We start from the raw sequence: 57671 nt of genomic DNA, 5'->3' as shown, positions 1-57671 counted from the left end.
ACTTCCGACGACATATATGAATTAATAAAAGGAAAAAATAATCCAGTTCGATTGTATGCACAATGGATAAGTGAAGAAGAATTAAAAAAAAGAAGTGATTTTATCAAAGTAACCTTTGAATTGGATCAAGGAAATGGGAACAAACTAGTGGATACTACTTATGCACCAAAGGGAATAGAATTTAATGCCTCATATTTTTTGTTCAATAATAAGTATTCTGTACTAAATCAGAAATTGACCTACGAGCAAAGCTATGTTAATGCTTATAATGAAATATATGTTAAAGATTTAGATGGTGAGAACAAAAAAAGCATTATATTACCAACAGATGTTTCAGAAGTAACATATGAAATAAAAATGATAAATCGAAAAATTCCCACATCCTATATGGCAAACAATCATGGCGTTTTAAAGAATGAAACAGGTAAAATTACTAAATACATAGAAGATAGTGGAGAAGATATATTTCTTCGCATACTTGATTTACCAATACCTGTCGCTGATGAGGGCTATGTATTTGCAGGATGGAAATTACGCCCTTATTTCAAGAATTGTTTTCCTAAAGTTCCCTCTAGAAGTGTTAATGCAAAAAATGAAGTAACGATTGCAGACTGGTATACATTAAAAAAAGAGATATGGTCTACAGAAGAATTATCAAAAACACCAATTTATGAGGGTAATCTTGTTGATTCTTTACTTCCACCATATGCGAGAAGTTTTTTGATATCTAAACTAAATGTAATTGCCGTCTTTGAACCAACCGGTAAAGTAGAATACTACTATGATGGGGTTAAAGATGATGAGGCGACAGAAACCTTAACTGACCTTCATACTGGGGATACAGTAACTGCTTATCCAGACAAATCAAAAGATGGTATGTATGAAGTAGATAAAACAGATGGACTTCCTATGATCGTAGATGATGACTACACCAAGAATGTCATCAAGGTTTATTATAAGAAAAAGAAAACGGCTGTAACTGTCCAATATTTCTATGATGGTATAGAAGATAAGGAAGCTGCTTATACCGTCAATGATCTTGCGATAGGTTCTCATTATGATACTTATAAAGATAAGAAGAAAGAACATTATTCTTTGGCAACCGTAACAATTCCTGAAAAACTTGTGGAAAATGCAGAAGAAAATGTCATCAAGGTATATTACACAAGAAATAAGACCATCGCTAAGATACAGTATTACTATGATGAAAAGTTGGATGATAGTCAGACAGAAATTCTAGCAGATCAAAAAGCAGGCGATACGATTACAACGTATCCGGATAAGATCAAAGAAAACTATAAACTTGATAAAGTAGAAGGGTTGCCACTTACATTAAAAGAGAATGCAGAAGAGAATGTTATTAAGGTATATTATGTACACAAGAAGACTTCTGTAACCGTAAAATATTTCTATGATGATGTGGAAGATGAAAGCCTAAGAGAAAGAATTGATGATTTGGAAGTAGGTTCTTATTTTGGTGGGTATAAGGATAAGAAGAAAGAACATTATTCCTTTGCGGCAGTACAGATCCCCGAAAAACTTGTAGAGGATGAGAAAGCAAATGTCATTCATGTATACTATACAAGAACAAAAACAATCGCGAAGGTACAATACTTTTATGATGGAAAGCTGGATGACAGTAAGACAGAGATCATCGCAGATTTAAAAGCAGGCGATGTCGTAGAAACCTATCCGGAAAAGAATAAAGAAGGGTATCACTTTGTGAAGAGCGAGCATTTACCACTAACGTTAAGTGCTATAGCGGCAGAAAATGTCATCAACATCTATTATGCAAAGGATGAAGAAGATAGCAAGACAACTTCGGTTACTGTGAAGTATTACTATGATGGAGTAGAAGATAAGAAAGCGTCCTATCGAGTAGACGAATTAGAAGTAGGTTCACAGTATAAAAACTATGTAGATAAAAAGAAGGAACACTATTCTTTAGCAGAAGTAAAGATACCAGAAAAACTAGTAGAAGATGCTAGTCAGAATGTGATTGAAGTATACTATACAAGAACAAAAACAATCGCAAAGGTACAATACTACTATGATGGCAAGCTGGATGAGAGCAAGACAGAGATCATTGCAGATTTAAAAGCAGGCGATGTCGTAGAAACCTATCCGGAAAAGAATAAAGAAGGGTATCACTTTGTGAAGAGCGAGCATTTACCACTAACGTTAAGTGCTATAGCGGCAGAAAATGTCATCAACATCTATTATGCAAAGGATGAAGAAGATAGCAAGACAACTTCGGTTACTGTGAAGTATTACTATGATGGAGTAGAAGATAAGAAAGCGTCCTATCGAGTAGACGAATTAGAAGTAGGTTCACAGTATAAAAACTATGTAGATAAAAAGAAGGAACACTATTCTTTAGCAGAAGTAAAGATACCAGAAAAACTAGTAGAAGATGCTAGTCAGAATGTGATTGAAGTATACTACACAAGAACAAAAACAATTGCAAAGGTACAATACTTCTATGATGGCAAGCTGGATGAGAGCAAGACAGAGAACATCGCAGATTTAAAAGCAGGCGATATCGTAGAAACCTATCCAGAGAAGAACAAGGAAGGGTACATATTTGAAAAGGTGGAGAATATACCATTGACCTTAGGTGAAGATGCAAGTAAAAATATCATCAAGGTATATTATGTAAAGAAAAAAGATACTGAACCAACCCCACCCAAAGAAGACCCACAAAAACCGGCGACGCCAAGCAAACCAACTACAGAAAAACCAAAACCAGAAGATGAAGTTCAGACAAGTGATACAAGTCAGCGAACATTATGGATCATGATGGTATTGCTAAGTGGTGGTGCTGTATTGGTATATGGTTTAAAACGTAGAAGAAAAGAAAAACAATAAGCAAAGAAAGGTGGATTCTTTATTGAAAAAGACCACCTTTTCTACAAGGATGACATTATCTATTCACAAGATAGGTAAAATACGATACACTTACACGGGAGGAATCCGTTATGAAAAAACATTTATTACTATTATCTGCATTGAAACCACATCATTTAAATAGAATACCTGCGTGTTATGAATATCGTTTAAAAACCCCTGACTCTGTTAATGAAGAGGATATACGTTGGGCTGAGGTGATTGCCGGGAAAGTGCCTTTAACGTATTTGCCAATCGCTGAAAATCTTCGCTTGTTACAATTGGAAACAGCCGGAAATGAACAATATTTAAATAAGCTTCCTTCGTCATGCAGCTTATGTAATGCCAGTGGCAGTTTTGGTTTAGCGATCAGCGAATATCTGATTTGTACTATATTAATGCTTATGCGTAATATACATCTCTATCAGCAACATCAAAAAAAGCATTTATGGCAAGTGGAAGAACCTATTTCTTCTATTTACGGTTCCAAGATTTTAGTAGTAGGTACAGGTGATCTTGGAAAAGAATTTGCCGGGAAAGTTAAGATGATGGGGGCACATACGATTGGCATTAATCGTCATTCAAAGCTTCCCCTAACGGCTTTTGATGAACTTTATGGTATAGAAGAAATAGAAACACTTTTACCTCATGCTGATGTTGTCGTATTGGCTTTACCAAGCACAGCAAAAACAAGACATATCTTTCAAAAGCAATATTATGCTAGAATGAAAGAAAACGCTATTTTGGTAAATGTGGGAAGAGGAGATGCCCTGTCGTTAGATGAGTTATTAGAAGCTCTTCATACATACCCTATCAAAGGAGCGGTATTAGATGTAATGGAACAGGAGCCGTTGCCGCAGCAACATCCTATCTGGAAAGAGACAAATGTCATTTTGACACCCCATATTTCAGGTACCTTTCAATTACCGGAATCTTTTGAGCGTTATGTAAATATTTTAATACAAAATCTTGAGGCTTATGCACAAGGAAAAGCACTTTGTAATCTTGTGAATATAAAAGAAGGCTATTAAGAAAAGGAGAAGATACTTCCATCTGAATTGTAAGATATAAAAAGTATTTCTATATTTATAATGATAGAATTGGAATGATAATAAAAATTTTATTAAAAAAGCCGTATAATATGATAAAATAACTACAGAAGGTGAAGAAAATGGAAACTGTGCGTTATGAAGCAAAAGATATCGAAACAATCGCTGATTTATTGAAAGAAGGAAAGGTGGTTGCCTTCCCTACGGATACGGTTTATGGTTTGGCTGTCATTTATGAAAATGAAGCGGCCTTAGAAGCTCTTAAAAAAAGTAAAGGAAGACCAGAAAATAAACCAATCCCTACCATGGTTTCAAATTTCCGACAAATGGAAGAAATCGCCTATATGAGTGAAGACGCAAGAAAACTTGCGGAGGAATTTATGCCGGGAGGCTTTACGATGATTCTTAAGAAGAAAGAACACCTTCCTGCATATTTGACAAATGGATTTGATACGGTAGGGATACGCATGCCGGATGATGACATCATACTACATCTGATTGATCTCTGTGAGAAACCATTGCTTGTGACTAGTGCTAATCTAAGTGGTGAAGAACCGCAAGAAACAGCAGAGGGGGTATTAAAACAGCTGGATGGACGAATTGATGCTATCGTAGTTGGCGAAAGTGGAGGCAGTAAGGCAAGTACTATCGTGGATATGAGTGCCGATGAATTACGCATTGTAAGAGAAGGACCTATCAGCGAAAAACGAATTCGCGAAGTCCTGCAAGACTAACACGACAGAAAGGAGAAGGATGAAATTATCATCCTATACATGAAATGAAAAAAGAAAGACCAATAAAGATTCATTTGCTGGGTGAGTTTTCGATTGAAAATAAAGAATTTCAATTTCCTAATAAAGTCAAAAAAAGCACACAATTGATTATCTTAATTGCTTATTTAATCATGTATCGTCATACTTCTTTAACGAAAGAGGCATTGATTGAAGTTTTATGGCCAAATGGCATCAGTGAAAATCCGGAAGGGGCCTTGCGAAATCTGATTTATCGTGCACGTAAGGAATTGGAGCCATTTTGCAGAGAGCGAAAACATTCTTGTATCTTATCAAAAGGTAATACGTATTCCTGGAACAATGCAATACCATGGGATATTGATATCGTCCGTCTTGAAAAAGCATGTGAGGATATTGAAAATATCAAAGATGCTTCAACGATGTGTGATAAATGTCAGCATTTACTGAATACATATGGAATGGCTTTTTTACATGACTTTGATGAAGAATGGATTTTAGTAAAACGCCGTTATTATAAAGATATGATTCAGCGTGCTTTATTACATGGATGCAAACTATGTGAACAGGAAAAAGATTATGATCGTGTATTGAAAATTTGTGAATATGCAGAATTTAAACATTTTATCTTCCCAGAATTAATGGAAGTTAAATTAAAGGCTTTTTATGAAGTAAAGCAATATTCGCAAGCTATTACGTATTATCATAAAATTGTGGAACTATATAGTAGTACATTTAATATTGAACTAACACCGAACATCACGAATATTCATCATGAATTATTAAAATTCCATAAAGATGAGCCAGAGAGTATTCAAGAATTGATAGGAGATTTAAATGAGGAAATATATCGCAATGGAGCCTTTTATTGTGATGCTGAAATTTTCCGTAATTTATATCAGGTGCATGTTCGTGCATCATCACGTGGAGTTGTCAGTTATATCGTCATGTTACAGTTAAAGATGGTGTCTAAGACGAATGAAGTAGCAGTGCGTAAAGCCAGCGCATTGTTAAAGGAAGTGTTGTATCATAACTTGCGCAGAAATGATGTATTCTGCCATTGTTCTGCGTTAACGTATGCCGCAGTATTACAAGTACCATCACTTGAAAACTGTATGGTGGCATTAAAGCGTGTCCAGGGCAAATTCAACAGTGAGAATACAGATGAAGGTGTTTGTTTGTGCTTTGATGCGAAAGAAATTGGATAAATTTCGCATAGGAAATAGGTTAGCTGAATAGGAAATATGGGAGGTTATCGTTATGAAAATTGCATTAGCTTGTGATCATGGAGCTTATGAGTATAAGGAACTCATTAAGAAAATGTTGTCTGAGGAAGGACATGAGATTGAAGACTTTGGCTGTCATAGTAAGGAATCCGTAGATTATCCTGATTATGCAGCACCTGCTGCACAGTCTGTAGCGAATGGTAAGAATGATCGAGGAATTGTAATATGCAGTACCGGTATTGGCGTAAGTATTACCGCAAACAAGATCAAAGGTATTCGCTGTGCGTTAGTATCTGATCCGGTGAGCGCACGCTTAACTAGAGAGCATAATGACACAAATGTATTAGCACTCGGTCAGCTGGTAACCGGAGAAGCTGTGATGAAGGAAATTGTTCATGTTTGGTTGAACACGGAATTCTCGCATGCAGAACGTCATCAGCGTCGTATTGATAAAGTGATGGCATTAGAAAAATAAAGTGAGAGCTGCTGATAAAGGCAGCTCTTTGCCTAGTGAAAGGAAACAAATATGACTTTATGGAATCCTTGGCATGGCTGTCATAAATACAGTGCCGGTTGTGCAAATTGTTATGTATATCGGATGGATGAGCGCTATGGAAGAGATAGTAGTGTTGTAAAAAAGACGAAAGATTTCGCTTTGCCTGTGAAAAAGAAAAAAGATGGTTCCTGGAAGATACAGGAAGGTGTTGTCTATACTTGCTTTAGCTCTGATTTCTTTGTGGAAGAGGCAGATGCATGGCGCAAGGAAGCATGGAGCTTCATGAAACAACGTTCAGATCTACATTTTTATATGATTACAAAACGTGTGGAAAGAATTTTGCCAAACTTGCCGGATGATTGGCAAAGCGGTTATGAGAATGTAACTATTTGTGCGACGATTGAAAATCAAATAGAGGCTGAACGCAGACTGCCCATCTACATGGAATTGCCTATTCGTCATAAAGAATTGATCTGTGAACCGCTGTTAGAGGACATAGATCTTACGTTATGGTTGGATGAGCGTATCGAGCAGGTAACTGCCGGAGGAGAAAGCGGCGATGAGGCAAGAATGTGCGATTATGCATGGATCTTACATCTAAGAGAACAATGTTTAAATAAAAAGATTCCTTTTTATTTCAAGCAGACCGGTGCACGCTTTGTGAAAGATGGAATCTGTTATCATATACCACGTAAACAGCAACTTACCCAAGCAAGAAAAGCAAACATCGATTATCTTGCTGTATATCCTAATTTTAAGAAATAACGTAGGAGAGGAAAATGAAGAATTTAAACACACGATTTTTACGGTTTACCAAACTTTTAGAATTCAGCGTAGCCTTATGTTTGATGGTGGCAATCGTTATCGCGGCAGGAATGGCATTGTTGGATACAACCGCCTTAGTCATAGCAGGAGATTTTCAGTTAGAACACTTTTTAAGCGGTGTACTGACAATTGTTGTGGCAATTGAGTTTGTGAAGATGTTATTGTTGCATACGCCGGAATCGGTGATTGAAGTATTGCTTTATGCAGTAGCTCGTCAGATCATCATTTCGCATGAAAGTGCCATGGAAAATCTGATTGGTGTCTTAGCTGTTGCGATCATCTTTATTATCCGCAAATATTTTTCAAAAAGTTTTCAGAGCGCAGTAGGTGACGAATAAAGGATTTGTGATAAAATAAGAGAAAACGGAGGACACACTATGAACGATAAAAGAATTGCCGAAGCGATTGCAAAGGAAACAGAAAGACAGCTTTACAACATTGAATTGATTGCATCAGAGAATTATGTATCCGCGGATGTATTAGCCGCAGCAGGCAGTATCTTAACGAATAAATATGCAGAAGGTTACCCACATAAACGTTATTACGGCGGTTGTGTGAATGTAGATGAAGTGGAAGATATTGCCAGAGAACGGGCAAAAGAATTGTTCCATGCAGAACATGCGAATGTACAGCCACATAGTGGTTCACAGGCGAATATGGGTGTTTACATGGCACTGTTAGAACCAGGGGATACAGTTTTAGGTATGAACTTAACTGCCGGAGGACATTTAACACATGGACATCCGTTAAACTTCAGCGGTACATTATATAATTTTGTTGATTATGGGGTTACCAAAGATGGGGAAACCATTGATTATGAGGATGTTAGAGAAAAAGCCTTGCAATATAAGCCAAAATTGATTGTCGCAGGGGCAAGTGCTTATCCAAGAATCATTGATTTTCAGAAATTCAGAGAGATTGCTGATGAAGCAGGGGCTTACTTTATGGTGGATATGGCTCATATTGCCGGACTTGTGGCGGCTAATCTTCATCCTAGTCCAGTGCCTTATGCTGATTTTGTGACTACAACTACACATAAAACCTTACGTGGTCCGCGCGGTGGCATGATCTTATGTAAAGAAAAATATGCAGCACTATTGGATAAGAAAGTCTTCCCTGGTATGCAGGGTGGCCCATTGATGCATATTATAGCTGCTAAAGCAGTGTGCTTTTATGAAGCCTTACAACCATCTTTCCAAACATATGCACAACAAATTATTAAAAACTGTAAGATCATGAGTGATACTTTGCAGGCAGAAGGCTTTCGCATCGTAAGTGGTGGTACCGATAATCATCTGATCTTGGTGGATGTAAAATCTAGTATTGGCATGTCTGGGAAAGAGGCAGAAAAGCTCTTAGATGAAGCAGGCATCACTTGTAACAAAAACACAATTCCGTTTGAAACAGAAAAACCATTCGTGACAAGCGGCATCCGTTTAGGAAGTGCGGCGATGACTACCAGAGGATTTAAGGAAGAAGAATTTAAACAGGTAGCTTTATGGATTTCCCGCGTGTTAAAGCATGCGGATGATGAAACTGTACGCAAACAAGTATTAAAAGAGGTACGAGAATTGACCGTAAAGTACCCTTTACCTAATGAATAATAAGCAGATAGGATAAGGTTAAGGCTTTATCCTTTTTTCACGCAAATAAAGATAGTTCATTAAGATTGTTTGTATAAGCTACAATTTGAATTCATATTATAGGGCAAGCTTTTTTGCCAAGAATCCACTGAAATCCATGCAGCTTTTCAGAAAAAAAGAATGTAAATAAAACCATTCTCTTTATTACCCTTTTTAAAAAAGTAGTTGCTTCTCATTTATAATTTTATCACGTTGAAAGAACATGATGTTATAGATCGGAATATAAGTGATGTTATTTTTCTGTATGATCTCTCTTTCATTCGATAGTACATAAGCTTTTTTAATAGGATAATTGTTATTTTTTGTTAAGGTATTTAAAGCACTATGCACGGTATAGTCTTTTCCGGATTTTACTTCAAGAGGAATTACTGACAAACTTTCATAATCATCAATTAAATAGTCTACTTCACCTTTGCTTCTATTATCAAAATAATATAGTCGATAACCATGTGCTATTAGTTCACTCGCAACAACACTTTCATAGACTGCACCTAAATTTATGCTTTTTTCATCATCGAGAATAGCGCGAATGTTATTGCCATATAGGATAGCGGTTAATAGGCCAATATCATTCAAATAAAGTTATAATAGATTTTTTCCGCAAGATGCTATGAATGGAAAAACCGGATTAGCAATTGCCTGTCCAGGAAGTGCGATACCGGCACTGATCAAATAATCAAACTCATCTATATAATTTTGGAAGGTTTTTCCTCTTTTATTTTCAATGTTTTGTATGACGACACGTTTCTTTTTGTTTTCCATATTAGATGGTATTAAATCATAAATTCTGCTGATTTTAAGTTTGTTTTCTGTATCATACTTTGAAGCGTCACTTTTATAATACTCATATATTTCATTTTGAACTTCTCTAACTGCTTGAATATTTTTGGTTTCTAGATACGTGTTAATGACATCGGGGAGCCCTCCCACAAGTAGATATTTACGAAATAAATCCATCATTTTATCATGCATGGTCTCATCAAGTGTTTCAAGATGGTTAAATTTATTTTCTAATATAGATAATGTAAGATCATTCAATCCTAGGACACGTATAAATTCTTCAAAATCTAAAGGACACATTCTGATTTTACGTATGCTGCCCATAGGAATAGAGGAAGTGTTCGATAAGGTAACGTCTAATAGTGAACCACTGGCAATATAGGTGAATTTGTCATCTTGTGATAAAAATCTTAAAAGGGTTAGTAGATGGGGATATGCTTGTATTTCATCAATGAATATTAAGGTGTTCTCTTTCTCTTTCATTTGAGAACCAGCAAGCATGCTAACCTGAAGATAAAAATCTTCAACAGTTTTTACATTTTTAAATAATTGGTTTTGTAAACGATCTTCAATCATATTAATTTCAATGAAATTATCGTACATCTTTTTTCCAACATGGCGAATAATAAAGGTTTTTCCTACTTGACGTGCGCCATCAATTAAAAGTATTTTATTTGTTTTCAAAGAAAGGTGATTTCGATTACGGAAGCGATTTTTCGATATAGCATAAGTATACCTCCTTGCTTGTCAAGCTTGTTATAATACGAAAGCATTGACATTTCAATAGAAATTTATTGATAAAAATATGACATTTCAATAAAAAAATTCATCCATTTTTATGACATTTCAATAAATCGATTCCTTTCATTGTTTATGAAACAGTATCGAAAGCTTTATTTCCTCTTTGCAACAGGCAGTATGTATTCCTACACAGTATTATTGGGAAATAAAGTATTTACAGATTGAAACCGAAAGTATTTCATTTGCCGAGGCCATCTTGGTTTTACTGTTAACGCACCCAGAGCTCGTTCATTAACATAAGTATAATTCAAAAAATCGCAAAGAAAGAAGCTTGTAAGAGAACTGAAAAATAAGTCTTATATAGATGAATCATTCAGTTCTTGTTTTTGGTTAAGCGAATCTGTAACACATCTATTGTAAAGCAACATTTTTGTGCCAGAAAATTAAGCTTTTATCGTTAAAAACAGGACATCCATGGTATAATAAAAAAGACGCAGATAAGCTGAATTTTGACATAATGTCAAATTTGTCTGCTAATCAAATGACGCAGATATGGTAAAGTGTATACTGCGCAAAGAAAAGAATAGGAGAAGTAACATGTTGAAAGTTTTAGAACATCCCCTGATTACGCATAAGCTTACGCAGATGCGCAGGAAGGAATGCGGAACCAAAGACTTTCGGGCCAATCTTGATGAAATTGCCGGTTTGATGGCATATGAGATTTCCCGCGATTTGCCTTTGCGTACCGTAGACATTGAAACACCGGTTTCTCCCTACACGACCAAAGAGCTGGCAAAGGATATCGTATTAGTACCGATTCTGCGTGCTGGTCTGGGCATGGTGAATGGTATTGCCAATCTGATTCCAACCGTTAAGATTGCGCATATCGGTTTGTATCGCGATGAGGAAACATTAGAACCTCATACGTATTTTGAAAAATATCCTAAGAATGTGAAGGATGCGGTTGTGATGATCGTTGATCCAATGCTGGCAACCGGAGGAAGTGCTAATGCTGCCATTGATATGGTGAAGAAACAGGGCGCAAAAAATATTCGCCTGGTTTGTTTGGTAGGTGCACCGGAAGGTGTAAAAGCTGTGGAAGAAGCACATCCGGAAGTGGATATTTACTTAGCTGCATTAGATGAGAAGCTAAATGAACATGGCTATATCGTACCGGGTCTTGGTGATGCAGGAGATAGAATCTTCGGTACAAAGTAACATGAAGGACTATTATAAGGCCGTTCGCTTTATGATGACGATGCTGTTAAGCTGTCTGTTAGCCGTTTTGATTGGTATGTGGCTGGATGAAAAGCTTCATACAACACCAATCATTTTGTTGCTGTTGCTGGCATATGCAATCATTGCTAATTTTTATCTGCTGATGAAAGGAATGAGTGAGCATGATGGATGAAACTTCACAGATGGGAAAAGAAATCCGCCGTATTACGCTTGCTTTAGCACTTGTCAGCTGTGGTATCTCACTCATGCTTTTTCAAGGGCATTTCAAAGATATCAGTGCCGGTATTTTGATTGGTGCACTCACCGGTATCATCGGTTTCTCGATGATCACGCACATGAGCAACACCATTGAATTATATGGCAATCCCAAGGCAAAAGGTTACAGCAGCTATGTAAAACGCTATGCCATTTATACACTGATCTTTGCGTTAGCCGCATGGCGAGGCGTACATGTTTTGGCACTTTTGGCAGGAATGCTGCTTCATAAAGGGGCAATTCTTATATATGTATTTCTACACAGAAAGGAGGATTGATTCGTGGAATTTGTAATCCGGATAGGTGATATGACGATTCAGCTGCACCCATCCATTGTGAACTGGCTGATTCTGTGTGTGCTATTATCTGTCTTTTTCATTATTGCAGGTAATAAGATAAAGAAAGCAGATCCAACACAGGCACCGAAAGGCTTTGTGCTTGTATGTGAATGTGTCGCCAAACTGGGAACCGGTATTATATCCGATAACCTAAAGGCACGTACGAAGTTTTATCTGCCCTTCTTTGGAACACTGATCTTTATGATGGCTCCTAGTAACTTACTGGGGCTGATAGGATTACAGCCACCGACATCAAACTTAAGTGTTAATGTGACACTGGCTGTTATGATGTTCTTGCTGATTCAATTCGTCGGACTCAAGGAAAAAGGTGTGATTGGAAGATTTAAGGAGCTGTGTGATCCTATCTTCTTATTCTTACCGTTAAACATTCTTGGTGATCTGGCATTACCGGTTTCACTGTCACTGCGTTTGTTTGGTAACCTGTTGGCAGGTACCATTATTACCGGTCTTGTTTACACACTGATGGAATCGCTGATGCCGTTTGGTGTACTAGGTTTATCCTTTACGCCATTCCTGCATGCGTATTTCGATATTTTCTCAGGTCTGATTCAGACCTACATCTTCTTCACATTGGCAAGTTTCTTCTTGAGTGAATCGTATGTCGATGAAGAAGAATAAAAAAGCTGTTTGCAAATTAGTAATAGGAGGAAATGAAAATGGCTGAATTTAATGAATTTTTCGTACAAGGTATGGCACTGTTAGGTGCTGGTATTGCAATGATTGCTGGTCTTGGTCCTGGTATTGGTCAGGGTATTGCCGCTAGTAAAGGTGCTGAATCCGTAGGCCGCAATCCAGAAGCTGCCGGTAAGATTCGTTCTATCATGGTATTAGGTATCGCGATGGCCGAAACAACTGGTATCTATGCATTGATCATCGCATTGCTGTTGATTTTCCTGAAAGGTTAAGCGTAAGATCTTGCAAGGTCATGCGCATGCAGAAAGTAAGCAAGTTTTGCTATTAGGGAAAGAACCCTCTGCATGAAGAAAATATCTTTTACATAGGCATGACTTTTATATGAATTTTCGTAAGATTCACAACCATAAGGAGGTTTAGCAGATGAATATCGACATTACCAATTACCTGCGAATAAACCCTGTGGATATGGCTCTTGTCTGTATTTCAACCTTGATCATCTGTCTGGTTGCCAAGCATTTTTTCTGGGATGTCATCACGGATTATTTCCAGAAACGCCACGATGCAATCGCAGCAGATATCCAAGCGGGCAGCGATGCACGCAAAGCGGGTGAAGATTATAAAGTACAGTATGAAACGCAGATGGCAAATGCCAAAAGCGATGCTCATGAGATCCTGGAAACCGCAAAACGCAATGCGACGGCTGAGAAGAAAGAAATTCTTGCAAAAGCCAGAGATGAAGCGGATGGATTAAAAACAAAAGCAATGCAGGATATTGAGCGTGAAAAAGTTCAGGCACAGAAAGAAATGAAACAGACGATTACGGATGTAGCATTTGAAGCTGCCAGCAAGATCATTGAGAAGGAGCTGGATGAGAAACAACAGCAGAAGTATGTGGATGAATTTATTGAACACGCAGGTGATGACACATGGCAGGCATAGTCAGTAAGAATTACTGTGATGCATTGTTTGCGCTGGCACAAGAAGATGAAAAGCTGGATGTATATAAAGAACAGCTGAATGTGGTGGCAGACAGTGTGAAGAAGGATGATGAATTCCGTGCTGTCATGGCACATCCGAAAATCAGCAAGGAAGAAAAGAAAGGCATGTTGGAAACAATCTATGGAAAGCAGATTGACCATATGCTGTTAAACTTTTTAAAACTGCTGATTGATAAAGGACGTTTCGCTAAAATTGAAGAGATTCGCAGAGAATACAATAAGGCTTACAATGACTTTAATAACATTCAGGTGGTACACGTGAAGAGTGCAACACCATTACAGAAGGAAGAAATTGCAAAGCTGAAAGAAACACTCGAAAAGAAACTGCAGAAAAAAGTAGATTTCGTGCTGTCAACAGATAAAGATCTGATTGCCGGCATCCGCATCAAAATAAACGATCAGATTATCGACAATACGGCATTAGGCAGACTACAGCGTCTGAAACGTACCGTTTTGAACGTATCTGAAACACAATAAGCAAGTGAGGTGAATATGGTGAGTTTAAAGCCAGAAGAAATCAGCAAACTGATCAAGGAACAGATACGGCGCTACGATGATGAGCTGGAGGTCGGAGAAACCGGCACCGTCATCACGATTGGTGATGGTATCTCGTTAGTCCACGGTCTGAATAATGCAATGTCTGGAGAACTGTTACTGTTCCCACACGATGTGTATGGAATGGTATTGAACCTTGAAGAGGAACATGTCGGAGCCGTATTGTTAGGTGATGATGAGGGAATCAAAGAGGGCGACGAAGTAAAGCGTACAGGAAAGATCGTAGAAGTTCCTGTTGGTGATATGATGTTAGGAAGAGTTGTCAATGCCTTAGGACAGGCGATTGATGGCGGTGCTCCTATTGTCAGTGAAAAATACCGTCCGGTAGAGCGTGTTGCTCCCGGTGTTATGACACGTAAAAGTGTTCATCAGCCAATCCAGACAGGTTTGAAGATCATTGACTCTATGATTCCAATCGGAAAAGGGCAGCGTGAGTTGATCATCGGGGATCGCCAGACAGGTAAAACAGCGATTGCCATTGATACGATCATCAACCAAAAAGGTAAGAATGTAAAATGTATTTATGTAGCAATCGGACAGAAAGCCAGTACGGTTGCCCAAATCGTAGAAAAATTAAGAAAACATGGTGCTATGGAATATACGACAATCGTATCTTCTACCGCTAGTGAACCGGCACCTTTGCAATACATTGCTCCATATGCAGGATGTGCGATTGGGGAAGAATGGATGGAAAACGGTGACGATGTCTTAATCATCTATGATGATTTAAGTAAGCATGCGGTTGCTTATCGTACCATGTCCTTATTGTTAAAACGTCCACCAGGACGTGAAGCCTATCCAGGGGATGTCTTCTATTTGCATAGCCGTCTGTTAGAGCGTGCAGCGAAGCTGAACGATGAATTAGGTGCAGGAAGTTTAACCGCACTGCCAATTATTGAAACGCAGGCAGGTGATATTTCTGCTTATATTCCTACCAACGTTATTTCTATCACCGATGGACAGATCTTCTTACAGACAGAATTGTTTAACAGCGGTGTACGTCCTGCGGTAGACAGTGGTTTATCGGTATCCCGTGTTGGTAGTGCAGCCCAGATCAAAGCCATGAAGCAGGTCAGCGGAAGCTTAAAACTGGAATTAGCACAGTTCCGTGAAATGCAGGCCTTTGCGAAATTCGGTAGTGACTTAGATGCTGCTACGACTGAAACATTGGCACATGGGGAACGCTTAACACAATTACTGATTCAGAACCAGTATGAACCAATGCCGGTTGCCCATCAGGTATTATCTTTATTTGCGGCAAAACATAAATTCTTGAAGCCTGTGAAGGTAGAACAGGTCAAACTGTATGAAAAAGAAATGTTAAAATATATGGAACGTGAACATGCGGACATCATCCATGATATTGATGAACAGCAGGCGTTAGACGATGCTTTGTCACAGCGTATCAAGGATGCCTTGACTTCTTTTGAAACAGAATTCAAGAACATGCTGGAAGGATAGTCTATGGCAGCTGGAAAACTGGAAATCAAAGCGCGCATCCGCTCAGTAGAATCTACCAAAAAGATTACCAAGGCGATGCAGCTAGTGGCGACCAGTAAGCTGAAAAAACAAAAACAGTACATGGAAGAAAATCGGGAATATGCCCATTATTTAAAAGAAACGGTGCAAGAAATCCTGTCTTCCATAGAACATTCCCGCCATCCTTATTTAAGTAAAAATGAAGGCGCAAAACCATTCACCATCGTTTTTACAAGTGATATGGGCTTATGTGGCGGCTATAATGCGAATATCTTTCGCATGCTGTTGAATGACATTGGTAATGTCGGTGATTTTGTCATGATAGGAAGTCGCGGTGTCAATTGGAGCCGTAATAAGGATTTCCATGTCGTGATGGAAGAAACAGACTTTGAAGATGACTGTTACAGTGAACTGGTAACCATTGCCGATCATGCATTGGACTTATACCGCAAGAAAGAAATATCCGAAATCCGTATCCTGTATACTCACTTTGTGAACTCTGTCAGCTTTGAGCCGCAGTTAGTAACCTTGTTACCGGTAGAAAAGGATAAGGAACGTGAAAAGAAAACAAGCGCTCTGACAATCTTTGAACCAGCCGGTGATCAAATCCTTGATACCTTGGTTCCGATGTATGTCAGATCTCTGTTATACAGCTATTTCCTGGAAACTAAAACAAGTGAACAGGCAAGTCGCCGTATGGCTATGGAAAGCGCTACAGATAACGCTGAAGAAATTAAGGAAACACTGGAATTACAATTCAACCAGGCTAGACAGGCCGCCATTACACAGGAAATCACAGAAATCGTCGGCGGTGTCAACGCAATGGAAGGAGTGAGCAGTTGATGAGTAAAAACACAGGAAAAATTGTGCAGGTCATCGGTCCGGTAGTTGACGTTGCTTTTGAAAACGGCGAATTACCACAACTGTTGAGCGCAATCGAAATCCCTTTGAAAAATCAAGACTCTCTGATTGTCGAAGTGGCACAGCATATCGGCGATGAACGGGTACGCTGTATTGCCATGGGTGGTACGGATGGTTTAGTACGTGGCATGGATGCCATCGATACAGGCGCACCGATTCAAGTACCTGTCGGAGATGAAGTCTTAGGAAGAATGTTTAATGTCTTAGGCCGTGAAATTGATGGTTTAGGCGAAGTAAAAACAAGCAAACGTCTGCCTATTCATCGTAAAGCACCAAGCTTTGATGAACAACAGACATCTGCGGAAATGTTGGAAACCGGTATTAAGGTTATCGACCTTTTGTGCCCATATTCCAAAGGTGGTAAGATTGGTCTGTTCGGTGGTGCCGGTGTAGGTAAAACCGTATTGATTCAAGAATTGATTCACAATATTGCCAAGGAACATGGTGGTAAATCCGTTGTTACCGGTGTTGGGGAAAGAACCCGTGAAGGTAACGACATGTATCATGAAATGAAGGACAGTGGTGTCCTTGATAAAACCGTTCTGGTATATGGACAGATGAATGAATCTCCAGGTGCCAGAATGCGTGTTGGTTTGACCGGCTTAACGATGGCAGAATACTTCCGTGATGTTGAACATCAGGATGTGTTATTGTTTATCGACAATATCTTCCGTTTCACACAGGCTGGTTCAGAAGTAAGTGCGCTGTTAGGACGTATGCCAAGTGCCGTAGGTTATCAGCCAACATTGGCAACGGAAATGGGACAGTTACAGGAACGTATCACATCTACGAAGGATGGTTCCATCACTTCCGTACAGGCCATCTACGTACCTGCCGATGACTTGACAGACCCCGCACCAGCAACGGCATTTACTCATTTGGATGCTAAAACCGTATTGGATCGTGACATTGCGGCATTGGGTATCTACCCGGCTGTTGATCCATTGGAATCTAGCTCTCGTATCCTTGATCCATTAGTAGTGGGTGAGGAACATTATGAGGTAGCTCGTGGTGTACAGCAAATCTTACAGAGATATAAAGAATTACAGGATATCATCGCTATCTTAGGTATGGATGAATTAAGTGAAGAAGATAAGATCATCGTTAATCGTGCCCGTCGTGTACGTAACTTCCTGTCACAGCCATTCCATGTTGCCGAAGTATTCTCCGGTATCAAAGGATGCTACGTATCTCGTGAAGATACGGTACGCAGTTTCAAAGAGCTGTTAGATGGCAAGTATGATGACTTACCGGAACAGGCCTTCATGTTCGCTTCCACTATTGAAGAAGTGGTAGAAAAAGCCAAAGCGATGGAAGGCTAGTCCTATGATCAAGCTGAAAATCATTACTCCTCTTGGTTTGTATAAAGAGGGTGAAGTGGAGGCTGTGCATGTCACAACGGTAGATGGTGAAACAACCATTCTTTCCAATCATATGCCAATCGTGGCGATGTTAAAGACATGCAAATGTACCTTGAGCGAGCATAAGGAACAAAAGGATTATGCTTTGGCCGGTGGTTTGTTACAGTTTGCGGATAATGAAATGCGCATTTTGACAGATGCCGTAGAAGGTCGTGAAGAAATAGATATTGAACGAGCAAAACGGGCAAAGGAACGTGCGGAAGCGCGTTTGAAAAAGCAAGACAGCCGCACAAATATCAAACGTGCAGAAGTTGCCCTTGCCAAAGCTATCAATCGTATTCATGTTTATAATGGATAAGTCATATTGACGTATGAAACTCTTCGAGAGTGCATACGTCTTTTTATGTTGTGTTGGTAAAGAAGAATGTACGCTAAAGTCTTATGGTATAAGGAATTTGTATGGATAGAAGGAAAAGAAAAAGGTAACAATATGGAAAAACGTCGCAGTTAGGTAGTCAAAATATTGGAAAAACGTCGCACTATATCGGCATAATCCATAGAAAACGTCGCAAAATAAAAAACTCTTGTACGACCGCAGGCATACCTTTAACAAGACAGTAAAATTTAAATGAATGGAAATTAGGAAAGATTGAGTTTCAACTCCATATTTAATTAGTTCAAAGACATTTCTATAATCTAATAGACCTATATGAAGAAATTGCACATTATTTGTTATTTCTGCGATATGAAATACAGAACGTTTTGCTTTTCGACAATTTCCCATTTTGTTTTAGATAAGTAGTGTTATAATAATGTACATAGTCGAAAAGGAGCAAACCTTTATGGAAGAAAAGAAATCAGAAACAGAAACAATAGAAAATACAAAACCCAATGTAGAAGCTATGATTATAGATGATGAACAGCATGAAGATAGTTCTTCAATGAAAAAGAGCAAGAAGAAAAAGCCTAAGAAAAGCGGATGGAAGTATGAATTGTTTGATTTAGCCAGAACCTTCATCATCTGCTTTATCGTCGTAATGCTGTTATCACACTTTGTCATCAATCCAGTGCAGGTTGATGGAGATAGTATGTATCCAACGCTTAGCGATTCAGAAATCGGTGTCATGAATATCTTTTTGGCAAAGACCCAAGGCATTAAACGCCAGGATGTGGTGGTTGTCTATAATGAAGAAACTGATGAAAACTGGGTAAAGCGTGTGATTGGTATGCCAAATGATACGGTATATGCGAAAGATGATGTGGTTTATGTAAATGACAAGCCATTAGAAGAGCCTTATCTAAATACAGAGTATGCAAATCATATTCGATCACAGGGGAAACCATTTACGGAGGATTTTAATAAAATAACCTTAGGAAAAGATGAATACTTTTTGATGGGAGATAACCGTGTGGTATCTTATGATTCTAGAGCAGTCGGGCCTTTTAAAAAATCTGCTATCGTTGGTAAGGATGTTTATGTTTTATTTCCTTTCACGGAAATTAAAATGGTAAGAAACGGTGCTCCTGAATAGTGTAAGATAAAATTAAGAAATGGAATGACAGATTGAAAAATTCAGTGTTATAATAATAACGTAAATTTATGTGTTTTCATCTAGCCAATGAAATCATGATGCATAGATTTATATAAGAATTTTTCTCTCCTCCTTTGAGTGTGAAAATTCTTCTTGAGTGTCCGATTGGACGCTCTTTCATTAAATGAAACCGCTAATTGTAACGGAGGGATCGTATGCAGAACAATAGAAAAAACGAACATGATGATGTAGATTTGACAGGTATTATTAACGATTATAGTAAAGATAGTGAATTACGCCGAAAGATAGAAGAGATGAAACGCCAAAAAGAAGCACAGACAACTGCTTCAGCATCACCACGAAACCAAGAGGAAAATGCGATTAATCCATTAACGGGAGAGAAATTTCATTCCCCTATCTTTGAAGATAAAAAAGCAAGTACAGAGAAGAAAGCTATCCCTGATATTCGCGTAGATGAAGAAGAACTGGCGAAAACAAGAGTAGGCTTTGTGGATGATACAAATGATCAGACATTGGTAATCATGAATGGCAAAAAAAGCCTAACTGCAGCTGAAGAGCCACAAGATGTAACGATGACTCAGCAGATGCCAATCTCTGATTATGATGAAGAAGCAGAAGACGAGGAAGAATTGGGGAAAACGATCGTTCAGCCATTATCGGATGTACATGTGTTAGATGAGGATGAAGAACCATTACCTGTAAAGAAATCAATTAAGAAAACCACATCTAAAAAAGAAGAAGTGGAAGAAGATGAAGGCGATGATGAAGAAAAAAATACGAAGATAAATAAAATCATTACCTATGTCATTCTTGGCATTGTTGGGATTTTAATCATCGTTGCATGCTTTTTTGCCGTACAATATGCAATGGATACTTTCCTTGGCGGTAATGATAATAAAAAGGCACCGGAGCAAACAGAAGAACCAACAACCCCAACCAAGGATCCGACAAATACGGATGCAAATAAGGATGATACCAATAACAAAGACGATGTTACTGATTCCTCAGCCAAGATTGCAGCTTTAAAGAAACAAAGAGAAACCTATGTACAGCGGAAAGCAGATGCCAACGATAAGTTGGAACTTGCCGAAAAGGATAAGAAGGATGCAACTGAAACTTTAGCATCTTTAGAAAAAAATGAGTTGGCAAAGGCTAAAGAGGCGCAGAAAAAAGTAAGTACTTATGAAAATGGTGAGTATAAGGCAGCCAACGATGAATATGAACGTATTTTAGGGAATTATAATGCGGAAAAAGATGAAACAGTAAAAGCCCAGTTAAAAGAAAGTTTAGATGCGGCATTAGAAAGAAAAAATGCAGCTATGACAGAATATAATCGTCTTACTGGAGAAGCATCTTCACTTACCGGTATTTATAATGAGAAAAAAGAAACCGCAGAAAGCAAGAAGAGCAAGGCTGAGCAGACAATCACAGAACAAAAGAATGAAATTGCGACTTTAGAAGAAGAAATCAAAAAAATTGATAATCAGCTAAAAGAGATAGAATAGTCTCGCTTGTAAGTGGTGGGCAAAAAACGTAGGAAATCGTAAAACCTGATGTAGGGTCTTAGGGTTTCCTTTTTTTATGATTTTTACGTCTTTTTTACCGGTGATGTCAGAAAAAGAACCGATTTTGTGTTTCATACATCCTTTTTATCATATTGTGTGTATAATGAAACTATTAGTGAGGGGGATAAGATGTTGCAAATTTGTGTATTGGATGACGAATATCAGGATGGGAAAAGAAATGAAGATTTATTGCGGGCATATTTTGACAAACGTCATATGGAAGCCAGAATTGATCGTTATACAAATGGAAAAGAGCTTCTAGATAGTACGAAGATATATCATATGCTGTTTTTAGATATTGAGATACAAGAAGAAAATGGGATTGAAATTGCGATGGAATTACGTAAACGTTTACCGGATATGATTATCGTAGTAATTACCAGCTATCTAAAATATTCTTTAGAGGGTTATAAGATACAAGCATCCCGGTATTTGTTAAAGCCAATTCATGAGACTTTGTTGTATAGTGAATTGGATGAAATTTTACAGACAAGAGATACCTCACAAACACTGACTTTAACTATGCGCCAAGAGACAACCATGGTGAAAATGAAAGAAATTTTATATTTTGAAAGTATTGGAAGAACGACTTGTTTCCATACGCCTCAAGGAGTATATGAAAGTAAGGAAGGGGTTAGTTATTGGGCAAAGCAATTACATGTACATTTTGTTGAATGTCATAAGGGGCTGTTTGTACAATTGAGCCATATTATGCAGATTCGTAAAGACTGTATTGAAATAAGCAATCATGAGACTTTACCCTTGGCTAGAAGAAGAGTGCAGCAGGTACAAGAAAGCTGGTTACAGTTTCAGGAGATGAGTCTATGAATTATTTCACGGTATTTCTTTGCACAGGCAGCATGCTTTATATGACCTTTTTATATTATGAGACATGGTTTCAGTTTTCCGCAATGAAGATGAAAATCAGGCAGTTTATGAGCATCCTGGTTATGGGAGCTTGTCTAAGCAGCTTGGTGTTACCAATGGATTGGTATTTATATGGTTTATGGGCATTGTGTATCTTTGCTAGTTTCATTTATGAGAAAGAAACAGCCTTTGTAAAATGTTTCTGCAGTTTTCTGGCAAGTTTTATCCTCTCCTTGCTGGTGGTATTCATGATGGATGTTTTTCTCCATGATTGGTATGCAAAATGCATGTGTTTTCTGCTTGTCGAGGGAATCCTTCATGCGTTGCTTTTTTTGATACTTCGCAAGCAAAGCGAAGGCGGATGGTTTTTATTAATGGCATATGGAGTGTTGTTAGGTATCATGATACAGTTTGTCTGGCTTAAGAAATCCAATATGATGCATATAGAGCATATGTTACCGTTTTTGCTATTTCTTATGATCACGTTGTTAAATCGTTTTGCGTATGTGCAAAAGCAGCAGTATGAAACGATGTTATCAATAACAAATCGCAGACATTTAGCAAAAGAAAATGTCATTCAGTATGAACGATTACAAAAGGATAATGATGAAATATTACGTCAGATACATGATTTACGTAAACAGATGAAGCTCTTAAATAATAAAACAATAGAAGAGAATGATACATTGACGAAAAAAATCATGATGACCTATTCTGAGGTGGTAAGCTTTATTCCTACCGGTTGTCCTTTGCTGGATCGAGTTTTGCGCAATTATCAAAAGGATATCATGGAGCAGGATATTCAATTGATACTAGATGTAGAACCATTTGCAGAAGATCAGTTTGATCCTGTGGATATGAGCGCTATTTTTTGCAATATGGTGGAAAATGCCATTGAAAGCTGTGTAAAATGTAAACAACGTGTCATACAGTTAAAGATACGCAAAGAGAAAGGGTATGTTTTTATAAAAATGAAAAACAGCTGTGAAAGTGTACATCAAGTTGGTGAACGCATGCTGTCAACGAAAGAGGATACCTTTTATCACGGTTTTGGATTGCGTAATATGCAAGATGTGGCACAGAAATATCAAGGAGATCTGCATTGTTGCTTTGATCAAGAACATCAATTATTTATTACCAAAATACATCTTGCTTTACCACATGTGTCATAAAAGCAGCCACTTATGCAAAAGTATGACACAGAAAGTAAAAGATGACGTATTGTATAAGCGGGTAAAGAAAACCTATGGGAGGTATTGTTATGAAGCAGAAGAAAGGAAATGTCTCACGTGGAAAGATCCTAGCCAGTGCAGCTGTTATTGCGGTTATCGGATTGTTGTTTGGTGTTGCAATGCAGGGACTGTTAAAGGATGCACTTGGTATCCCAATCCAACATTACCATTTGTATGATCGTCTTTCTAATGTTCGTCGAATGCTTATGGCTCCCCTTTGCGATAGATTCCAGCAAATGTATGGAATATCATGAAACATATCTGGCTTATCTTCCTCCATACGGCCATTTTAAAAAATTATCATTGGTATTACAGATCTTGTTATCAAAAGAGATTAGTGATTTTTATGAACGATTGTATTGGCATGAGATTGATAGAGTTAAGTTTACCTTTGAGCGCAAATGGGGCACCTGGGGATATAGTCGTTACACCATGCAGCTATATTTCCTATTGAAAAATAAGGATGTGAAGTTGTTTACCATGAATTCCATGGAAAATGGCTTCCTGTTGCCATCAAGTACGGGAGGCTTACCTATTTTTGCCAATCTTCATCATGAAGACATAGTAAATATTCTCCAATATATGAAGACTTGTGGGGTTATCATTGAGGATCCCTATCATCTTCTGGAGGCGTTGAAGAATCCGGATATTACGATGTATGAATATATGGAGACAATCAATAAGCCTTATAAATTCTGAGTTTTCTTCCCTTTCACTGATGGAGCCATCTTCTGGATGGCTCTTTTGTAATTCTATCTGTTGTTTGCAAAGGCGTGTTTTTTCTTTCTATCAAATTTGTAAGATTACTTTGGTAAATTGTTATTTTTGATGTGGAATGCTATAATAAAGCTACTTTTAGGAACGGAGGAAACAAACATGGACAAAATTGCTGCCTTTTTACATCGCAAGCTAGACAACTTTTCATTTGATGAATATCTGATCATGTTTGTTGTCTGTACGATATTTTTACCTTTCTATTGTTCAATTATCGCGATTATCGGTGTATTGCTTTATTTAACCATTCAGGGACGTATGAAAACGATTATTCAATCAGTACCAAGATCAAAATTCGCAATTGCCTTTTGTTTGTTAGCTTCTTTGGTGGCAGCATTTCATCAAAACTGGCTGGGAGCTGTTTGTGGAATCGGTATCTTAGTGATCTTTCTCTTTATTTTTTACTTCCGTACGGTGATTAATAAACGTTTATTTGAATTGTTAATGGATGCCTGCTGCATCATATCATTATTCTGTGTAGCTTGGGCTTTGATGGAATATATGCGTATCGTACATCGTCTGAACTATGATTTTATGATGCTGGTTATTGAAGACAGTCCTAAAAATCGTGTGAATTCAACCTTCTTTAATGCCAATTATTATGCAATGATGATTGAATTTCTGGTGCTTATCTGCGTATATAAGATGATGCAGGTTAAAACAAAACGCCGTATTATTTTTTATATCGTAACGATTTTGGCAAACTTATTTGCTTTATATCTGACAGGCTGTCGTACGGCCTGGGTACCATTTGTTGTGACGATACCTTTCATGTTTTTGATGAATAAGCGTTTTGGTTATTTCACCGCGACCATGAGTGCAATTGGAACAGGTGGGATAGCGATATTATTAAAGCCGGAGGTATTTCAAAGAGCTTCTATCTTTACGGATTTTCTTAAGCGAGCTAAAATTTGGACAACAGCCGTTAAAGGAATAGAGGCGCATCCTTTGCTGGGGGAAGGTCCATTGACTTATTTCCATATTTATAAACAATATGGTGGACATCCTACACAACATGCTCATAATGTGATTTTAGATCCTATCTTAAGTCATGGAGTGATTGGCGTATTGATCATGGGAGTCTATTTTGGCAGTAATCTGAAAGAAATATATCGTTTATTTGTAAGACGCATTGATTTGCGTTTATGTTCCTTGATCGTTGCCTGTATCCTAACTGTCTTGATTCATGGCATGTTGGATTATACAGTGTATTGGGTACAAACGGGCTTGTTGTTTCTTCTGATATTATCAAGCTCCAGTATTTACTTCCACAAAGAACGTGCGTATACACAAGAGGAGGTTTAACGCCTCCCTTTTTTTGATGGAGAAGTATGATATAATATAAGAAATGTAAGGAGGGTGCTTATGCGTTATTTCCTAATCACTTTTACTGTATATCTTTTTTGTTTTGCGGCAAGTTTCTGGGCATTAAGCAGTGTCAAATTTGACCGTTTTTGTGATGTGCACAAACCAGGAAAAGTGCAATGTCTGCTGTTGTTGCTAGCGTTGGCTTTAGGCTATCTGGTAGCACAATTTTTATTGAATATATCTTTGTTCAATGGTCTATAGATGATGGTGCATGATATGAAACAGCGACGCAAATTGTTACGTAATGTGAGCATACGCTCCCGCCTTTTATTTGGTTTTATCGCATTGCCATTGGTGGTAATGATTATCTGTTTTTTATTATACTATAATTTCAGTATGCAAATGATCATATCAAAGAATCAGGAATCATCACAACATTCTGTTGAGATGGTAGAAGAACTCTTTCATCTGAATATGGAGCGTCTTGAAGATCAGATGACGGAATTCTGTGCACAAGGAATCGTATATGACATGTTGCTGAGTGATGGTGAAAGCTCTGTACGCAAAAATTTCGTTGCCTATGCAAAGATGAATATGAATTTAAACGGACGAAATCGTCTGGTGCTCTTTAATGAGAAACAGGAAGTCATTTATGATGATGCCGGTGAAAAGGAACAAGGAAATTTGTCATTACCATCTACCTTGGATATTAGTTGGGCATATAAAAAAGAACATAATGGAATATTCTTAACAAAACGTATCGTTTACCATAATGAAACCATTGGCTATGTTTGTGGTGGTTTTAAAGAGGGAGCATTCAGTCCATCATTTACCAATGCTTCCAGTATTTCAAATATGATGATCATTATTGATAAGGATAATCATTATTTATTTGGTCAGGCAGCGTTTCCGAAAGGAAAAAATATTCAGATAAGTCAAGACATGGTCAATGTGAATGGTAAGTCTTATTACCATGAAAGTAAACAAATCGAGGGCATGGATTGGAAGGTTGTCAATCTGGTAAGCTCGGAATATGTCTTACAAGAAATTCATAGTACGCGGAATATGCTATTTCTTTATGGAGTGGCCATCTTGATATTAGAAGCTATCTTATCGACTATTGTATATCACAGTATTTATGATCCGATTCATAATATCTTGGTATCCATGCGTAAGCTTGATGAAACGAATCTTATTAGTAGTCAGGTGGAGGATAATGGGAAAGATGAGGTACATGAATTAAGTGAAAACTTTAATGACTTGTTGAATCGTGTACAGGAATTAGTAAAGACGGTTGCACTGGAACAGGAACAAAAAAGAGAAACGCAACTTCAGTTGTTACAGGCACAAATAAATCCGCATTTCTTATTCAATACGTTAAATACACTTCATTATTTGGCGATTTTAAATGAAGACAATCCCGTTAGTGAAGGCATTAGTGCGCTATCAAAGTTATTACGTAATACGATCGTAGACAGTAATGAATATGTTGATGTGGAAGAAGAAATAGAAAATGTGAAAAATTATATCATCATTCAAAAGCTTCGCTATGGTGATTTGTTTGAAACGGTTTATAATATTGATGAAGATGTACGCCATTGCCGTATTTTGAAATTTCTGTTACAGCCGATTGTTGAAAACAGTATTCTGCATGCATTTGAAGAAGATCGCGAACATCAGATTTTGACGATTCGTGCGCAGGCTGAAAAAGGTTGTTTGAAAATAGAGATAGGAGATAATGGAAAAGGATTTCAAGAGGTGGAACAATCCTATACCAATAAGAAATTAAGTGGCATCGGTATTATGAATATACAAGAGCGCATACGCTTGATGTATGGAGATAAATATTCGATGAATATTCAGAGTGAAGTAAATAAAGGAACCATTGTGACACTGTTGCTTCCATATAGGAAAGGGGGAATTACAGATGTACAAGGTATTGATAGCAGATGATGAAAGACTGATCCGAATCACGTTAAAAAATATGATTGACTGGCAGGCCTTACACTGTGAGGTGATTGCGACGGTCAAGGATGGCAAGGAAGCTTATCGCATCTTTCAAGAGGTACACCCTGAAATTGTTATTACCGATTTGAAAATGCCGGAAATGGATGGCATAGAACTCATAACAAAAATAAAAAAAGAAAGCCGAAATACACAAGTCATCGTATTAAGCAATTATTCCGACTTTGAGCTAGTCCGTGATGCGATGAAGGCAGGCGCTTTTGATTATCTGTTAAAGATTACATTGGAAAAAGAAGAATTGACCAGGATCATCACCCAGGTGAAAGAAAACTGTGAAGAAGGTGGCTCATCACAAAATGAAGAAGAAAAACAGGGAATTAAAGAATTACAACAATGCATGGTATTAAGTAAAAATGAGCATATCATTGATGTGAAGGAATATCAGCGAGCTTTAGCACAACCGATTTTTCAGGAATATGAGGATTTTTATCAATTGGCTTATTTTCGTGTTGATAATATTAATATGCTTTATGAAGGGAAATTTAAAGAACATGCGCGTTTACAGAGTAATCTGCGTGATTTGATACGCGAAAGTATCTCGTTATATGTAAAACATCAGGTAATTTTTATTAGTAATCACTCTGGTGTCATTCTTTTCCACAGTGCGGAGAAGTTGCGTATTATAACGATATGTAATTCCATTATGCGAAATATTGAACAATATCTGGATGTCCATTTATCGATTACCTTATCTGATATACAGCGCACCTTAAAGACCTATGATGAAGTATATATGCAGGTGGTACAGGCTCATGAACAGCGCTTTTATAAAGGGGAAGGTGTGTTGATACACAGTGAAGAAGGGGATCTGTTTCATAGCCTGCAAATGAATGATTTACAATACCATGTGGAATTGCTGGAGGCGGTGCAGAAGAAAAATTTTCATCAGGCGAATGAATTAATTGATAAAACATTATTGTATATGCGTGAAAATCATATCGTACCAAGACAAGTCTTAGAATATACGATTTTTATTATTAATAACTTAGAGGGAAAAGAGATTGAAAAAGGAGCCCGACAGAATATGCCGTTTGGCGCAATCACCGCAAACATACGGAAATGTGAAACACTGGATAAATTGTCAGAAGTGTTAAAAGAAGGCTTTGTGAAGATTGAGGAGTGGATGAAAGATTCTAGCAGTAGTAAATATCGCCGTGAAATAACGGAAGTGATGGATTTTGTGGAAAAGAATTATCATCAGAAACTGAATTTGAAAATGCTGGCAGAAACATTAGATATGAATGAAAGTACGCTGAGTAGATTATTCAAAAGTGAGACGGGTATCAATCTGAATTATTATATTAATGAAAAAAGAATGAAGAAGGCCAAAGAATTGTTACAAGAACCCGCTTATAAGATTAAGGATGTGGCAAATGCTGTCGGTATGGAGGATCAGCTATATTTTAATAAGGTGTTTAAAAAATACTATCATGTATCACCAAGTGATTATCGTAAGAAAGTTCTTCAGGATGATGAAGCATAGAACCGGCTTTGTCATCATACCATGATAGGGGAGGTGTGAGGCTTTGAAGGAAACATGCAAGGCAGTCGCGCTTGTTCTCAGCATCATTGTTATCTTTTACTTATGGTTACATATTGGAGATGGAAAGCAGTCATCGCTTAAATGGCAGACACAGGAAGAGAAATCTTTTACAGCTGAAAAGCAGAAAGAATCTAAAAAGAAAGTACATGTCGTCAGACAAGATGGCAGTGAGCTGCATTTGGCTATGGATGATTATTTACGTGGTGTCATAGCCTCTGAAATGTCAGCATCTTTTGAAATGGAAGCATTAAAAGCGCAATGTGTTGCGGCGAGGACCTTTGTGATACGGCGAGGCTTAGAAGTAGATGATACGACACAGACACAAGTTTATCATGATGATAAACAATTAAAGCAAATATGGGGGGCATCCTATGCGAAGTATTCTAAACGTATCAAACAGGCCGTGAAAGAGACATCTGGAGAAATTTTGACGTATCAGGGAAAACCGATATCCGCAGTGTTTTTTAGCGGCTCTTGTGGGAAAACGGCAAATGCGGAGGAGTATTGGGAAAGTAAAACGCCCTACTTGCGTAGTGTCGATTCCCATTGGGATAAAAAGGAAAAGGGATATGAAAAAACGGTAACGATCGATAGCAATACCTTTCATACGAAATTGGGTTTTCAAAATCCTGTCAGCGAAATCAGTGAGCCGCTTCGATATGCCAGCGGTTATGTAAAAAGTATAAAAATCGATGGTATAACATTTAGCGGACGCAGTATAAGAGAGAAGTTAAATCTTCGCTCTTCTTGTTTCACTATTAAAAAAACCGGGGATGCTTATCGCATCACGACAAAAGGATATGGGCATGGTTTAGGAATGTCACAGTATGGTGCTCAGGGGATGGCATTGGAAGGTAAGAGCTATCAGGAAATCCTACATCATTATTACACTGATGTAAAGATTGAAAAAAAGGATGTATAAAGGAATTTCATAAGGGAATAATCATCACTAGAGGTGATGAAATGTATAGCTATACGAAAGAAAAAAACACATCAAAACGAAGACTGATTGTTGCATTAAGCTGTGTGCTGGTGATTGCCGTAGCGTTTATCAGCTATGAATACACAAGCCGCAAGGATAAAGAGGACACGGCAGTGTTCAAGGAAAGTGTTCCGGTATTGTCATTGCCGGATACCACGCAGAAAGGCATCCATCCATTCAATGTAGAAGCGAAAACGGTGTTAGAATACTTTGATGGTAAGGATCATGAAGTTGACAGCATGACAAAGTTTGAAGGTGTCTATCGTGCCAATCAGGGAATTGATTATGCATGTAACGATGAAGCCTTTGATGTTTTAGCTGTTTTTGCCGGTGATGTCAGTGAGGTGAAAGAAGATGCCTTGTTTGGAAAGAGTGTTACCATCAAGAGCAAGGATCTTTCCATCACCTATCAAAGCCTGGATGATGTGGCATTAAAACAAGGTGATAAAGTGAATCAGGGTGATGCCATTGCTAAAGCGGGTACGAATATTTACAATAAAGAGTTAGGAAAGCATTTGCATATGGTCGTTGAAAAAAATGGTACGATCATAGATCCGAAAACCGTCTTTGACAAGACTTTGAGCGAGATAAAATAGTACCTAAAGGGTACTATTTTCATATCCGTAAAATAAGAAAGCGGTTAAATCTTAAGGATGTCTGAAGTTTGCAGAATTTGCCTTTTTTAATCGGAATTTTATGTTATAATGATATTTGCTTGAAGAACGGAGGAATAACTATGTTTTCGAAAGAAGTAGGAATCGACTTAGGAACAGCGAACTTATTAATGTATGTAAAAGGCGAGGGTATCGTTATTGACGAACCTAGCGTCGTGGCAATAGATGCAGAAACAAAAAAATGTCTGGCTGCAGGCCAGGAAGCAAAGGATATGCTTGGAAGAACACCAGGCAGAGTATTGGCAATCCGTCCTTTAAAGGATGGCGTTATCGCGGACTTTGAAGTAACCGAAATTATGCTGAATTTCTTCTTTAAGAAATTGGCAATCAAGGGAATGTTCAAACGTCCTACGATTCTGATTTGTTGTCCAAGCAATATTACAAGTGTGGAAAGAAATGCCATTCGTGATGCCGCTTATCGCGCAGGGGCAAAAAAAGTATTTATTGAAGAAGAACCAAAAGTAGCAGCGGTTGGTGCCGGTTTGGATATCGGTAAGCCAAGTGGCTGTATGGTATTGGATATCGGTGGTGGTACTACCGATGTTGCGGTTATTTCTTTAGGGGAAATCGTATCCAGTACATCTTTGAAGATTGCCGGAGATACCTTTGATCGTGATATCATTAAATTTGTAAAAGAAGAAAAGAAACTGTTGATCGGTGATCGTACAGCCGAAGAAGTGAAGAAAAATATCGGTACTGCTTGGAAAGGCAGCTTACATGAAACAATGGAAGTCAGCGGACGTGACTTGGTTACCGGCTTACCAACAACGATTTCCTTATGCTCTGAGGAAATTCAGGGTAGTATGGCAGAAAGCCTGCAGGATGTTGTACGTGCTTGTAAAACGGTATTGGAACAGACACCTCCGGAATTGGCTAGCGATATTGTTACCAGAGGTATCGTATTAACCGGTGGTGGTGCATTGTTGCATGGTATTGATGAATTATTGCGTAATGAATTACATATTCCAGTATATGTTGCGGAAAATGCATTGCGCTGTGTTGCAGAAGGAACCGGAATCTTATTGGAGAATTTGCATCTGGTACGCTAAAACACATAAGATAAGCGAGGTGAATCTATGGATTACCTGAAATATCTATTGATTCCGTTGTTACTATCGGCTTTTCTGACACCTTTCTTAAAAGTTGTGGCAACGCGATTAGAAATTTATGCCTTAGAAAATGAACGAACGGTACATAGTGGCAAAATTGCCCGTATTGGCGGAGTTGCCATCTATGTATCTTTTGTTGTGTGTATGGCGGTGTTTATGAAAACCGATATGACCATCAATGGGATCTTGATTGGCGGAAGTATTATGTTTATCGGCGGATTGATTGATGATATGGTAAACTTATCGCCGAAATTGAAATTATTATTTGAAATAGCTGCTGCCATTGTACTGATGATGGTAGGAAAGGTGAGTTTAGATGTCATTCGTTTACCTTTAGGTATTACGATTGATATGGGAATCATCTCTTTCTTAGTAACTTTTGTCTGGATCATCGGGATTACCAATGCGGTCAATCTGATTGATGGATTGGATGGCTTAGCCGGTGGTATCAGTACGATTATTTTGATTGTGGTTGCATGTCTTTCTGCTATTGAAGGACGTATGGATATTCAAACGATGTCGTTGATCTTGGCGGGTGCAACGATGGGGTTCCTCATTTATAATTCACATCCGGCAAGCATCTTTATGGGAGATTGCGGTGCGTTATTCTTAGGCTTTATCATATCAGCGATTTCTTTATTAGGCTTTAAGAGTTCTACGATCATGACATTGGCCTTACCGATTTTATTATTGGCGGTACCGATTGTGGATACCTTAGGTGCAATCTTACGAAGAAAATTGTCCGGGCATAAATTCTCAGATGCGGATAAAAAACATGTGCATCATTTGTTGATGCAGCGTTTCGGGCAACGAAATACAGTGCTAATTTTGTATGTGGTTACAGCTTTGTTTGGTTTTACCGCATATATCTATTTGGTGAATAAAACGGCTGGCTTTGTTGTTCTCTTCATCATTGCCTTGATTGTTGAATTGTTCATTGAAGGCAGTGGCATGATATCGAAACAATTTCATCCTTTGTTATCGGTGATAAGAGGCGTTAAAAAACGATTCCTAATAATCTGCCATAAATTTAGTAAAAGAAGTAATTAAATATAAATGTGAGACGTCGATGTATATGGGCGTCTTTTTTCGTATGGTTATAGGAAGAGAAAAAGTTTATATAAAGAAAACTTTCCGATTTAATATCTTTCAAAATGCTTGGTAAATAAACACCTATGAAATATTGGAATTATAAAAAGCTTTCATTTTTATTCAGGAAAATACATAAATCTTTTCACTTTTACAAAAACACCGGTTCCTCTGTCGTATAGTTTTATGAGGTGATAGATGTGGAACTAAAGGAATTGCAAGAAATTTTAGATAAGGATGAGAAGAAAGGAAAGATTGTAGAGAAAGCATATTGGGAAGAGCTTTGGCAACATTACATAGAAGAAAAAAGTCAGGATTATCGCAGTTTGGAAGTGAAGGATGCGATACCTAAACTGATTAGTGATATGAATTTACGCGAACGACGTAATATCACGAATTGTAATGAATTGGGAGTGGATATTCGTGTTGGTGATATTTGTTATATTGATTTTGGCGAAGCTTATATTTATGAAATCGGATTTCAACATTTTGGTATCATCATGACTTTATTTCACAACAAAGCGTTTGTTGTGCCGATGAGTGGGAATCACAGTGCTTATGTACAGGCTTATGGGAAAGACAATCCAAAAGGTAAACGTCATTTGATGCGGCTTGGCAAGATTCGGGGCATGAATAAGGAATCGGTTTTATTTATCAATGATGCTAAGTGGATCAATACGGCACGTATTATAGATGTGAAATCACATTTAGATAAAAATAGTAATCTGTTTCGTGAAATAAAAGAACGTGTGAAACAATGCTTAGATTAAAAAGCATCCTTAGGGATGCTAGGTGTTAAAACATTTCATCGTTAGATGTTAGGACTAACTTTTGGGATCACATCAGGGATTCGCTGGTCTGTATTAAGATATGAATCCATTTTTTTGAATGGAAACGCCATAAAGTGATGAGCGCTTTGACAATTTCATCACTAAAGGATAATGCTACGACCAAAGGAAGTGGAAGTTTCCATACGGCTGCGCCTAGGAATGCCAGCGGTATCGCAATACACCAAATGCCGATGACATCACATGCCATACAAAAGCGGGTATCGCCACCTGCTCGAAGAATACCGCAGATATGCACATAGGACATCATCTTCGGGGTATTATAAAGCGCAAAGGCGATGATGGTCGCATCTAATAAACGACTCGTAGCTTCATCATAGTTATAAATATCTACGATCATAGCACGACTGGCATATAGCAGAATACTCATGGTCAGACAGAATCCCAGATTCATCAGAATAAAGATTTTTCCATAGGTATAGGCAAGATCACTACGTTGGCGTCCTAATTCATTTCCGATCATGACAGCACAGGCATTGCCTAAACCAAAGAATACGCATTGGAATAAATCATTAATAACACTCGCCACTTGTACAACTGCCACAGCACTGGTGCCCAATAATCCATAAGCCATGAAGCAGACCGTTGTACCTACGCTCCAAGCACTTTCACTTGCCGCTACCGGCAGAGCCGTTTTCACAACACGTTTTAATAATTCATGATCCAAATGTGTAATCGTAAATAAATCTGCGGCTAAAGGATGCTCCTTACTGGTGTATACGTAAGTTAGGATAAAGACCATTTCAATTAAGCGGGCAATGAGGGTAGCTATCGCCGCTCCCTGGGCACCTAATTGAGGCATATAGAAATTACCATATATTAAACCATAATTAAGAATGGTATTAATCGTTATGGCAATAATCGTTGCAATAGTTGGTATGCGCAGGTTATGAATGGCACGCGAGTTAAAACTCATTAAAAAAGAAAAGGCAGTCATAATATAGGTGAAGCAGGTAATCCGTAGATATTGTGCGCCTATTTGAATGGCGTGTGCATCTCTTACGAAGAGTCTTAAGATGCCAGGGGCAAATAAAAAAGCAGTGATACAGGTGAATACGGATAGGATAAAACCAATCCGCATTTGAATAGCGATGACCTTTCGGATGTTTTTCACATCATGAATCCCCCAATATTGCGACACAAAAATACTAGCACCGCTATAAATACCAAAACAGATAGTAGAAAAGATAAAATAAACTTTATTAGCAGCTCCCACAGCAGCTAATTCGGCAACACCGACACTCCCGATCATGAAGGTATCAATCATATTCAAACTTAACGATATGATCTGTTGAATGATGATGGGCAGACCGATGGTCAGCATCGTAGATAAAAAAACACGACGATTTATCATATAGATCCCCTTTCAAAACAAGATTATTTTATCAGAAAACAACAAGAAATGACAGATGGTTTCACATGTTCAGTATATCTTGTGGTGATAAAGATAAGACAAAAACTGACAGAATCCTTGAGAAAACACTTTTATAATCGTGTCATGAAAGAGGTGGTTTCGGTTGGAAAAGGCAGTCATTAAGAAAACAAGGGGGAAAGCGCTTTTGCGTCCCAGTGATATTGTTTGTGGTATTTTAGCGATTTACATAGGTATCAGCGACACGGTGGTATCTCCGCTCATCATTTTTTTATTTGTAGCATATTCTTATTTACGTAGTAATAAAGAGGCCTGTATCAGCGTGTTTTTCATACTGTTATTGGCATTACAGAAAGATATTCTCACGGCATATTTTTATGCATTAGGATTTTCGTTGTTTTTTGTTTTGTTGTACATAGTGAAAATCTTGAATCGTAATCTTTATCAATGGATTCCCTTTGTGATAGGTTTGGTATTGATTCCTTATGCGATACGGCAATTTAACATAACCCCGAAAGCTATGATTGAACCAATGATTGGCGGTATTCTGATGTATCAAACATGTTCACAATATGGCTGGACACAGAAACGCTATGCCCTTACTGAAAGCATGTATGGCGCAATGCTTATGAGTATCGCCCTGGTGTTAGCTGCCAGTATGCCATTATATTACACACCAATACTTCTTTTTGCGTATTTGTTAATCACTATTATCTGTACACGGGAAAGTGCTGCAGCACTTTTAGGAATTTTATTTTTATTACCCATTCATGAAGAGGCGCTATTCTTAGTATTAGGAATCTGCATGATCTTTAAAGATAAAAAAGCTTTGTGTTGTTTTATCCTTATCCTAAGTTATTTTTTCCTTCCTTCGACAATGTTTACTTATGCTTATCTTGGTGTTGCAATCTTATCTGTACTCATCCTGCGTGTGGAGTATATTCCCTTGTTATACTTGGAAACAAAGGAAACAATGCTTCCTTATAGGGGGAATGATAATCTATTGCGTAGACAGATGCAAAATTATGCCGGTATCTTTCAATCACTGGCAGAGTATTATGAGGGCATTCATCAGACGGGGGCTGAATTACTATTAAATATGGCAAATGCATTGCAATATAATGCAGAAGAGATTCAGAAGATACCGTTAGAAGGGAAACGCTATGAACAATTACAAAAAGCCTTAGAGGGTTATCAATTCAGCGTAGAAACTTTACATATAGAGGAAAGCAGTGATGGCAGTTTGCAATTACATCTGGAAGTCGGCAATTTACGGCGAGGGGAAATTCATATGACCTTGCAGCCATTATTGGAAACTTTGTTACATCGTAAACTGCAAGTCTTAGAAGTTCAAAAGAAACGTTTTGTCCGAGGGTTTTCCATCTTATTTGCAGATGCCTTACCTTTTGATATAGAGGCATATGGCGATAGTATCCGTAATTCTTATACCGGAAATGGCGATAGTTACTCAATCTTCCGTTTTCGCCAAAGTATGATTTGTATGATCAGTGATGGTATGGGAAATGGTGAAAATGCAGCACGCAGTTCTCGTTTGATTACCAGTTTATTTCAGCGTATGATCATCAGTGGCATACCACAGGATAGTGCCATTCGCTGTATCAACAAATTGATTCAAAGTGACACCTATGCGACCTTGGATGTAATCTGCATCAATCGCTCCAGCGGGATGGCATATATTTCGAAATCAGCCGCATGTCCAACATTCTTATTACGTGATGAGCATCTGCATGAAATCAATGGTAATGCCTTGCCGGTAGGAATCATATCGGCTATAGAACCAGATTGCTTCGAAGTAGCCTTGCAAGAAGGTGATGAATTCTTAATGATCTCTGATGGCATTACCCGCAGTGAGGTAAGTGCATGGCTTTCACAGCGTAAAAAAGAAGATTTAAAAGAAGATGTTGCCGCCTTTAGCGATACTTTATCACGTCAACGAAGAAAAGACGATTCCACCTTAATCGCTATAAAAGTATGTAAGGCAAACGCACAGATAGGGGCATGATCATGATATACGCTTTGCATTGTGTAAGTAGGTAAGACTGTATGTACGCAGTCTTTTTTTAAACGACATTTTTCTGTATACCGATGTGAAGTTCATGTGAAATCAATGAAAAACCTTGATTTTCATAGGCTTTAGTATATAATACGCATATGAAAAGTTTAGCCAATCTTTCGCAACAACACGTATATGTCATTGGTGTCAGCGGCGGTCCGGATTCTATGGCATTATTAGATATGTGCAGATCTTATGGTCTGTCTTTTCTTGTGGCACATATGAATTATCAGAAACGCGAAAGTGCATTCCGTGATGAAGAGCTGGTGGTTAATTATTGCCAAAGGTATGAAATCCCATGTTATGTAAAAAGGCAGAAGAAACCATGCAAGGGAAACTTTCAGGCATTTGCCAGAGCAGAACGTTATCATTTCTATCACGAATTACTTGAAAAATATCATGGTGATGCCATCTTGTTGGCACATCATTTAGATGATCACTTAGAAACGTATCTGATGCAGATGGAAAGAGGTTCTAAGGGTGTGTATTATGGGATTCAAGAAGAAACGGTATTATATGATTGTAAGGTTCTGCGTCCACTATTATCCTATACCAAACAGGAATTATTAGCATATTGTATTGAACATCAAGTTCCGTATGGCTTTGATGAAAGTAACTTTACAGATGATTATACAAGGAATCGGATTCGTCATTCTTATATTGATCATATGAGCCGTAAGGAAAAGGAAGAGCTGGCGGCTGAAATAGCAGAGAAGAATAATAAAGCACAACAGGTATTAGAGAAGACAAAGGCTTTTTTAGCAGTTTGGCAGTATGATGTGGCAGCTTTATGCGAGCTTGATGAAAATTTTCGTAAACAAGTTTTACGTACATGGATTTATCAAGAATGCAAAGAACATGTATCAGAAAAGCTGTTAGATCAATTGGCAGGCCTGCTTTTTAAGGCAAATAATTGGACAAGTGATATCGGAAAACGCTATTGTATGAGTAAGGAATATGGCATTGTGCATATTCATGTGAAAGATATGCCATCCTATGCCTATGTACTGCATGAAGTAGCATGTTTGCATACACCTTATTTTCATACTAGCTTAACAGGAAAGAGCTGTGAGGCGCTAACCTTATATCCGCAGGATTTTCCAATTACGATTCGTAATGTACAAGAAGGCGATGCTATCGTATTGCGGTTGGGTAGAAAAAAGGTGCATCGTTGGTTTATTGATCGCAAAATTCCTTCTTGGGAAAGAAAATGTTGGCCGGTTGTTGTCAACGCACAGGGAAATGTGATTTTAGTACCGCAAATCGGTTGTGATATTGCACATTTCTCTAACAATCCAAGCATATTTGTGGTAAAATAGTTTATAGCTGTATTAGGAGGAATAACGATGCATGAAGTTGTAGAAAAGGTATTGGTTTCACAGGATGAAATCATTCATAAATGTGCAGAACTCGGCGCAAAGATTACGAGTGATTATAAAGCTTTGAATGAGGTTCCTTATGTCGTAGGCTTATTAAAAGGAAGCGTTCCCTTCATGGCGGAAATTATTAAGCATATTGATTTAGATATTCAAATAGATTTTATGGATGTATCCAGTTATCAGGGGACAAAGTCTGTAGGAGATATTCGTATAGATAAGGATTTGGATTGTTCCGTACAAGGATTATCCATTCTGTTAGTTGAAGATATCGTCGATACCGGCAGAACATTAAAGGAAGTAAAACGTACATTGATGAATAAGGGTGCCAAGGATGTGAAGGTTGTATCATTGCTTGACAAACCGGATCGTCGTGTTGTTGATATAGAGGCAGAATATGTAGGATTTGCCATTCCAAATGAATTTGTCATTGGATATGGTTTAGATTATGACCAGAAGTATCGCAATCTGCCATACATTGGAGTTTTAAAACGCGAAATCTATGAATAAGCAAAAAGGAGGCGTATCATATGAACAATAAAAAGGTAATAAGTCTGTTGCCTTATATTCTTGTTATTTCTATTATGGTCCTTCTGATTACATTTGGAAATGGTAGTAACACAAAAGAGTTCAATTATAATGAATTTGCGGCGCAAGCTGAAAATTTATCATTTAAAGAAGTCAATATGTCTATGGGTACTACCGTCATCGGAGTCAGAGGAACCTATCAGAATGGCGATAGCACGAAGAGTTTTACAGTCAGTGTGCCACGCACGGATGACAATGTAAAATGGCTGAGTGAATTATTTGAAAAGAATAAGAAGACAAAAGTGAATGTATTAGATGCAAATAAGGAAAGTGTATTAGAAGTTTTCCTTAAAAGCGTATTGCCTTTCTTGATTCTTGGTGGAGCAGCAATCTTCCTGTTCTCTCGTATGAATGCAGGAGGCAATAACAAGGCCTTTGAATTTAGTAAATCCAGGGCGAAGATAGAAAGCAGCATTAAAGTGCGTTTTAAGGATGTTGCCGGATGTGATGAAGAAAAAGAAGAAGTGAAGGAAATCATTGATTACCTGAAAGACCCAAAACGCTTTACCGATATGGGTGCTCGTATTCCTAAGGGGATGCTGATGGTTGGTCCTCCGGGTACCGGTAAGACTTTGTTGGCGAAAGCGGTGGCCGGAGAAGCAGATGTGCCTTTCTTCTCAATCAGTGGATCTGACTTTGTGGAAATGTTTGTCGGTACCGGTGCTAGCCGTGTGCGCGACATGTTTAAAAAAGCTCAGCAACACGCACCATGTATCGTCTTTATTGATGAAATTGATGCGGTTGGACGCCAGCGTGGAGCCGGTATGGGCGGTGGAAACGATGAACGTGAACAAACCTTAAACCAGCTGTTGGTAGAGATGGATGGTATGGGTGAAAATAAAGGTATTGTCATTATTGCTGCAACGAATCGCCCGGATGTCTTAGATCCTGCCTTATTACGAAGCGGACGTTTTGACCGCCAGATTACGGTTAATCTTCCGGATAAGAAAGGCCGTTATGAAATCTTAAAGGTACATGCCCGCAATAAGAAATTGGCAAAGGATATTTCTTTGGAGTCTTTGGCGAAACGTACTCCGGGATTCTCTGGTGCGGATTTGGAAAACGTGTTAAATGAAGGTGCCATTTTGGCCGTTCGTGATAAACGTAAGATGATTACGATGGAAGATTTAGATGAAGCTATCGACCGTGTAATGATGGGTCCGGCGAAGAAATCAAAGAAGTATACGGAGAAAGAGAAACGTCTGGTAGCTTATCATGAGGCAGGGCATGCGGTAATTGGTCTGAAACTTGAGGATGCCGATAAGGTAGAAAAAGTAACGATTATTCCACGTGGAGAAGCCGGTGGCTATAACCTCATGACACCGAAGGAAGAAAAATTGTTCCCGACAAAAGCTGATTTTATGAGCCAGATTACTGGATTAATGGGTGGTCGTGTGGCCGAAGAAGTCATGTTTAATGAAATTTCTGCCGGCGCTAGCAATGATATTCAAAAGGCGACAAAGATTGCGAAAGCAATGGTAAGAAGTTGGGGTATGTCTTCCCTTGGACCTATTCAATATGATGATGGTACAGGAAATGTTTTCTTAGGAAGAGATTATGGCAGCGGAAGTAATTATTCCGGAGAGATTGCTTATGAAATTGATAAGGAAATCCGGAAGATCATTAATGAGTGTTATGATCAGGCAAAGAAACTGATTGAGGACAATAAAGATCTGTTAACATTGATTGCGGAAAATCTGATTGAAGAAGAAACCATTACAAGTGAGCAGATTAATAATTTAATGACTTATGGTAAATTGACTTCTCCGGAACAGGAACAGCGGAAAGAACAAGCCCGTATAGAAGCAGAAAGAGAAGAAGAACGTTCTGCGCAAGCTCAGGCAGAAGCTGAAAATCCAACACAGGAAGTAGAAGATAATGAAACTTCTTTGAAGCGAGAAGAAGAAAAACAAAAAGCGCAGAAGAGTTTTGAAGAAGCGTTAAAAGAATTAACGAAACACGACAATGAAGAATAACAATGGGAAGCCAAATCATTGGCTTCCTTTCCTTATTCATAGGGGTGAAAACAAATAAGAGGATAGGATAAGGATTGCGAAAGGCTGTTCCTAATCGATCATTTATGCTAGTATCATGATAAATGGATAAGGTTTATTTTATAGTTACTATCAATAGCCATAGGTTGTAAAACTTAAATGATACTCTTTAAAACAGATATGAAATAAGCGTGTAAATCGTAGTGCTTTATTTAATGAAATAGGAGTTATGTGTTTCCTTGATAGAAAAGGAGGGAAATGGATGGCATTTAAGAAAAGATTAAGGGCTTATCGTATTGCACAAAAACTGAGTTATGAAGAACTTGCTTTATTATGTAATGTAACACCATGGACCATCAGAAGATGGGAACTTGGATTAGGTAAAGCAAATGAAGAGCAAATGGCAAAGTTGATTAAGCTTTTGCACATCCCAGAGGAAATAAGTGAGAATAGCATGCCAATTAAGCAGCGTATGGGTAAGGATAAAAGTACTTTTTTTAAAGGTTGTGAATATACTTCTTCCTGCAAAGTATTTGGGATTCCTTTGCTTGCTGTTCAACTTGGTTTGGGAAGGAACAGAAATGGAAAACGACGAATAGCGAAAGGCATCATTGCCATCGGTAATACAGCTGTGGGGGTGATATCGCTTGGCATGATGAGCTTTGGTATTTTATCTTTTGGCCTATTAAGCTTTGGCTTCCTTTTTTGTTTAGGTGTGTTGGCAATCGGAGTGTATGCTTTAGGAGCGCTAGCTATAGGCTATATCAGTGTTGGTACTTTAGCTATTGGCATGTATAGTATCGGGGTTATTTCCATTGGCTTTGAAGTAAGCTTTGGTATCGTTGCTTATGGGCATCTGACAATCGGAACGCACGCTTTTGGTGATACGATGCTTCTCTTGGCGAATAAACAAGATTGTTATTTAGATAGTACAGCGATGAAAACCGTGATGCTATTGTTGGCAGAAAACGATTATCCCTTTTTGATACGCTTCCTTTTAACACATATCCCTATCTGTATATGATCAAGGGGATGCGTATAAAAGTCATTGTTTCGCAAGTTAATTTATGTTAGAATAATGCGTAAATGCGAGGTGATGCTATGAAGAATATGACACAAGGGAATGTTATGAAATTGTTGTTGAGTTTTGCTGTTCCGGTCCTTTTGGGAAATATCTTTCAGCAATTTTATACTATGGCAGATACGATGATGGTAGGACAGATTTTAGGGGTACGTGCCTTAGCTGCTATGGGAGCTACTGCTTCCTTATCCGGTTTGGTCATTGGTCTGGTAAGTGGTGTATCTATGGGAGTATCAATATTGATAGCACAGTATTACGGGGCTAGGGATCAGGAAGGCATGAAAATGGCAACTTATGGATGTATTTTGTTATGTATGTCCAGTGTGGTAATTATCGTGCTTGCCGCGATGCTTTTAAAGACACCAATTCTTTCCTTACTTCAGACACCGAAAAGTATTCTTTCGATGGCAGATGGGTATTTAACTATCATATTTATGGGATTGTTTATTACTATGGCATATAATATGATGGCAAGTATGTTACGCTCAATTGGTGATAGTAAGACACCATTATATTTTCTCATCATTGCCTCTTTAACCAACATCGCCTTAGATTATCTTTTTATTGCTCAATTGCATTTAGGCATCAATGGAGCTGGCTATGCCACCGTACTGGCACAGTTGTTAAGTGTAGTATTATGCTTCCTGTATATGAGAAAGAAATATCCAATGTTTTTCTTGAAAAAAGAAGAATGTCATGTAGAAAGAGAAGTTTTTCTGAAACAAATGTCTATGGGGATTTCCATGGGGCTTATGAATTCCATTGTATCCATCGGTTCAGTAGTCTTACAGAGTGCAGTGAACAGTCTGGGAGAAATGACCATTGCGGCACATGTGGCAGCACGCAAAATTGTGGAGATGTTTATGCAGCCACTGATTTCCATTGCCATTGCTGTTACAACCTTTGTTTCACAAAACTTAGGTGCTAAACAGTATCATCGAATCCGAGAAGGTATGAAAAAAAGTGTATGGATAAGCTTTGGTTGGGTAGGTATCGTCATCTTATTATCCTTTACATGCATTGATTTCTTTATTGGCTTCCTTGTCAATAAGCAACAGACACAGGTTGTTTCACTAGCGGCTTATTATACCAGAATCAGCAGTGTATTTTATTTCATCCTTGCTATCTTATTTATTTATCGTAATGGTTTGCAGGGGCTTGGCAATGGGCGAAGTCCGATTGTATCCAGCTGTATTGAAATGGGCGTTAAGATTATTGCAACCTTTGCTTTGATACCTTTTAGCGGCTATACCGGTGTATGTTTTGCGGAGCCAATTGCCTGGTCATTGATGGGACCTTTTCTCTTTATATTCTTTTACCGGGACCTTAAGAAAAAAGAGCGTATGTTGATCTAAAGAGAAAACATATTGGATATGAAACTATATTTAAGATAAGGGAACTATAACAGACGGTAGCATTTGGAAGATCTTCATGAAAGAAAGTGTTATGTAATAAGCGAAGTGTTATCACTTCCTTTTCTTTTTGTTAATGATTATGGTATACTACAGGTGCAAATTCAAGGAGTGAAGGAAAATGAAAGACTATTTAATAAAAGCATTAGCATGTAATGAACATGTGCGAATTTATATATGTTCCTCTACCGCTTTAGTTGAGGAGGCTCGCAAGCGATTTGATTTATGGCCAACCAGTGCTGCGGCTTTAGGGCGTACACTAAGTGTTGGTTCCATGATGGGAAGTATGCTGAAGAGTGATAAAGAACAATTGACCATTCGTATAAATGGCGGCGGTCCTATTGGAACCATTTTAGTTGATGCATACAGTGATGGACATGTCCGCGGCTTTGTATCCGATCCACATATCATGTTGCAATATAACGATACAGGAAAACTTGCTGTAGGTACAGCGGTAGGAAAAGAAGGTTATTTAGAAGTTATCAAAGATTTGAATATGAAAGAAAACTGGAGTGGCACTGTCGCTTTACAAAGTGGAGAAATCGGTGATGACTTTGCATATTATTTTACGGCCAGTGAACAGACACCATCCGCAGTATCTGTAGGCGTACTTGTAAATCCAGATAATGCTATTCAGGCTGCCGGCGGCATGATCATTCAAATGATGCCAGATGCAGAGGAAGAAGATATTGTAAAAGTAGAAAACATCATAGCGCATATGGAACCTATTTCAAAATTGATCAATGAAGGGGAAAGTTTAGAGGATATTCTTACTTCATTGTTTGATGATGCAACAATCTTATCTAGTCAGGAAATAGCATTTCGCTGTCATTGTGATCGAGCGACTATGAAACGGGTATTAGTAACATTGTCAAAAGAAGAGCGTAAGAAACTGATTGAAGAAGATCATGGTTGTGAGATTACCTGCAATTTCTGTAATGAAAAATATTATTTCAATGAACAGGAGCTGCGTGATTTGGAAGGATTCATAGAACGTTATGCAAGATAAATCGTGGAAGATACGCGATATCACCATACCCAATCAAGTTGTTATTGCACCTATGGCTGGTATCAGTAATCCGGCTTTCCGTGTGATTTGCAAACAATTTGGCGCAGGATTGATTTATACGGAAATGGTAAGTGATAAGGCGTTATATTATGAAAATGAAAAAACATTGCATATGACAGCAGTTGAAAAAGAAGAACATCCTTTGACCATGCAAATCTTTGGACATGATATTGAAACGATGGTCTATGCTGCTAAGTTACTGGATGAAAAAAGTGATTGTGATATCATAGATATCAATATGGGATGTCCGGTGAATAAAATAATCAAATCCAATGCCGGCAGTGCCTTAATGAAGGATATTGATCATGCGGTTACAATGACGAAAGCAGTTGTCGATAGTGTAAAAAAACCGGTTACTGTTAAGATGCGTATAGGCTGGGATATGGATAGCATCAATTGTGTCGAACTGGCAAAAGGGTTAGCATCTGTCGGTGTGTCTGCTTTGGCCGTACATGGCAGAACACGGAAACAAATGTATGAAGGCAAAGCTGATTGGCAATATATCAAAGCTGTCAAACAAGCTGTTTCTATTCCGGTTATGGGAAATGGTGATATACGCAGCAGTGAAGATGCCAAGTGGATGTTGGATACGACTGGTTGTGATGCGATCATGGTAGGTCGCGGTGTATTAGGTGATCCATGGCTGATCAAAGAAATTGCGACATATTTGGCTACCGGTGAAAAGCTGCCACCGGTCAGTGTGAATGAAAAATTTACCATGGCAAGACTTCATGCAAAACGCCTCTGTGATTTAAAGGGTGAACATGTGGGTATGCGGGAAATGCGTGGACATGCCGCATGGTATGTTAAAGGTTTACCAAAAAGTCATCAGTTAAAAGACAGTTTGACAAAGATGGATACATATGCGCAGATGGAAGAAATTTTATGTGCATATGAAAAAGTATATCAAGAATATATAGATAGTTATGTGCCATCCCAACGATAGCTGTTTTAGGCGAAGTGTTTCCATATGTAGGGGGCACTTCGATAATAAGGAAAAGTTGTTTAATAATAAGAACTCTAAAATTTGGAATACACCAAAAAAGGAGTTCTTTTTATTTGATCTTTCATCTTTATATCATATAATTATCACATAATAATTAAGAAATTTTCCCTTGGAATTGCTTGTTGTTTTGTGACGTACCTGTTATAATGACATTATAATTTGAAGGAGGATGCGTATGCCAAGAACAATGTATAAAGAAGAAACGATCATTCAAAAAACACAGGAAGTCGTTCGCGGCTTTTATGATAGAGATATCATAAAAACAACGCATCTAATGAGTGATGACTTTATGTATATCGGGCCTAATGATTTTCAATGGTCCAAAGGATCTGATGAATTCAAACGAATAACGGAGAAAGAATTGCATGAACCAGCTGCCATAGTATCCGATGAAGAATATCATCTTTTGTTTCATGAACGCGGTGTTTGGGTTGTTTATGGTCGCTATAAGATCATGGCGGCATTAGAGGATGATAACAGTATCTATGCACATGTTCGTTGCACGTTTATCTGGAAACTGATAAAAGGGGAACTATCACTTGTACACATCCATAGCTCACATGCACAGGATATTCCTTTAAGTCAAGCGGGTTTAATAGAAGAACCATTTACGGAGGATACAGAATTCTTTGCTTATTTAAAACAATTGGCATTGATGAATACCAATCTAAAACGCCTTTCTTTCCGAGATAGAGAAAAACATTATCGTTATTTATTGCCTTCTGAGATTTTATATTTAAAAGCAGCGGGACAATGTACTATAGTGTATACAAAAAATGAAAGCTTTGAAGTTTGGGGATTGTTAGCTGATTTTGAAAAGAAATTACCGGAGGTGTTCCATCGTATTCATAAAAGCTATTTGGTAAATTGTATGCAAATTGACAGTATTCAAAGATATCGGGCGAAATTGAAATATTCTGCCACAGAATTACCAATATCGAAAGAACGGTATATGGAATTGAAACGTTATCTCCAAAGATAGATTATATACATCGTCTATTTAATATCATCCACATTACGTATTGCAAATGCTTTGGATTGGTATTGTTTAGGCGTTTTTCATCGAAAATCATTTGACAAACAAATGCATTCTCTATATAATCATAAACGTAATAGGCGATGAAGAGAGAGTAGGTTATTGAGTAACTGACAGAGAGTCCCGCTAAGCTGGAAAGGGATAGTGATACAATAGCTGAAATAAAGACTTGGAGCCTTCCAACAGGACGTTACATCTGCGTTAAAGATGGACTTAAAGAAAGTCACTAAGGTCAGTTAGGGAAACCGGCTGATAAATTAGGGTGGTACCACGATGTTAACTCTCGTCCCTATGCGGAAGAGAGTTTTTTTAATGGATAAGGAGCGTAAAAAATGGAAAAGTTAACGGAACAGGAAAAAATTCGTCGACAAAAAATGGAAGAACTCAAAGAAATGGGTATTGAGCCATTTGGACAAGCGTATGAAAGAACACACAAAAGTGGACAGATTCGTGCAGAATATGAAGGCTGTACAAAGGAAGAGCTAGAAGAAAAGAATGTGACGGTAAAAGTTGCCGGTCGTATCATGACAAAGCGCAGACAAGGAAAAGCCGGTTTTATGCACATTCAAGATATTGATGGACAAATTCAGATTTATGTACGTAAGGATGTTATTGGCGAAGAAGCTTACGAAGTATTCAAGAAATCAGATTTAGGTGATATTGTTGGTATTGAGGGTAAAGTCATGAAAACCAATCATGGCGAGCTTTCTGTTAAGGCGGAAGTGTATACTCATCTAACAAAAGCATTGCGTCCATTACCTGAAAAGTTCCACGGTCTTCAGGATAAGGAAGAACGATTCAGAAGACGTTATGTTGACTTGATTATGAATGAGGAAAGCAAGCGCATTGCCGTAACACGACCAAGAATCATCCGTGCGATTCAGCGTTACTTAGATGGTAAAGGGTTGATGGAAGTGGAAACACCGGTATTGCAGCCAATTTTAGGTGGAGCAGCCGCAAGACCATTCATTACACATCACAATACTTTAGATATGCCTTTCTATTTGCGTATCGCAACAGAATTACCATTAAAGCGATTGATTGTCGGTGGTTTAGAGGGTGTATATGAAATTGGCCGTTTATTCCGTAATGAAGGAATGGACGCAACACATAATCCAGAATTTACAACAGTGGAGGCTTATGTTGCTTACTCTGATTTGAATGGTATGATGGATTTGATTGAAGGTTTATTTGATTATGTCGCAAATGAGGTATTAGGCACAACCGAGATTACTTATAATGAAAAAGCTATTTCTTTAAAAGCACCTTTCAAACGTTTGCATATGGTAGATGCAATCAAAGAAGCTTGTGGTGTAGATTTCTGGAAAGAAATGAGCTTTGAGGAAGCTTGTGAGATTGCGAAGGAACATGATATTGAAGTAGAAAAGAAGCATAACAGTGTTGGTCACATCATCAACTTATTCTTTGAGAAATATGTTGAAGAAACATTGATTCAGCCTACTTACATCTATGGACATCCAACATCAATTTCTCCATTAGCAAAGAAGAATGCACAGGATCCACGTTTTGCGGATCGTTATGAATTGTTCATTGATGGACATGAATATGCGAATGCTTTCTCTGAGTTGAATGATCCAATTGATCAAAGAGAGCGTTTTGAAAATCAGTTAAAGCTGCGTGATCTTGGGGATGATGAAGCGAATGAAATGGATACGGATTATGTAGAGGCGTTGGAATATGGGTTGCCTCCTACAGGCGGTGTTGGTTTGGGTATTGACCGCTTTGTGATGTTGCTGACTGGGCAGACAACGATCCGTGAGGTGTTGTTGTTCCCACATATGAAGAATAAGTAAGAGTTCGTACAACTACCATACACATAGCATACAACGCTAAAAAGCCGATAACGAAAGGGTTTTTGGCATCATACAGGTAGCATATAAACGCATATAAAAAGCGAAGATTTTTTGCATAAAAACACGATTTTTCCGTGAAAAGTCGTAAAAAAGTCGTGAGAATGGCCAGTTATCATTATGTATAATTGGTCATTTTTATTTGAAATTAAGATTAATTTCTAGTGCTGTGGTATTAAAAATGTCATCGTGCTATAATAAGAAATATAGGTAAATTCGAATTTTTTAGGAATGAAAAGTATGAGTGAATACACATGTGAAAAAGTGTCTTTTAATATAAAACTAAAACACAAGCGTGTTGATATACTCTATTGAGAGATGTATTCGGAGTACGTAAATAACTAAAGAAAGGTTGATGAGAAAAATGGATAATAATTTAATGGATATTAATCAACTTATTAAAGCAGAAAAGACAGAAGATATTGTATCAGATTTAAAAAACATAATTGAATTATCTCAGAAACAGGCATACCAAGCGATCAATACTGCTTTAGTTTATAGAAATTGGTTGATAGGTTATAGAATAGCAGAAGAAGAACTAAAAGGTGAAGATCGTGCTGAATATGGGACAACACTTATTAGAAAATTATCAAAAGAACTTACAAATGAGTATGGTAAAGGATACACAAAAACAAATCTTTATAGTTTTTATTCTTTTTATAAAATGTATCCAAACATTTTCCACTCAGTGAGTGGAAAATCTGTTCCATTACTTAGTTGGACTCATTATCGTACTTTAATACAAGTAAAAGATGAAAAAGCACGTAACTGGTATGAAAAAGAAGCTGCTCAACAAGCTTGGAATGTTAGAACCTTACAACGTAATATTGCATCACAATACTATTACCGTTTACTTAAATCGCAAGTAAAGGATCCAGTAGTTGAAGAGATGAAACAATTAACAACAAAATATCAATATGACAAGTTAGAATTTATTAAGAATCCAGTGATTGCGGAATTTTTATCTTTACCAACTAATACTTCATTTACAGAAACAGAGCTAGAAACAAGTATTATTAGTAACTTGCAAAAATTCTTAATGGAACTAGGAAAAGGATATGCTTTTGTTGCACGGCAACAACATATCCATACGGAAAAACAAGATTATTTTATTGATTTGGTCTTCTATAATTATTATTTAAAATGTTTTGTGTTAGTCGATTTGAAAACAGAAAAAGTAACGCATCAAGATGTAGGGCAAATGGATATGTATGTAAGAATGTATGATGAATTAAAACGAACAGAAAGTGATAATCCAACCATTGGCATTATCTTATGTTTAGAAACAGATGAAGATATTGCACGTTATTCAATATTGAAAGGTAATGAACAATTATTTGCAAGCAAATACAAGTTGTATTTACCATCCGATGAAGAATTAAGAGCAGAAATTGAATCACAGAAAACAATATTTGAATTACAAAATAATGAAAAGTAATAAGTATCTTGCGAGGTTATATTTATGTAGAGATCAATAAATAATACTATTATTCCAGTAACGATTTTCACGTGTAAATAAAGTTATAATTTTACGCACTAATGACTAACTTCTGTTATTTCCTTGTTGCATTACTCATAATTACATACAACTGCATACAGATAAAATATACATGATAGATAGAAGCATATAAAAGACGTAGATTTTCCGTGAAAAGTCGTAAAAAGTCGTGAAAAAGTCGTGAGAATGACCAGTTATCGTAATGATAGTTGGTCATTTTTTTGAAAATGAGTTTGATTTCTTGTGATGTGGTGTAAAAAATGATAATATGCTAAAATAAGATATAGCTATCATCTACACTTATATAGTACGAAATAAGAATTTGTGAGGACAAGGTTATGAACTTAAACAAAGAATTATACAGTATAATTTTTAAAAGGAAATCGTTTCATTTATTTAGAAATATTGGAAATGATTCTATATCTGCAAATGACATTGAGAATATCAAAGAAATATATAAGACACTTATCCCGCTATGTCCCGATATAAAAACAGCAATTAAAATTGTTCCTGCGAATGAAACTACTTGTAAACGTGGTCAACAGTTCTGCATTTTGCTATACAGTGAAAAGAGAGATAATTATTTGCAGAATATTGGGTATTTAGGCGAGCAATTAGATTTATACCTTGTTTCACAAAACATTGGAACACTATGGTTTGGAATTGGAAAGACGAATGAACCGTCATATGATGGTCTTGATTTTATCATAATGATTGCAATATCAAAAGTAGATGATGAAAGAAAATTCCGCAAAGATATGTTCAAGAGCAAACGAAAGTCTATGGATGAAATTTGGTTGGGAGAACCACTTGGGGGAATATCTGATATTGTTAGATTTGCCCCCAGTGCTTGCAATACACAGCCCTGGTTAGTAGAACATACTGATACCCTTTTAAATGTTTATAGGTATAAAAAGCAAGGTAAGCGAGGAATAATGCCTGCTGATAAAGTGTCTTTCTATAATCAAATTGATATTGGAATTTTCTTATACTTTCTTGATTTATGCTTGCAACATAAAGATATAAAGTATGAAGTACAATTATACACAGACAATGGGGCAGATGAAGAAAAAACATTAAACGCGGTTTATAAAATACTTTCATAATTCCCGTTATAAGATGTCATAATAAAGGCAATGAAAGACATATTTGATTTTGAGGAGTTTATGATGACAGAATTATTTGATGTATTTCCATATATAGAAAACGATAAAGTAATTATAAGAAAAATGGACATGAACGATGTTGCAGCATTGCCAGAGATTAGCAATAACGACAATGTTTATAAGTACATATCACCGTTTTTATATAAGGAAAGTAATAAAATGTTAGAGACTGCGATTAAAAATTTAGGTGGAAGAGATTTTGAGAAGAAAAAGCTAATAATTTCTAATGATGGAATATTTAGCAAGCAAAATTGGAATTACAACACTTAACGCATTTGTATAGAAAAATGTAGATAATTTGAATATCCGATAATTTCCAGTTTGTAAAGCGAATCTGAAGTATGACGCGATGTCATGCTTTTTTTGGATTGTCTAGTGTAACTCAAATAAAAAGATATTTCAAGAATAGACTTTTTAAAGGTAATAAGTCTATAATGTAAGAAAGTATGAAAGAAGATACAACAATACCAATAACAAGGCAAATAGGTAAATTAGAAGTTGATGAGGAGGTTTTGTATGGGGTTGTTTGATAGGTTTAAAAAGAAAAATTCAGAAAAAGATGTAGTTAAGAAAAAGCAATCAGCAGAAAAAACAAATAAAATTAAAAGTGGTACAAAAAGAAAAACTTTAGTTAAAGATTTTGATGAAATTTTTGAAAGAGGAAACGAAGAAGAAATAAAAGCAATATTTGAAAAATGCGATATCAATGCATATGGTGGGTACGATAAAACGAATGCCCTTTCTTTTAAACTTTCTGAAAATATAATGAAATGGCTTGTTGAACAAGGGGCAGATATTGATTATAAAGACACTTATCATAATACACCGCTCCACCACCAAGTGATAAATCCAAACGGAAATCCTGAATTTTTAATTCGATTAGGTGCCAATATAGAAGCTGTCAATTCAAGAAATGAAACACCATTATTTTATGCTACACAATACTTTCGTCTCAATCATCTAAAAACCTTAGTTGAAGCAGGAGCGAATATAAATGCTAAAAATGATATGAATCAAACACCATTACTAAAAGCAATGGCTGTTGCAAAAAATGCGAATATCCCTGATTTGGTTATAATGATAAAGTATTTAATAGATAAAGGTGCGAAGTTAAGCGGCGAAGAGCAAAAACAAGTAGAAAGAATCGGAACTGATTTTGAATGGTTTAGAGATCGTATAAATAAAGATTATATCGATGAAATAGAAAGCAGTTTAAAAGAATTATATAAAATTTTTAATGTGATGCCAATTCCCAAAAGAGTCGTATATGATGGAAAATCAAAAATTAAGGTCAAAGCTAAAAAGTGGGAAGATCAGCATGAAGAACTATGGCAACTACTTGTTCCATCATGTGGACATGCTTCAACGTTACAAGGAGAAGTGATTAGAATTTCAGGTAAATTATCACAGGAAATACTTGATAATGGTAAGATGAATTGGGATAAAGAGTATCTACAAATGGTCCAAGCATTATTGGGGTATTTAAGTCAAGGTAATCAATTGACAGAAAGTGAAAATAATGAATTTATAAATATCATCAACAAAATCAAACAAAATCATGCTTGGAATGATGAATTAAGTAGATTAAGCGAATTATGTGTAAAATGGGTGTTATTGAATACAGAACCTATACAATTAGGTAAAGCAGAGTATAAACGCTAAAAATCCAGTTTGTGTTAAGTATTCAACTTTGAATAACGTTTGTTTGTCTTGTATTAAATTAGATGACATAATAAAAAAGCCATGTGTAATATATGAATTAAAGAGTATAAAATGCCTTATCAAGTCGTGAAAATGATAAATCCGAACGCAAAAGAGGATATGGAGTTTTTACAGGAAGTATTAAAAAAGTACGATTTAGATAATGCGGATGAGTAGTCTTTTTCCTCTTTGCAGAAGATACAGTAAACAAAAAGCCCGATCAAGAGTGCAAAGCACCACTTCTGAAGAAGTGGTAGGCACTCGACAGGACTTTTTCTTTTCTATCTTTGATACTCAAGAGGACTATAGGAATATTTTTGAAAATTTATAATTTTGTAATAAGCAATATTTAGTATTAATCCAGTCTTTTGACACTAGATAATGCATGTAAAAAAATTTTGACACAGATATTTTGTGTATTCCAAACATTTTTGATAGACAGCAAAGCATAGAAGTGGGATAGTAACTGCGAAAGGAATGGTGTTATGAAAATAGGTGTAAAGTTAAAAGAAGCAAGGTTGCAAGCAGGTTTGACACAAGAAAATGTTGCTGAGGAAATTCAAGTTACACGTCAAACAATTTCAAATTGGGAAACTGAAAAATCTTTTCCGGATATTGTTAGTGTAATTAAATTAAGCACCTTATACAACATCAGCCTTGATAAACTGTTGAAGGGGGATGAGGAAATGATAGAGCATTTAGAAAAGAGTACCAATATCGTAAAAAGCAATCAAAAATTGATAATAGCGATTATTGCAAATGTGATGATGATAATTGCTTTTATACTATTCAATGGGCTAATAATTAGCAATCAATACTTGATTATGGGCGGTTCTGCTCTTGGTATCATTGGTACTTGCTATTTATTTTATCAGATAATTAGAAAAATCTAAGGAGGAAAGTAAAATGATAGTAGTAGCTTCGATTATGGTTTTTATGGTTTTGCTCGGTGCTTTTACTTTAATGTATCAGATTTTCAGGTTAGTAGTTCTCGATGCAGAAAGCAGAGGAATGAAACACCCTACATTTTGGGGAATATTCTCACTAAGTGGCAATAATGGCGGTGGTGGGCTTATATTATATTTATTGGGAAGAAACAGATTTCCGGCTAATATGACAGAAACTACAAAAGAATCATTCGATTCTCGAAAAAGGAAAGCTGGATTGTCTTTGTGCTTCATAGCAATAGGTACAATCGCCTTGATTTTTATTGCTTTATTTGGAAATCTTTAATTAGCAAACAAAATAAGAAAAATTAAAATCAATTTATTTGGCTCATACAAGTATCATGTCTTGTGCGAGCTTTTTCTTTCTCTCTTTTTCGCATTTCCAAAAGGTATAAATGGTACTCCGTTTATATTCCAAATTTGCGGAAAGAGGGTGAGAGACAGATGAAGATATTGCACGTTATTCAATATTAAGAGATAATGAGCAATTGTTTCAAGTAAATACAAATTGTGTTTACCGCCCGATGAAGAATTAAGAGCAGAAATCAAATCACAGAAAGCAATATAGAGGTTATATTTAGGGAGATATTAATAAATTTCCAGAATACTTTTATGAATTAAGATTGAAACACAATAACTAATAAAGGATTATTTGAAGGGAAGTTCAATCAAAAATGCCCATTGACTATTTTCTCATATGAAGAACAAGTAAAATTGCACCCTTTACAAAGCGTGGATTTTTCAATAGCAGAAAAAAATGACAACGCTTATAACAGCATGATATAATGCAGATAAAGAAAAATTTGAATTTAGAGGGATAATTGATTATGAATAAGGTATGGTCAGAACTGAATAAAATAATGCAAGCGCAAATCAAAAAGAAAGATACCTATGAAGCAGGCATTGCTACACTATTTGATTTGCGAAATCAGTTAATGGAATGCTTAACATCCTTTCATAAGGAATTGAGTAGAAAAGATTTTGACGCAATTCCGTTTATAAACACAGACGGTTATCATAGTAAAACGATTGCATATTCAATTTGGCATATTTTCCGAATTGAAGATATAGTTGCTCATACATTGATAAATGAGAGCGAGCAAGTTTTTTTTGCGGGAAACTATCAAGAACGTATCAATTCACCTATAATTACAACAGGAAATGAACTGGTAAAAGAGCAGATTGCAGATTTTTCAAAACAGCTTAACTTGAAAGAACTTTATTCATATATATCTGAGGTAAAGGATAGCACTGAGAAGATAATCAATAGTTTATCTTATGATGAATTGAAAAAGAAAATATCAGAAGAAAGAAAAAAACAGTTAAAATTATTGAATGTTGTAAGTAAGGATGAAAATGCAAGTTGGCTCATTGATTATTGGTGCGGTAAAGATATTCGTGGGCTAATACAAATGCCATTTTCAAGACATTGGATTATGCACATAGAAGCAAGTTTGCGTATAAAAAATAAGATACATTCATAAGCACAAATCGCCGTTTTTAGAACTAAGAAAATTGGAAATTAGAAATGAGGTGTTTTTATGGAATATCTTAGAGTAACTAATGAGAATATAGACAAAGAGCATATATGCTGTGCTATTTCAAATAACAATGATATTCAGGTATCATCAAAAAAGGCTTGGTTACAAGAACGATTTGATGAAGGCCTAATTTTTCTAAAGAGTGTAGCACGAGGAAAGTGTTTTGTTGAGTATATTCCTGCTGAAAACGCTTGGAACCCAATTGTTGCAGATGATTTTATGTATATTAACTGTCTTTGGGTAGCTGGATCATTCAAGGGGCACGGATACTCAACAGACTTATTAAATGCGTGTATTGAAGATAGTAAAATCAAAGGAAAAAAAGGGGTATGTATTCTATCTTCCAAAAAGAAAAAACTCTTTTTAGCTGATCCTAAATTTTTAAAATACAAAGGTTTTACCGTTTGTGATGAAGCAGATAATGGTATTCAATTATGGTGTTTATCATTTGACAGCAATGCTTCTTTACCTAAATTCAAAGAGTGTGCGAAACACCCTCACATTGATGAAATGGGATATGTTTTATATTATACCTGTCAATGTCCATTTAACGCAAAATATGTCCCTATTGTAGAAGAAGTCGCAAAAGAAAAGGGCGTACAGTTTAAAGCTATTCATTTGCAAAGCAAAGAACAAGCACAAAGTGCACCTACGCCGATTACAACGTATGCTCTGTTCTATAATGGGAAATATTTAACTAATGAACAGATGAATGATAAGAGATTTTTAAAGTTGTTGGCAAAATAAATTCCGTTTATCTTATTAGTGAACCCTTAAAAAGGGTGATATAATGGCAGATTTTAAGTATCAGGGTTAATCTATTTATGATGAAGAATACGGGCAGGGAGAACCACTTATTTTCTTACATGGCAATACGGCTTTCTCTAAAATGTCTGGACTTCTTTTGCCGTTGTACATAGATAAATTCAGAATAGGATAGTTGATATTAGCTGTCCTGTTTTACGTTTAAAATGATGGATTTTATAAATATTTGGTAAAAATAGTGCTAATTTCTGGTGATGTGGTATTAAAAATATCATCGTGTTATAATGAGGCATATAGGTAAATTTGAATTCTTGAAAATGAGGAGAATATGTGATGAAAGACGTATTAGAATTTGCTAATAGAGATGAATTTAGAAAATGGTTATCTTATAATTGCTTATCAAACGAGGGCGTTTGGATTTTATTTAGAAAATCAGGAGAACCAAAAACAATAAAGGCAAATGAAGCACTTGAAGAAGCATTATGTTTTGGGTGGATTGATGGACAAATGCAAAGACTTGATGATAAAACTTATAAAAAATATTTTTCAATGCGTAGGCAAAAAAGTAAGTGGTCGGAAAAAAATAAAGCATTAGCAGAAAGCCTTGAAGAAAGAGGTCTTATGACTGAATATGGCAGAAATAAAATGGAAGAAGCTAAAAATAATGGACAATGGAATGCACCAAAAGCTCTTGAAATAACAGAAAAACATATATTAGAAGTATTGAATGTTCTAAAAGAATATGAACTTGCTTATAAAAATTTTCAATCAATGTCTCCATCAGTTAAGAAAACTTATACGAAAGCCTATTTTGATGCTAAGACGGATAAAGGTAGAAAAAAGAGAATTGATTGGATGGTAGATAGACTTAATAAAAATTTGAAACCAATGTAGCAAATTGAAAATACCAGTTTGTTTGTAACTTCGGTAAACTACCATTATTTTCTCATTGATTTTTTATAATCGCATACAACTGCATACAGGTAAAATTTACCCACAAGATAGACGTAAATAAAAGATAGACTTTCTGTAAAAATTGTGAAAGTGGCGAGTTATGGTAATACAAAATTGGTCATTTTTCTATCTGAAATTAAAGTTTAATTTCTAGTGATGTGGTATTAAAAATTCCAGAATGTTATTAAAAAATATCAATTTTGAATGTGCTTGAGTCCCAGTTGGAATTGCACAGCCCACATAATTTCAAATTTTATAATCAGACATCGGCTTGTCCGATTTTTATATTAAAATTTTTAAACCTGGAATAAATCTTTCCTATTGTATAAGAGGTAATAGTAAATAAAATTATTAGAGAAAGATAATTATAATATTATATGAGAAATTTTTTACAATAAAGTATCCTACTGTTACTAAGGAACCGGTAATAGTTGCTGGAACAAAGAAGATATT

Annotated in this window: 56 protein-coding genes (1 of these 56 running past the window's edge); 53 read left to right on the top strand and 3 right to left on the bottom strand. The window is 36.9% G+C overall.

Annotated elements, in window-relative coordinates; all coding sequences use genetic code 11:
* From AC1VS3_RS01965 to AC1VS3_RS01930, 8 genes are all read left to right on the top strand, one after another.
* Positions 1-2868, top strand: the 3' portion of a protein-coding gene (locus AC1VS3_RS01965; RefSeq protein ID WP_270399114.1) for an InlB B-repeat-containing protein. The gene continues 2163 nt to the left of window position 1, outside the view; 2868 of the gene's 5031 nt are visible here — the last part of the coding sequence; its start codon lies off the left edge, out of view; its stop codon occupies positions 2866-2868.
* Between the two features lie 110 nt (positions 2869-2978).
* Positions 2979-3917 carry a D-2-hydroxyacid dehydrogenase gene (locus AC1VS3_RS01960; protein WP_119983547.1) on the top strand — a complete coding sequence of 313 codons (939 nt, stop codon included), beginning with the start codon at positions 2979-2981 and terminating at the stop codon, positions 3915-3917.
* Positions 3918-4057: 140 nt separating this feature from the next.
* A complete protein-coding gene (locus AC1VS3_RS01955; protein ID WP_119983546.1) occupies positions 4058-4669 on the top strand; it encodes an L-threonylcarbamoyladenylate synthase in 612 nt (203 codons plus the stop codon).
* Positions 4670-4713: 44 nt separating this feature from the next.
* The gene (locus tag AC1VS3_RS01950) at positions 4714-5892 is read left to right on the top strand and encodes an AfsR/SARP family transcriptional regulator (protein WP_008690941.1); all 1179 of its coding nucleotides are present in this window, start codon (positions 4714-4716) and stop codon (positions 5890-5892) included.
* A gap of 52 nt (positions 5893-5944) precedes the next feature.
* Entirely contained in the window at positions 5945-6385 is a 441-nt protein-coding gene (gene rpiB / locus AC1VS3_RS01945; RefSeq protein ID WP_008690942.1) for a ribose 5-phosphate isomerase B, read from the top strand.
* Between the two features lie 51 nt (positions 6386-6436).
* Positions 6437-7171 (top strand): DUF5131 family protein, encoded by a 735-nt coding sequence (locus tag AC1VS3_RS01940; RefSeq protein WP_119983545.1) that lies wholly within the window; start codon positions 6437-6439, stop codon positions 7169-7171.
* A gap of 14 nt (positions 7172-7185) precedes the next feature.
* Positions 7186-7569, top strand: a complete 384-nt coding sequence (locus AC1VS3_RS01935; RefSeq protein ID WP_119983544.1) for a transporter — start codon at positions 7186-7188, stop codon at positions 7567-7569.
* 39 nt (positions 7570-7608) lie between these two features.
* A complete protein-coding gene (locus AC1VS3_RS01930; RefSeq protein ID WP_119983543.1) occupies positions 7609-8835 on the top strand; it encodes a serine hydroxymethyltransferase in 1227 nt (408 codons plus the stop codon).
* Between the two features lie 192 nt (positions 8836-9027).
* On the opposite strand, the gene AC1VS3_RS01925 is transcribed toward AC1VS3_RS01930, so the two are convergent.
* Together AC1VS3_RS01925 and AC1VS3_RS01920 are read right to left on the bottom strand one after the other, a co-directional pair.
* Positions 9028-9450 carry a DUF4143 domain-containing protein gene (locus tag AC1VS3_RS01925; protein ID WP_270355312.1) on the bottom strand — a complete coding sequence of 141 codons (423 nt, stop codon included), beginning with the start codon at positions 9448-9450 and terminating at the stop codon, positions 9028-9030.
* A gap of 6 nt (positions 9451-9456) precedes the next feature.
* Entirely contained in the window at positions 9457-10338 is an 882-nt protein-coding gene (locus AC1VS3_RS01920; protein ID WP_270355313.1) for an ATP-binding protein, read from the bottom strand.
* Between the two features lie 654 nt (positions 10339-10992).
* Between AC1VS3_RS01920 and upp the strand changes: the two genes are divergently transcribed.
* From upp to AC1VS3_RS01790, 26 genes are all read left to right on the top strand, one after another.
* Entirely contained in the window at positions 10993-11613 is a 621-nt protein-coding gene (gene upp / locus AC1VS3_RS01915) for a uracil phosphoribosyltransferase (protein ID WP_008690949.1), read from the top strand.
* Position 11614: 1 nt separating this feature from the next.
* Positions 11615-11806, top strand: a complete 192-nt coding sequence (locus tag AC1VS3_RS01910) for an AtpZ/AtpI family protein (protein WP_017144521.1) — start codon at positions 11615-11617, stop codon at positions 11804-11806.
* Positions 11796-12167 carry a hypothetical protein gene (locus AC1VS3_RS01905; protein ID WP_119983542.1) on the top strand — a complete coding sequence of 124 codons (372 nt, stop codon included), beginning with the start codon at positions 11796-11798 and terminating at the stop codon, positions 12165-12167. The genes AC1VS3_RS01910 and AC1VS3_RS01905 overlap by 11 nt, the downstream gene beginning before the upstream one ends.
* A gap of 3 nt (positions 12168-12170) precedes the next feature.
* Positions 12171-12866 (top strand): F0F1 ATP synthase subunit A, encoded by a 696-nt coding sequence (gene atpB / locus AC1VS3_RS01900; RefSeq protein WP_119983541.1) that lies wholly within the window; start codon positions 12171-12173, stop codon positions 12864-12866.
* Positions 12867-12904: 38 nt separating this feature from the next.
* Positions 12905-13153, top strand: coding sequence for an ATP synthase F0 subunit C (gene atpE / locus AC1VS3_RS01895; protein ID WP_008690954.1), 249 nt, complete (start codon positions 12905-12907; stop codon positions 13151-13153).
* 151 nt (positions 13154-13304) lie between these two features.
* Entirely contained in the window at positions 13305-13823 is a 519-nt protein-coding gene (gene atpF / locus AC1VS3_RS01890; RefSeq protein WP_008690955.1) for a F0F1 ATP synthase subunit B, read from the top strand.
* The gene (gene atpH / locus AC1VS3_RS01885) at positions 13811-14359 is read left to right on the top strand and encodes an ATP synthase F1 subunit delta (protein ID WP_119983540.1); all 549 of its coding nucleotides are present in this window, start codon (positions 13811-13813) and stop codon (positions 14357-14359) included. Before atpF ends, atpH begins: the two co-directional genes overlap by 13 nt.
* Positions 14360-14374: 15 nt before the next feature.
* Complete coding sequence (gene atpA / locus AC1VS3_RS01880; protein ID WP_020991079.1) at positions 14375-15898, top strand: F0F1 ATP synthase subunit alpha; 1524 nt, start codon at positions 14375-14377, stop codon at positions 15896-15898.
* Positions 15899-15901: 3 nt separating this feature from the next.
* On the top strand, positions 15902-16759 hold the full coding sequence (atpG, locus tag AC1VS3_RS01875; RefSeq protein ID WP_008977858.1) for an ATP synthase F1 subunit gamma: 858 nt from the start codon (positions 15902-15904) through the stop codon (positions 16757-16759).
* Complete coding sequence (gene atpD / locus AC1VS3_RS01870) at positions 16759-18159, top strand: F0F1 ATP synthase subunit beta (protein WP_008690960.1); 1401 nt, start codon at positions 16759-16761, stop codon at positions 18157-18159. Before atpG ends, atpD begins: the two co-directional genes overlap by 1 nt.
* A gap of 4 nt (positions 18160-18163) precedes the next feature.
* Positions 18164-18556 carry an ATP synthase F1 subunit epsilon gene (gene atpC / locus AC1VS3_RS01865; RefSeq protein ID WP_008690961.1) on the top strand — a complete coding sequence of 131 codons (393 nt, stop codon included), beginning with the start codon at positions 18164-18166 and terminating at the stop codon, positions 18554-18556.
* Positions 18557-19040: 484 nt separating this feature from the next.
* Positions 19041-19730, top strand: a complete 690-nt coding sequence (gene lepB, locus AC1VS3_RS01860) for a signal peptidase I (protein WP_119983539.1) — start codon at positions 19041-19043, stop codon at positions 19728-19730.
* A 215-nt stretch (positions 19731-19945) separates the two neighbouring features.
* On the top strand, positions 19946-21256 hold the full coding sequence (locus AC1VS3_RS01855; protein WP_119983538.1) for a hypothetical protein: 1311 nt from the start codon (positions 19946-19948) through the stop codon (positions 21254-21256).
* Between the two features lie 189 nt (positions 21257-21445).
* Positions 21446-22144: a LytR/AlgR family response regulator transcription factor gene (locus AC1VS3_RS01850; RefSeq protein WP_008977855.1), complete on the top strand. Its 699-nt coding sequence runs from the start codon at positions 21446-21448 to the stop codon at positions 22142-22144.
* Complete coding sequence (locus AC1VS3_RS01845) at positions 22141-23355, top strand: ATP-binding protein (RefSeq protein WP_008690965.1); 1215 nt, start codon at positions 22141-22143, stop codon at positions 23353-23355. The genes AC1VS3_RS01850 and AC1VS3_RS01845 overlap by 4 nt, the downstream gene beginning before the upstream one ends.
* 89 nt (positions 23356-23444) lie before the next feature.
* Complete coding sequence (locus AC1VS3_RS01840) at positions 23445-23669, top strand: hypothetical protein (protein WP_270355314.1); 225 nt, start codon at positions 23445-23447, stop codon at positions 23667-23669.
* Positions 23656-24114, top strand: a complete 459-nt coding sequence (locus AC1VS3_RS01835; protein WP_270355315.1) for a hypothetical protein — start codon at positions 23656-23658, stop codon at positions 24112-24114. Before AC1VS3_RS01840 ends, AC1VS3_RS01835 begins: the two co-directional genes overlap by 14 nt.
* 177 nt (positions 24115-24291) lie before the next feature.
* Positions 24292-25494 (top strand): O-antigen ligase family protein, encoded by a 1203-nt coding sequence (locus AC1VS3_RS01830; RefSeq protein ID WP_008690969.1) that lies wholly within the window; start codon positions 24292-24294, stop codon positions 25492-25494.
* A 60-nt stretch (positions 25495-25554) separates the two neighbouring features.
* On the top strand, positions 25555-25758 hold the full coding sequence (locus tag AC1VS3_RS01825; protein WP_008690970.1) for a DUF1146 domain-containing protein: 204 nt from the start codon (positions 25555-25557) through the stop codon (positions 25756-25758).
* Positions 25759-25773: 15 nt separating this feature from the next.
* Positions 25774-27450 carry a sensor histidine kinase gene (locus tag AC1VS3_RS01820; protein WP_226896800.1) on the top strand — a complete coding sequence of 559 codons (1677 nt, stop codon included), beginning with the start codon at positions 25774-25776 and terminating at the stop codon, positions 27448-27450.
* A complete protein-coding gene (locus AC1VS3_RS01815) occupies positions 27425-29005 on the top strand; it encodes a response regulator transcription factor (protein ID WP_008690975.1) in 1581 nt (526 codons plus the stop codon). Before AC1VS3_RS01820 ends, AC1VS3_RS01815 begins: the two co-directional genes overlap by 26 nt.
* Positions 29006-29048: 43 nt before the next feature.
* Positions 29049-29987 (top strand): stage II sporulation protein D, encoded by a 939-nt coding sequence (spoIID, locus tag AC1VS3_RS01810; protein ID WP_008690976.1) that lies wholly within the window; start codon positions 29049-29051, stop codon positions 29985-29987.
* 41 nt (positions 29988-30028) lie between these two features.
* Entirely contained in the window at positions 30029-30643 is a 615-nt protein-coding gene (locus AC1VS3_RS01805; RefSeq protein WP_008690977.1) for a M23 family metallopeptidase, read from the top strand.
* A 140-nt stretch (positions 30644-30783) separates the two neighbouring features.
* Positions 30784-31770, top strand: a complete 987-nt coding sequence (gene mreB / locus AC1VS3_RS01800) for a rod shape-determining protein (RefSeq protein WP_008690978.1) — start codon at positions 30784-30786, stop codon at positions 31768-31770.
* Between the two features lie 27 nt (positions 31771-31797).
* The gene (locus AC1VS3_RS01795; RefSeq protein WP_008690981.1) at positions 31798-32880 is read left to right on the top strand and encodes an MraY family glycosyltransferase; all 1083 of its coding nucleotides are present in this window, start codon (positions 31798-31800) and stop codon (positions 32878-32880) included.
* A 239-nt stretch (positions 32881-33119) separates the two neighbouring features.
* Positions 33120-33689, top strand: a complete 570-nt coding sequence (locus tag AC1VS3_RS01790) for a hypothetical protein (protein WP_008690983.1) — start codon at positions 33120-33122, stop codon at positions 33687-33689.
* A gap of 67 nt (positions 33690-33756) precedes the next feature.
* Here the strand turns inward: AC1VS3_RS01790 and AC1VS3_RS01785 are convergent, their stop codons facing one another.
* Positions 33757-35121 (bottom strand): MATE family efflux transporter, encoded by a 1365-nt coding sequence (locus AC1VS3_RS01785; protein WP_008690984.1) that lies wholly within the window; start codon positions 35119-35121, stop codon positions 33757-33759.
* A gap of 163 nt (positions 35122-35284) precedes the next feature.
* Here AC1VS3_RS01785 and AC1VS3_RS01780 point away from each other — a divergent pair, with 163 nt between their 5' ends.
* From AC1VS3_RS01780 to AC1VS3_RS01690, 19 genes are all read left to right on the top strand, one after another.
* Entirely contained in the window at positions 35285-37162 is a 1878-nt protein-coding gene (locus AC1VS3_RS01780) for a SpoIIE family protein phosphatase (protein WP_008690985.1), read from the top strand.
* Positions 37163-37311: 149 nt separating this feature from the next.
* Positions 37312-38532, top strand: a complete 1221-nt coding sequence (gene tilS, locus AC1VS3_RS01775; protein ID WP_008690986.1) for a tRNA lysidine(34) synthetase TilS — start codon at positions 37312-37314, stop codon at positions 38530-38532.
* A gap of 27 nt (positions 38533-38559) precedes the next feature.
* Positions 38560-39099 carry a hypoxanthine phosphoribosyltransferase gene (gene hpt / locus AC1VS3_RS01770; protein WP_008690987.1) on the top strand — a complete coding sequence of 180 codons (540 nt, stop codon included), beginning with the start codon at positions 38560-38562 and terminating at the stop codon, positions 39097-39099.
* A 20-nt stretch (positions 39100-39119) separates the two neighbouring features.
* Positions 39120-41153 carry an ATP-dependent zinc metalloprotease FtsH gene (ftsH, locus tag AC1VS3_RS01765; RefSeq protein ID WP_008690988.1) on the top strand — a complete coding sequence of 678 codons (2034 nt, stop codon included), beginning with the start codon at positions 39120-39122 and terminating at the stop codon, positions 41151-41153.
* A gap of 280 nt (positions 41154-41433) precedes the next feature.
* On the top strand, positions 41434-42195 hold the full coding sequence (locus AC1VS3_RS01760; RefSeq protein WP_008690996.1) for a helix-turn-helix transcriptional regulator: 762 nt from the start codon (positions 41434-41436) through the stop codon (positions 42193-42195).
* Positions 42196-42272: 77 nt separating this feature from the next.
* Positions 42273-43607, top strand: coding sequence for an MATE family efflux transporter (locus AC1VS3_RS01755; protein ID WP_008690997.1), 1335 nt, complete (start codon positions 42273-42275; stop codon positions 43605-43607).
* Between the two features lie 178 nt (positions 43608-43785).
* Complete coding sequence (gene hslO, locus AC1VS3_RS01750) at positions 43786-44673, top strand: Hsp33 family molecular chaperone HslO (RefSeq protein ID WP_008690998.1); 888 nt, start codon at positions 43786-43788, stop codon at positions 44671-44673.
* Positions 44663-45679, top strand: coding sequence for a tRNA dihydrouridine synthase DusB (gene dusB, locus AC1VS3_RS01745; protein WP_008690999.1), 1017 nt, complete (start codon positions 44663-44665; stop codon positions 45677-45679). The genes hslO and dusB overlap by 11 nt, the downstream gene beginning before the upstream one ends.
* A gap of 235 nt (positions 45680-45914) precedes the next feature.
* Positions 45915-46721, top strand: coding sequence for a LytTR family transcriptional regulator (locus AC1VS3_RS01740; protein WP_008691000.1), 807 nt, complete (start codon positions 45915-45917; stop codon positions 46719-46721).
* A 386-nt stretch (positions 46722-47107) separates the two neighbouring features.
* Positions 47108-48589, top strand: coding sequence for a lysine--tRNA ligase (gene lysS, locus AC1VS3_RS01735; protein WP_008691001.1), 1482 nt, complete (start codon positions 47108-47110; stop codon positions 48587-48589).
* Between the two features lie 421 nt (positions 48590-49010).
* Positions 49011-50084, top strand: a complete 1074-nt coding sequence (locus AC1VS3_RS01730) for a PDDEXK nuclease domain-containing protein (protein ID WP_017144524.1) — start codon at positions 49011-49013, stop codon at positions 50082-50084.
* Between the two features lie 398 nt (positions 50085-50482).
* Positions 50483-51250: a nitroreductase family protein gene (locus AC1VS3_RS01725; RefSeq protein ID WP_008691013.1), complete on the top strand. Its 768-nt coding sequence runs from the start codon at positions 50483-50485 to the stop codon at positions 51248-51250.
* Between the two features lie 63 nt (positions 51251-51313).
* Positions 51314-51580 carry a hypothetical protein gene (locus AC1VS3_RS01720; RefSeq protein ID WP_008691014.1) on the top strand — a complete coding sequence of 89 codons (267 nt, stop codon included), beginning with the start codon at positions 51314-51316 and terminating at the stop codon, positions 51578-51580.
* A gap of 246 nt (positions 51581-51826) precedes the next feature.
* Complete coding sequence (locus tag AC1VS3_RS01715) at positions 51827-52972, top strand: ankyrin repeat domain-containing protein (protein ID WP_008691015.1); 1146 nt, start codon at positions 51827-51829, stop codon at positions 52970-52972.
* Between the two features lie 524 nt (positions 52973-53496).
* The gene (locus AC1VS3_RS01710) at positions 53497-53904 is read left to right on the top strand and encodes a helix-turn-helix transcriptional regulator (RefSeq protein ID WP_008691017.1); all 408 of its coding nucleotides are present in this window, start codon (positions 53497-53499) and stop codon (positions 53902-53904) included.
* Between the two features lie 13 nt (positions 53905-53917).
* A complete protein-coding gene (locus AC1VS3_RS01705) occupies positions 53918-54244 on the top strand; it encodes a hypothetical protein (protein ID WP_008691018.1) in 327 nt (108 codons plus the stop codon).
* 541 nt (positions 54245-54785) lie between these two features.
* Complete coding sequence (locus tag AC1VS3_RS01700) at positions 54786-55442, top strand: hypothetical protein (RefSeq protein WP_008691020.1); 657 nt, start codon at positions 54786-54788, stop codon at positions 55440-55442.
* 57 nt (positions 55443-55499) lie between these two features.
* On the top strand, positions 55500-56246 hold the full coding sequence (locus AC1VS3_RS01695) for an N-acetyltransferase (RefSeq protein ID WP_008691022.1): 747 nt from the start codon (positions 55500-55502) through the stop codon (positions 56244-56246).
* Positions 56247-56597: 351 nt separating this feature from the next.
* Positions 56598-57158, top strand: coding sequence for a YdeI/OmpD-associated family protein (locus AC1VS3_RS01690; RefSeq protein ID WP_008691024.1), 561 nt, complete (start codon positions 56598-56600; stop codon positions 57156-57158).
* Positions 57159-57671 lie beyond the last annotated feature (513 nt).

The organism is Longicatena sp., assembly GCF_982403165.1.
The sequence above is the reverse complement of the archived record's forward strand: the minus strand, read 5'-3'. Positions and strand labels throughout refer to the sequence as shown.

What these genes read in the sequence shown, in the direction of transcription:
- AC1VS3_RS01960 (WP_119983547.1), top strand. Translation starts at nt 2,979, where the DNA reads ATGAAAAAACATTTATTACTATTATCTGCATTGAAACCACATCATTTA.
- AC1VS3_RS01955 (WP_119983546.1), top strand. Translation starts at nt 4,058, where the DNA reads ATGGAAACTGTGCGTTATGAAGCAAAAGATATCGAAACAATCGCTGAT.
- AC1VS3_RS01950 (WP_008690941.1), top strand. Translation starts at nt 4,714, where the DNA reads ATGAAAAAAGAAAGACCAATAAAGATTCATTTGCTGGGTGAGTTTTCG.
- rpiB (WP_008690942.1), top strand. Translation starts at nt 5,945, where the DNA reads ATGAAAATTGCATTAGCTTGTGATCATGGAGCTTATGAGTATAAGGAA.
- AC1VS3_RS01940 (WP_119983545.1), top strand. Translation starts at nt 6,437, where the DNA reads ATGACTTTATGGAATCCTTGGCATGGCTGTCATAAATACAGTGCCGGT.
- AC1VS3_RS01935 (WP_119983544.1), top strand. Translation starts at nt 7,186, where the DNA reads ATGAAGAATTTAAACACACGATTTTTACGGTTTACCAAACTTTTAGAA.
- AC1VS3_RS01930 (WP_119983543.1), top strand. Translation starts at nt 7,609, where the DNA reads ATGAACGATAAAAGAATTGCCGAAGCGATTGCAAAGGAAACAGAAAGA.
- upp (WP_008690949.1), top strand. Translation starts at nt 10,993, where the DNA reads ATGTTGAAAGTTTTAGAACATCCCCTGATTACGCATAAGCTTACGCAG.
- AC1VS3_RS01910 (WP_017144521.1), top strand. Translation starts at nt 11,615, where the DNA reads ATGAAGGACTATTATAAGGCCGTTCGCTTTATGATGACGATGCTGTTA.
- AC1VS3_RS01905 (WP_119983542.1), top strand. Translation starts at nt 11,796, where the DNA reads ATGATGGATGAAACTTCACAGATGGGAAAAGAAATCCGCCGTATTACG.
- atpE (WP_008690954.1), top strand. Translation starts at nt 12,905, where the DNA reads ATGGCTGAATTTAATGAATTTTTCGTACAAGGTATGGCACTGTTAGGT.
- atpF (WP_008690955.1), top strand. Translation starts at nt 13,305, where the DNA reads ATGAATATCGACATTACCAATTACCTGCGAATAAACCCTGTGGATATG.
- atpH (WP_119983540.1), top strand. Translation starts at nt 13,811, where the DNA reads ATGGCAGGCATAGTCAGTAAGAATTACTGTGATGCATTGTTTGCGCTG.
- atpA (WP_020991079.1), top strand. Translation starts at nt 14,375, where the DNA reads ATGGTGAGTTTAAAGCCAGAAGAAATCAGCAAACTGATCAAGGAACAG.
- atpG (WP_008977858.1), top strand. Translation starts at nt 15,902, where the DNA reads ATGGCAGCTGGAAAACTGGAAATCAAAGCGCGCATCCGCTCAGTAGAA.
- atpD (WP_008690960.1), top strand. Translation starts at nt 16,759, where the DNA reads ATGAGTAAAAACACAGGAAAAATTGTGCAGGTCATCGGTCCGGTAGTT.
- atpC (WP_008690961.1), top strand. Translation starts at nt 18,164, where the DNA reads ATGATCAAGCTGAAAATCATTACTCCTCTTGGTTTGTATAAAGAGGGT.
- lepB (WP_119983539.1), top strand. Translation starts at nt 19,041, where the DNA reads ATGGAAGAAAAGAAATCAGAAACAGAAACAATAGAAAATACAAAACCC.
- AC1VS3_RS01855 (WP_119983538.1), top strand. Translation starts at nt 19,946, where the DNA reads ATGCAGAACAATAGAAAAAACGAACATGATGATGTAGATTTGACAGGT.
- AC1VS3_RS01850 (WP_008977855.1), top strand. Translation starts at nt 21,446, where the DNA reads ATGTTGCAAATTTGTGTATTGGATGACGAATATCAGGATGGGAAAAGA.
- AC1VS3_RS01845 (WP_008690965.1), top strand. Translation starts at nt 22,141, where the DNA reads ATGAATTATTTCACGGTATTTCTTTGCACAGGCAGCATGCTTTATATG.
- AC1VS3_RS01840 (WP_270355314.1), top strand. Translation starts at nt 23,445, where the DNA reads ATGAAGCAGAAGAAAGGAAATGTCTCACGTGGAAAGATCCTAGCCAGT.
- AC1VS3_RS01835 (WP_270355315.1), top strand. Translation starts at nt 23,656, where the DNA reads ATGGAATATCATGAAACATATCTGGCTTATCTTCCTCCATACGGCCAT.
- AC1VS3_RS01830 (WP_008690969.1), top strand. Translation starts at nt 24,292, where the DNA reads ATGGACAAAATTGCTGCCTTTTTACATCGCAAGCTAGACAACTTTTCA.
- AC1VS3_RS01825 (WP_008690970.1), top strand. Translation starts at nt 25,555, where the DNA reads ATGCGTTATTTCCTAATCACTTTTACTGTATATCTTTTTTGTTTTGCG.
- AC1VS3_RS01820 (WP_226896800.1), top strand. Translation starts at nt 25,774, where the DNA reads ATGAAACAGCGACGCAAATTGTTACGTAATGTGAGCATACGCTCCCGC.
- AC1VS3_RS01815 (WP_008690975.1), top strand. Translation starts at nt 27,425, where the DNA reads ATGTACAAGGTATTGATAGCAGATGATGAAAGACTGATCCGAATCACG.
- AC1VS3_RS01805 (WP_008690977.1), top strand. Translation starts at nt 30,029, where the DNA reads ATGTATAGCTATACGAAAGAAAAAAACACATCAAAACGAAGACTGATT.
- mreB (WP_008690978.1), top strand. Translation starts at nt 30,784, where the DNA reads ATGTTTTCGAAAGAAGTAGGAATCGACTTAGGAACAGCGAACTTATTA.
- AC1VS3_RS01795 (WP_008690981.1), top strand. Translation starts at nt 31,798, where the DNA reads ATGGATTACCTGAAATATCTATTGATTCCGTTGTTACTATCGGCTTTT.
- AC1VS3_RS01785 (WP_008690984.1), bottom strand. Translation starts at nt 35,121, where the DNA reads ATGATAAATCGTCGTGTTTTTTTATCTACGATGCTGACCATCGGTCTG.
- tilS (WP_008690986.1), top strand. Translation starts at nt 37,312, where the DNA reads ATGAAAAGTTTAGCCAATCTTTCGCAACAACACGTATATGTCATTGGT.
- hpt (WP_008690987.1), top strand. Translation starts at nt 38,560, where the DNA reads ATGCATGAAGTTGTAGAAAAGGTATTGGTTTCACAGGATGAAATCATT.
- ftsH (WP_008690988.1), top strand. Translation starts at nt 39,120, where the DNA reads ATGAACAATAAAAAGGTAATAAGTCTGTTGCCTTATATTCTTGTTATT.
- AC1VS3_RS01760 (WP_008690996.1), top strand. Translation starts at nt 41,434, where the DNA reads ATGGCATTTAAGAAAAGATTAAGGGCTTATCGTATTGCACAAAAACTG.
- AC1VS3_RS01755 (WP_008690997.1), top strand. Translation starts at nt 42,273, where the DNA reads ATGAAGAATATGACACAAGGGAATGTTATGAAATTGTTGTTGAGTTTT.
- hslO (WP_008690998.1), top strand. Translation starts at nt 43,786, where the DNA reads ATGAAAGACTATTTAATAAAAGCATTAGCATGTAATGAACATGTGCGA.
- dusB (WP_008690999.1), top strand. Translation starts at nt 44,663, where the DNA reads ATGCAAGATAAATCGTGGAAGATACGCGATATCACCATACCCAATCAA.
- AC1VS3_RS01740 (WP_008691000.1), top strand. Translation starts at nt 45,915, where the DNA reads ATGCCAAGAACAATGTATAAAGAAGAAACGATCATTCAAAAAACACAG.
- lysS (WP_008691001.1), top strand. Translation starts at nt 47,108, where the DNA reads ATGGAAAAGTTAACGGAACAGGAAAAAATTCGTCGACAAAAAATGGAA.
- AC1VS3_RS01730 (WP_017144524.1), top strand. Translation starts at nt 49,011, where the DNA reads ATGGATAATAATTTAATGGATATTAATCAACTTATTAAAGCAGAAAAG.
- AC1VS3_RS01725 (WP_008691013.1), top strand. Translation starts at nt 50,483, where the DNA reads ATGAACTTAAACAAAGAATTATACAGTATAATTTTTAAAAGGAAATCG.
- AC1VS3_RS01720 (WP_008691014.1), top strand. Translation starts at nt 51,314, where the DNA reads ATGACAGAATTATTTGATGTATTTCCATATATAGAAAACGATAAAGTA.
- AC1VS3_RS01715 (WP_008691015.1), top strand. Translation starts at nt 51,827, where the DNA reads ATGGGGTTGTTTGATAGGTTTAAAAAGAAAAATTCAGAAAAAGATGTA.
- AC1VS3_RS01710 (WP_008691017.1), top strand. Translation starts at nt 53,497, where the DNA reads ATGAAAATAGGTGTAAAGTTAAAAGAAGCAAGGTTGCAAGCAGGTTTG.
- AC1VS3_RS01705 (WP_008691018.1), top strand. Translation starts at nt 53,918, where the DNA reads ATGATAGTAGTAGCTTCGATTATGGTTTTTATGGTTTTGCTCGGTGCT.
- AC1VS3_RS01700 (WP_008691020.1), top strand. Translation starts at nt 54,786, where the DNA reads ATGAATAAGGTATGGTCAGAACTGAATAAAATAATGCAAGCGCAAATC.
- AC1VS3_RS01695 (WP_008691022.1), top strand. Translation starts at nt 55,500, where the DNA reads ATGGAATATCTTAGAGTAACTAATGAGAATATAGACAAAGAGCATATA.
- AC1VS3_RS01690 (WP_008691024.1), top strand. Translation starts at nt 56,598, where the DNA reads ATGAAAGACGTATTAGAATTTGCTAATAGAGATGAATTTAGAAAATGG.